Below are 57,671 nucleotides of genomic sequence, written 5' to 3' on the forward strand. Positions count from 1 at the left end.
GGACACGGAGGCATCGGCCGTGAGGGTCCAGACGTCGTTGAGGTGGATGGACAGGAGGGGAAACGGGGAGCCGACACCCCCACCAATGCGGTACGAGAGCGGATCCCAGAGATCGACATGCTGGACGCTGCCATCCGCGAGGCGCAGGGGCCCCAGGAAGATGGCGGTCGAGACCCCGAGGCCGATGCCCAACGTCACCACCTCGCCCAGCGTCACGGAGTACCCGGCCCCCAGGGAGGAATTCACCTGTTGGGGATTGTCGTACAAGTAGTGAGACACGTACCAGGGAGCGCGGAAGTAGCTGTGGACCGACGCCTCCACGTGCACGCTGCTGGAGCCCGAGAGCCACCACCGCGTCTGCAACTCCGCCTCCAGCCCGAGGCCCTCGGGCCACTTCCCGGGCTGCGCGCCGGGAGCCAACCTCATGGAAGGCACCCACTCGAACCGGCCCACCTCCCCCAGACGGTAGGAGAGCTTCGGCGAGGGAATCCCCACGAACACCTTCTGCGGGGGGCTGAGCTTCACGCCGGGCAACCCGAACACGGTCAGCTCCAACCGCTCCGTCAGCCCCACGCGGTAGCCAACGCCCAGGTTCGGTGGACTGGAGAGGAGGCCGGGCTGCGGTCCTACCCACTGCTCGCCGTAACCCACCGACACCATCGTGCTCACCGCGTGGGTGCCAGCCGGGAGGGTGGTGAGGGTGGCGGCCAGCGGCCGGGCGTAGCGCTTGGCGGCGAGCCCCGGCGCGCCCACCAGTTCCAGGTTCTCCTCGTGCACCGTCACCGTCTTGCCGGCCTCCACCTGGAGCTCCCGGGCGAATGTCCCCTGTGACGTCCTGCGGCGCACCAGGTAGGGCCCCACCGGCAGGGCCATGCGCAGGGCGCGCCGGCCCTCGGGCACTTCCAGCACCACCAGTCCGGTGTGCAGCTGGATGACCTGCAACGGGCCCAGCTCCTGCCGCACCTCGAGCGTGCTGCTCGCGCTGGCCAGGCGGGTGAGGGGCAGGTCCTGCCGCCCGCGCAACCGCAAATCGAAGCTGGGGTGCTGCACCGCTTCGCCGTGCAGCGAGGTGTCACGGATGGTGAGACGCTGGGCATAGGCGAAGGCCTCGCCCACCGTCACCTGTCCGTCGTCACCCTCGTCCGCCGCGCCGCGCAGGCCGGCCACCAGGTGGTGCGTGAAGAAAGAGCCCTGGAGTGCATCCGTCTCGTGCGAGGCCTCCTGTCCCGTGCTGGAGGCGAGCAACACCGAGCCCTCGCTGGACAGAGCCAGTGGCACCTCCACCGAGAAGGGCGCCGCCGGGGTAAGCCCCTTGGCGCGCGTCCAGCTCCCGCCCTGACAGGCATCGAGGATGCCCACGCGCACCGCGGCCCGTCCGTCCTCCAGCCGCGCCCGGAGCTCCTTCAACGCCAGCGGCTTACCGTTGGGATAGAGCGCTCCCTCATCCGAGTGGCCCGAGTAGTAGAAGAGCAGCATCCCTTCCCGGCCCTCCTTCCCGAGCCGCTCCAGCCGGGAGTCCAGCGCCGCGAGGACACGCGAGGGCTCCGGGTCCTCCAGCACGAGCACATCCTCCCGGGCGAACTGTCCGGCCTCGACGAGCACGGAGGCGAGGTTGCGCGCGTCGCGGTGTGCGAACCGCAGGGGCGTGCGTCCGGGAGCGGCGCGGTTGGCACCCACCACCACGGCCAGACGATTCACGCGCGGGGCGCCGGTGTCGGCCGGAGCCGCGGTGAGGGCAACGAGGGTCAGGGCGAGCAGTGCGTTCATGGCGAAGCGGGCTGCGAAGAGGGTTTGGAGAGGGAGAGCGGGAGGACCCACAGCGACTCGTTGCGCGTGGGTTCTTCGTGGAGCGAGGCCAGGGAACCGGAGGAGACGGGCGCGTGGCCGAGGACGACGAGGAGCCGCTCGGGCTGCTCGCCGGGCTCCACCCGCCAACTGGTGGGCAGGAGGGTCTCGCCCCGTTCGGGCACCGGGCCCTCATGGAGCACCTGCCAGGAGTTCCCCTCGGCCGCGGCCACGGTGAGCCAGGTGAAGCCCTCGGGCATGACCTTGAGGCGCAGCAGGTCTCCCCCGGCCACCGGGGATTCGCCGTCCCACAGGCGCACCGCGTCCCCGGTCTTCACGTAGAGGGCCACCGCCGGGCTGCCCTTGCTGCGCAGGCCGGCCATCGGGGCGGGGAGCGTCTCCGTCGCCGTCCGAGGCACCCACAGCACCAGCGCGAGCCCCGCCGCGAGCGCCGCCACACCCCAGGGTGCCATTCGGGCCAGGAGCGAGGGAGCGCGGCGAGGCGGCTCGTTGGCGAGCGCCACGGCCCAGGACGGCACCGGTGGAGGCCGGCCCAGGGAATCGACATGCCCGGCACAGCGGGGACAGGAGGCGAGGTGGGCCCTCACCTCCTCCGTCATGTCCCCGAGCGCGGCGCGATCCAGCGCCAGGAAGGAAGGGTGGGAGGTGCTCATCGTTCCTCCTCGCGCCAGGGCCCCAGCCGCGCCTCTAGGCGGGTGAGGATGCGGCGCACGGTGCGATCCGACAGGCTGGTGACTTCGCCGATCTCCGTCTGGGTGAGGCCGTCCACCCGGTGCAGCAGCGCCACCTCGAGCTCCTCGGCGGGGAGGCTGGAGGCCAGGGACTGGAGGAGCTGGCGCACCTGCAGCACGGACTCGATGCTGGGGGCGGGGTGGGCGGTGGTGTCCTGCAGCGCGGCGGACATCTCCACCGGCTGGCGGCGCTGGCGGACGCGGAGCCTGTCGATGAGCAGCCGGGTGCTCACCCGGTAGAGCCAGGGCACCACCTCGCGCACGGGGCGCTGGGCCATGCCGGAGCGCCACAGGCGGATGAAGGACTCCTGGGCCACCTCCTCCGCCTCCGCCGCGTCTCCGAGGGCCCGGGCGCACTTGTTCTGGAGCAGGGGGAAGTATTGGCGATACGCGGCCGTGACGGTGGCCGACGCACCCTCACGTGGCCGCGCGCTCATGGTGGGAAGTAGGAGGCATGAGGTTTCCTGGAGCATTCACCCGTACAACGAAATGCCCCGGAAAAAGCGGACACGGCCTCACGGCCCGGGCGGGCGGCTCGGGCGGCTGAGCACGTACGTGGCGCCGACGAGCATGAACACCCCGGTTGCCACGAGCACGGGCCATTTCACCCGCACGACGAAGGCCATGAAGCCGAAGCTGATGGCCATCGCGGAGACCGCACTCACCTTCACCTTCACCGGGATGATGCCGTGCTCGCGCCACTCCCGGAGCCGGGGCCCGAAACGGGGGTGCGTGTACAACCAATGGTGGAAACGGCGGGAACTGCGCGAGAACGCCCACAACGCGACGAGCAGGAAGGGCGTCGTCGGCAGCACCGGCAGGAACGCGCCCAGCATCCCGAGCCCGACACAGACGAACCCGAGCGCCATGAAGGCGTACCGGAAGCGGGAGGTCTCCGCCTGGCCGGTGCCCGGCTGTCCCCGCTGCATGGATGGATCCCCCGGCATGGCCGCGCCTTATAGCACTCTGGGGTACTGTTCCACCGGCCCCTCGGGCCGCTCGAGGTGACGATGAAGCGCGTGTTGAAGATCGCCGGTCTGCTCCTGCTTGTCCCCGTGTTGGGGGTGGTGGCGCTGTTCGTGGTCATGTTCGCTGGCAACGGCGAGATTCCGGATGGCCGGGAGCTGGAGGGTTTCGCCCGGGTGGTGAAGGACGGCCACGTCAGCGTGGATGTGCTCGACGCCGGGGAGGGCGCGGTGGTGCTCATCGACTCGGGCAATGATTCCGAGGGGAAGATCGTCCTGGCCGAACTGAAGCGGCGCGGCCTCGGGCCGGACGCGGTGAAGGCCATCCTCCTCACGCACGGGCACGCGGACCACATCGCCGGGTGCCACCTCTTCCCGAAGGCCGAGGTGATGGCGCTCGAGGCGGACGTGCCCATCGCCGAGGGAAAAGCGCGCAGCAACAGCCCCATCCTCCGGCACCTGCCGCCCACCGGCCGCGATGTGCAGGTCACCCGCGCGCTGAAGGACGGCGAGACGATCCAGGTGGGTAACCTGTCCATCCATGTGTTCTCCATCCCCGGCCACACCCAGGGCAGCGCGGCGTACCTCGTCAACGGGGTGCTCTTCCTGGGCGACAGCGCGGATGCGACGAAGGACGGCAAGCTCGTAAGCGCCAAGTGGCCGGTGACAGACAGCGTGGAGCAGAACCGCGCGTCGCTGAAGGCGCTGGCGGCGAAGCTGAAGCCCGAGGAGGTGAAGCAGATCGTCTTCTCACATACCGGGGTGCTGCCCGGATTCGCACCGCTCCGCGACTTCGCGGCGAACTGAGGGACACACATGAAGGCCTTCCAGCATTTCCTGCTCGCCTCGCTGCTGCTCGGGCCCATGGCCCACGCTCAGGAGGAACGCCCGGCCCGGACGGAGAAGGCGGCACCGGCACCCGCAGTGACCGATGCCACCCTGTCACTGCTCGAACCCGCGGGTGATGGCTGCGAGTGGGCCCAGGTCGATGCCCTGACCTCGGCGCGCCGGGTCATCGCGAAGCTCGCGGTGGAATGCCAGGGCGCGAGCACCGCGCTGAGCCGGGATGGCAAGCAAGGCGTGGCGCGGTTCTGGCGCGGGGGAGTCAGCCAGCCCGTGGTGGGCAAGCCCACGTTCCCGGAGAAATTCCCCTCCCCCGCGTTCCGCGACCGCCTGTTCCTCGTGGACCTGGCGACGGGCAGTGCCGAGGAACTCCCCCTGCCCGGCTCGGGAGAACTCATCGAGTTCGGCTTCGATGCCAAGGGCAGACTGCTCGGGCTCACCGTCCAGAAGCCCACTCCAGAACAGGAGCGAGCAGGAGCGATGGAGGTGGATGGAAACATCATCCGATTCGGATTCACTGGCACCACGAGCCGCGCGCTATTGGCCCATGCCTTCGCCTGGCGGGAAGGGGCGTGGACGCGACTGGATATGAAGGCAAGCGACGAGTCCTCGGGGACCGGCGTCCTGCCACTCCGCAAGGAATTGGGTGAACGGTCGAGCCGCGTGTTGGACCCACGCTTCGCCCCCAGGGAGATCGAAGACGACCAGTTACTGGACCAACTGTACGCACTCACCCCCGAGCAGCCGGATGGCGAGTGGGCCGCTCTGGTGCGTGGTGGCTTCACGCTGGCGGTCTGGGGCACGCCCTTTGGAGAGGAATTGCTGGCGACCGGTCTGCTGCGGAGGGTGGACAAGGGAAAGGCAGTCGCACTTCCCAATCACACGTTCCGAGAGAACGACCTGGTCAGCATCCAATCGCGGGGGCCATTCCTGCTCATCTCGCTCGCGGACTCCGGCGGACATCCGCGAATGTACCGGGGGAAGAAGCTCGTCTGGAGTTCGGAGAACGCGCGGGCGGTGACGTTCTGGCCGAAATGAGCGGACAATGAAAAGCCTGAATTGGGCCCTCCCCTGCGGGGCTACCGCGCTGTGGGCCGTGCTGATATCGGGTTGCTCGGCTGGAACTGCCGCTGTGGGCCTGACCGACTGCGACAATTCGATGACCTGCTGTATCAAGAAGTTCCCATTCGACCCCGTGGGCGCCTGTGGCGCCACCGCAGCGGACATAGAGGCAGCAATACAGGCCGGGGTGAGAGTCGATATCGCCCTGCAACGAAGGGCGGATGACGGAACAGGGGAAGGCGAGGAGGAAAAGTCAGATGATCCCGACGAGGGATGGCGGGAGCACTGCCAAGGCACCTACGTCCTGTGCAGAGACCAGAAGAAGCCGCGCTGGGTGGGCCCCTGCTACGATTGTTTTCGATGGTGTGAGGGACAGCGTCAATGGCCCTACCACATGTGCTGGCAACAAACGAGGTGATGCTGGAATGGGTGAGCCCCACGATTGGGACAGGGTACTTGGGCTGTATGCCAGGCTTGAGCGGAATGAAGCGATAGAGTTCGACGCTGACACGCTCGACCTCTGCCGACGCGTGGCGCGAGACGTGGCGATCAGCAGTGACAATCAGGAAAGCGCCCTGCTCTCCCATGCGGGTGCAGAAACACTCGTGCGAGAAATGCGCCGTCGGATTTTCGAGGGAAGTCGGCGGCTATCCCGAGCGCTCGTTGATTCCGCTCGTCGCAAGAAGGCAGGAGACATCGCAGGAGCACGAAAGGTGCTGGAGGACGTATTGGCTGTCGAGGTCGTGCCCCTCTACCAAGAGCAGGCCAAGACCGCGCTGGATTACGTGGACGACCCCGAGGAGTAGACTCATCATTCCCCTACCTTGAAGGCAGAGGTGACATACTCGGTCCATCCGAGGGAAGAGGCTGGGCGTGGTGAGCACGTGACTGCTCACCCGGCTCGAGGACGTCAGTGACCAGCCCCAGCGCACGCAGTAGCGCGAGGAACCCCCACCCCAGATCCAGTTCCCACCAGCGGATTCCCAGCCGCGCCGAGCGCGGAAACGTGTGGTGGTTGTTGTGCCGTAAGCCTCCGATCCAGCCCAGGTAGTGTCGGTGCATGAGGGGCCGCAGAGTGCGCGGCGAGATGACGACGAGCACAGCGACGACGAAGACGGAGCCGGCGTGGTTGGAAGCAGCGCGGCGGCCGAGGTGGACACCGGAGGTAGCAGAGCAGGTGGTGCGAGCCTGGGAGGAGGAAGGAGGCACGCAGTCGGCCTTCATGCGCAAGCACGGGTTGCCGCGCGAGAGGCTGCGCTTCTGGACGCGCAGGCGAGAAGGGAAGGAGGGGACGAGGACGGCCATGTCCTTCGTGCCCGTGGAGGTGACGCCCGCCGAGAGGCGCGAGGCGGGGCGGGAGCAAGGGGAGGCGGTGCGGGTGGAGGTGGGCGGGGTGAGGGTGCGAGTGGAGGTGGGAGCCAGCCAGGAGTTGGTGGAGCGGGTGCTGCGAGCGGTGAAGGCGGTGCAGGGGTGCTGAAGCTACCGGAGGGAGTGAGAATCTGGGTGGCGACGCAGCCGTGCGACATGCGCAAGCAGGCCGACGGGCTGAGCGCGCTGGTGGAGGGCAGCCTGGGGCAGCAGCCGAAGTCGGGCCACCTGTTCGTCTTCTTCTCCAGGAGAAGGGACTTCGTGCGCATTCTCTTCTGGGACGCCAACGGGTACTGCACCGTCAGCAAGAGGCTGGAGGCGGGGCGCTTCCGGGTGCCTTCGCCCGTGGAGGGCCAGGCCGCGGTGCACCTGGAGGTACGGCAGCTCTCGGAGCTGCTGTCGCTGGTGGAGGCCAGCAGCGCGGTACGGAGAGGCGAGGTGCACTGAGTCCGCGCTTGCGCGCCGGGCATGACTTCGTGCATAGGCAAGGCGCGCATGACTTCCGCCGTCAGGAGCGAAGAAGAGAGGGGCCAGCGGGAAGAAGCCCAGCCGCCCGCCTTCGAGGGGGATGACATGGAGGCGGTGCGCGCCTACATGCTGCAGCTGCTGACGGAGGACCGCGGCGAGCAGGCCATTGAGATGTTGTTGGGCCTGTTGGGCCGGCTACGCGAGGAGCACAGCTCCACGGTGGTGCGACTCAAGGAGGCACTGCGGCAGCTGTACGGGCGGCGCAGTGAGAAGACTGCCGCCAATCAGCTCCAACTCCTGCTCTCATTCCTCACGCAGCAGCAGTCCGCCGAGCCAGAGGCCGTGCCCGCCACCGCCGACGGCGCACAGGCAGCCGCCCCGGCGGCCCCGCCGGCTGACGCACCGAGGAAGCCACCCAAGCGTCCGCCCCTACGCGGCGCCCAGGCCCTGCCCGCGCACCTGGAGAGGCGAGAGGTGCTGGTGCAGCCAACGGCCGAGGAGTGCGTCTGCCCGGGTTGCGGCCAACAGCGCACGCCTATGGGCGAGGAGATAAGCCAACGGCTGGAGTTGGAGCCGGCGCGCTTCTTCGTGCGAGTGGAGAAGCGCCCGAAGCTTACGTGCCAGCGCTGCAAGGAGGGGGTGGCCGCCGCGCCCGCTGGTGAGACGCCACTGCCGGGAGCGCTGCCCGGCCCGGGGCTGCTGGCGCAGCTGCTGGTGGGCAAGTACCGCGACGGGCTGCCCCTGCACCGCCAGCAGGCCATTTTCGACAAACGCCACGGTGTGAGGCTGCCCGCCTCCACTCTGGGCGACTGGGTGGCCGGGGCCAGTGACTTGCTGTCGCCCGTGGTGGCGCAGCTCAAGCAGCGCACGCTGGCGGACGCCTTGCTGCACACCGATGACACCGGAGTGCGCGTGCTGGACAGGGAGGATGCCCGCGGCGTCAAGCGCGGACACCTCTGGCCGTACGTGGGCCAGGGCGGCAACGTCTTCGTGGAGTACACCCCCGACTGGAGTGGCAAGGGCCCCCAAGGGGTGCTGGCCGACTTCCGGGGCTACCTGGTGGTGGACGGCTACAAAGGCTACGAGGCCCTCTTCGGCCCCACCTCCCCACGCATTGAGGTGGGCTGTTGGATGCACGCCCGGCGTGGCTTCGAGCGCGCCTACGTGGCCGGCGACGCTCGCGGCGGCACGGTGCTCACGCTCGTCCAGAAGCTGTACGCCGTGGAGCGGCAGGCTCAGGAGGAGGGGCTCTCTCCCGAGGCGCGCCTTACCCTGCGCCTCGCGCACAGTCTGCCTGTATACGAGGAACTCTTCGGCTTGCTTACGCAGTGGGCCCCGCACGTGCCCCCCAAGACGCCTCTGGGCAAGGCCATTGCCTACGCGTGCAACCGCTCTGTCCCCCTCGGCCGCTTCCTCGAGGACGGGCGTCTGCCGGTGGACAACGGGGAGGTGGAGCGCCTCATCAAGCTCATTGTCCTCGGGCGCAAGAACTGGCTCTTCCTGGGCAGCGACGCGGCCGGACACCGGGCCGCCAACGTCTACTCCCTCGTCCTCAGCTGCTACCGGCTGGGCATGGACCCGTGGGCCTACTTCCGCGACGTGCTGCCCAAGCTCGGCGATACCCGATTCCCCGCCTCCCGCCTCGCGGAGCTCCTCCCCGAGGCGTGGGCCCAGCAGCAGGCTCAGCAGCGATAGGCTTGTCGATGTGCCGTCCATCACGCGGCCACCGTGCCACGCTCCTCGGTGGCCGACACCATGGGCTGGACCGGAGGCTTACGTTGATGCCTTCCGCTGGGGAGAGCAGGAGAGGGCACGCTCCCTGGTGATGACATTGCGCGAGGCGCAGCCTGGAAGAGTCCACGGCGTTTTGGAGCAGATGCTCCAGTCTCCCGATGGGAAGGTGCGGCAGGCAGCGGTCTTCGCCTTGGAGGAACTGGGTGGTCCTACGAGCGCCAGGCGCTTGGAACAACAACTCCTCCTGGAGGAATCGCGAGGAGACTCCGATGCCTCATCCGTCGTGCAGGTCATTACTCAAGCACTCAGCCAGCTCGAGATTGCCAGCTTGAGGGCAACCCTCGTACGCAGGCTGAACCGGTTGGCCGCTGGTGCGCCAGAGGGCTCCGATGTGGATGACGTGGTCTACGCGCTCTGGCGCAAGCGGCATCCAGAGTTGATTCCCGCTGTTCGCGGGGCACTGGAGCGGATCTCCCCACCTGCGTCCGAGGGTCTGCGGGCGCTCCTTCGCTTGCTGGAGAGTTCTCTGCAAGAGCTGTGGGTGTGGATTGAAGATGGGTCGGTGCCCGTCGAGCAGAAGACCAAAGTCCTGACCGTGTTGGATGAGGCGGTGCCAGAAGAACTGGAGCCTGTGATTCCCTCATTCATCTTCCTGGCCGGGTCGATGATCGAAACGGCATCCACGAAGAAAGGGCAGGAGAGGCGCTTCTGTGATCGCCTGTTTACCCTCCTGCTCCTGCACCGCGAGCGCCTCCTTCCCGCACTCCCATCCAATGCGCGCACCATATTGCGCGAGGTGGCTCGGAGAATGATTGCTGCCCCGGAGACTGTTCGCATCATCAAGGCCGCGACCCTCCTCGTGTACGTGGGACGGCGGGAGGACGCCGACCTGTTGGAGCAACACAAGCCCCAGGACGAGGTGCTTGCAAGGATGTACGAGGAGGCCGCCGAGGTTCTGCGCAAATTTCCCCATGCATGATGTCGCGCTCTCTCAACAGAAGGGGCCGCGCGATTCGGAGCAGCGGGATACTTCTGGAGGCGGCGGGAATCGAACCCGCTTAGAGCCTATTTCGGTAGGCCCACTCCTGTCAGGCTACCCATCGGACCAAGAAGTGAGCGCGGGCCCCGTCAATTGCCGCTTCCGGGAGGCACACATGGTTGGTGCCAAGGAATCCGCTCATTGGCCAGAATAGAAATAATCCCGTTCACGATCTGCTGACCACCTCCGACAGGATTGTATATTCCGACCACACGAGGTGTAATGTGAGTGTTCGGATCGTACAGGACGGCCTTGATCGCCCCCAGTGCGAGGATGGCGTTAGAGATTGTGGTTGAATTCAATTCGCTTGGTAGCGGAAGTGTCGTGGCTACGGTCTTGCCCGTGACCCCCAGGGTCTGCACGACCAGGGATCCCGTCAATTTCCCAGCCTGCGCTTCGGCGGCGATAGCCCCAAGACTGGACAGGTTCGCTTCTCCTTTCGTAACGGTTACTGATGCCGTCAGTCGTAAGCCCACGCCAACATAGACCGGAATGACGACACGGTCTCCAGGCAAGGAGGCAATCGACGGGGCTTCTTTCCCTGAAATGAAGTCCTCGGTTTTTGGATCTCGATGCACACGGTACTGCGTCTTGTGCACTACGCTCTCGTCAAATACGGATGCTTCTTTACGGGTGCCTTTGTCGTCGTAGAACCAGCGCTCAATGTAGACGGGTACATTGGTGGCATCCACGCTGACATAGTCTAGGACCACTTGGTAGGATTGTCCTTTAACGCCGATCTTCGCAGGACCAAATACAAGCGTGCCAGAAGCGTCATATGTACCTACGGCGATTCGGACAGCCTGATCTGGCAACGCCTCAAGGAGGGGCTTCAGGTTTGTTTTATTGTCAGTCTGGATCTCGCAACTATCCCCAAGTCGCCGCGCAATGGGCAGCGGGTCAAGCGGGATATAGCTATAGGACGTAGAGCGCTCGGCAAGGGTTTTCGGTGCTTGTGTTGCTGCACATGCGCTCAAGCTGACGAGCCAGAGGATGCTTATGAATACCTGCCGCATTCTGAAACTCCGGTGTGGAGTCACAGAGGTGTAAGGGGAAGCACACGCCATTGCGCTAAGAGCGGTGTGGTTACGCGAACCTATCGTGTCAATCACAGAGCCTCTTTCAGTAAATGGGGACGTGTGACTATATGTTGGAGGTTTGCGCATAGGAAGAAAAAATGGGGCGATGGTCTATTCGACCCTGAGCTCCGCGCTAAGAGCCTACTTCAGTAGGGGAGTGTGAAACCAAGTGATGAGGACCAGAGCGAAGTGGAGCATCGCCAAGTAGTGTCCTCACTCTTTTCCCAGCGAATAAGCGGGCAGGTCAACCCGGGGAGGCTGCTTAGAGCAGCGTATTGCGAGGCGCCCCTCCGAGCAGCGCGCCTATCTTCCTTTCCTACCGAGATAGGCGCTTGCGCTTCCCGGATATCGGCGGGCGCTCCACCCCTTGAGGCACCGTGCTCATGGTCCTGTCTTCAGGCTCACCGGGAAAGTGACGTTCCCTACGGTGACGGTACGCGGCCCCCCTGCCTCCCAGAGTTTGAGCGCACAGGGGCAGACGAGTTGCGCGGGCCCCCCCGCAAGGCCCACCACGACAGCGTCAGCGCCAGTCGCGGCAATTGGCGCCTCCAAGCTCCACCTCTTCCCCCGTCGAGTCCACCAACGCAGCCCCGGTGAGTGTCAACGGAGTTGTCGCGAGAAGCTGACTCAAGCAGTCAGCCCAAACGAAGGCGCTGCAGGGGTGGAGTGCGGGGAGGGGTTGAGGCGGACAGGGCCAGCCGGTGTCCAGTCACGGGTGTTGCCGCGCCAGCGCGAGGGGGGCGGCGGCGAGCACGCTGGTACACTTGGTCGCGCTGTGCCAGCAGGAGAGCCTCCCATCCTTCTTATACCTTATACGCACGGCGCTCTTCATTTAAATAGTCCCTTGAAGTGAGAAATGAAATCAAAGAGCGTCAGCCCTCCCAACTGCAAATAGTTGCCACTGCGGACATTGTTCTCCACCGTGCCGGCGGTCTGGGCAGAATAGCTGTCGCCATGGGTACACCAATTAGCGAAATGCTCGCAATTATTGAAGAAAACATTGTAAGAATCTTCTCCCAAGCGGCTTTTTGCGCGGCAAACAATTTCCTCTGCTAGGAATGCGCTGCCTTTCAGCAGTCTTGCACGTGGATACTCTTGGGCCTGCTGGCCGTCGCAGAATTCAGACAAGGTCGTAATCGAAACTGAACCTTTCCCTCCGAACTCATGAAAGCCGCTGTAGTGAACGACCTGATTGCGGCCCACGTAGATTCCATGATGGGTATAACCAAGACGCCCGACCTGAATGTGCGTTCCAACTCTGAACATGCTCTCTCCCGCGCCTGCCTCTGATAATAGGCCGCGTACGGCGCAATCATAACGCATGTACTGCGTGAATATCGGAGGCTACCGCCCGAATTCGCTGGCAGAGTTGCACCAATTCGATTTCTTCGTGGCCCCCGATGCGCAGACTGCCAGTGTGCGCGCACTGGAAACGACGTATCCGCCTCCGGATTTGGTCCAAATTTGGTCCGCCAAGAACCCCATTTGGTCCCCGCAGGCGATACGCACCTCCTCGTTAGGAGCAGACTTGGCTCAAAGCGGCGGTTTGCTTCCAGTGGAAGCGGCGGGAATCGAACCCGCCACGCGTTCATCTGCCTTCAATCAAGAAGGCCGCAGCCCTTCGAGATCCCTCACCAGCTCCGAGAAGAGGATGGGGTCGAGTGTCCCGAGCGGGAACCTGCCTTCCTTGCCCCAGGTGTTGGGCTTGCGCACCGTGACGGTGCCCAGCGTCTGCTCGGGGGACTCGGAGAGCATGCCCGTGTAGAGCCCGGGATCGAGCTCCAGCTCGATCACGCGATCCGGGCCGAGGTGCTTCTCCATCCACCCCACCACACCCGCGTCCTGGGGCGGACCCCGGCGCCAGCCACGCGTCTCGAGCCCCAGCACCTTGCCGGTGGGCACCTTCAGCCCCTTCACGCGCGCCAGCTCCGTGCCCGTGCGCTCCTCCGCCGCCGGCTCGTAGGTGGGGCGGCCCAGCTGCGCGAAGGGCTGCAGCAACTGGTAGTCCGCGAAGATCTGCCCCCACGCTCCCGCCGTCTGCGCATCCAGCTCCAGCGCGTGTGGAATCCCCACGCTCGCGTCATCGGGGAGCGTCCACGTGTCCTCGTTCACGTCCGCGTAGGTCCGGTCCTCGGCGACACGGAAGGTGGCGGCCAGCTTGCCCTCCGCCGTGTAGCTGCCCCACACCAGGCGGCGCACCACGTGGATGAGCAGCGGGTGCTCGACGAAGAACTGGCGGAACGTCTCCGCGCTCCACCGGCGCCGGGCGCACATGGCCAGCTCCATGCGCAGCACCTGCATGCCCGCGGCCGCCTTCGCGTCCTTCTTGAGCGCCTTCCACCGCTCCTCGGCGGCCTGGGACTTCTCCGCATCGTCCTTCTTCGTGGGCTTGGGCAGCTCCTTGAGCCTCGCCCCCGTGGCGTCCTTCACGAAGGGCTTGAGCTGCTCGTCGAAGCCCACCGTGAAGGTGCGCTCGCCGAAGTCCAGCGGCAGCGAGCCGTTGTCGTCCAGCCCCAGGTCCGGCACGAGCCGGTCGGCGAGCTCGTCCCGGGTGAGGCCACGCGCCTCGGCGATCTGCGCGATCTTCTCCCGCGCCTTCTCCTGGAGGCCCTTGAACTTCACCTTCTCGGCGATGCCGTTGAGGTAGATGAGCGTGACGTCCGTGCCAATGGTGGCCAGCACGTCCAGCCCCGTGACCGCGCGCGCGTGGGCCGCCTCCCCGGGCCAGGCGCGGATGAGCGGCGCGAGCTTCCGCGCGCACTCGTCGTCACCCAGATGGCCGAGCGCCTGGAAGGCCCAGGCCTCCTTGCTGGGTGCTCCCGCCACCATCCACGCCTCGAAGAGGCCCCAGGCGAAGCGGGCGAGGCTCGCGGGCTCACACGCGGCCTTCGCCTGCGCCAGGCCCGCATAGGGCTCCTCGAGGGAAGAGATGGCCAGGCACATCCCGAGCGCCTCCACGGCCGCGACGGGCAGCTTCGCCGAGCGATCAGCGAGCAGCGGCCGGGGCAGGCCCACCGGGGTGAAGAAGTCGGGCAGCTTCGGCAGCTTCTGGGGGAAGAGCTGGAGTGGATCGAACGCGAGCACCTGCGCGGCCGCCTCGCGCACCTGGGGCGAGACGCGGCCGGCCACGTCGAGCACGGTGGTCTCGTGTCCGTTGCTGGCCAGCAGACGCAGCGCGGCGCAGGCGGCGTCCTTGGTCTTGCCTTGCTTGCCGAGCGCGACGGGGAGCAGCCCGGCGGTGGCGTGCTCGGGGTGGCGGAGCAGCCAGGCGCGGGCGTGGGGACGGGCCTTCTTCGAGCCCACGAAGGCCTCGGCCACCTGCGGAGCGAGCTGCGAGGTGCCGAAGGGCAACATCAGGCGGAACGACTCTCCTCCCTTCGCGTTGACGGCCAGGCGCAGGGACGGGAGCGCCGCGAGTCCGAGGTGCGCGGCGATCGCGGGCAGCCAGCCCTCGTCTCCCCATTGGGTGGGCACGAAGTGCATGATGTGCTGGAGGGCGAGCTCCTCGGGGGCGTACGCGAAGAAGCTCGCCCGGGGCTTCGCGTCCCCCTGGGGCAGGATCTTGCCGGCTTCCTTCCACTGCGCCGGGGTGTATTTCGAGTACCCCTCACCGTATTCCCAGCTCTTCTCCTGGGACCACGCCTCGCGCTCTCCCTCGCGCCACACCAGGGCATCGGGGATCGCGGGCGGCGTCACGTCCGCGAGGACGGGGAGGGTGGCGGGCTTGCCCACCTTCCAGGGCGGATTGGCGAGCACGGGCGGCAACTGGCCGGGAGTCGCCTCGGGCACGTCGGGACCGGCGGACACCGCCTGGAGGCTGGTGACGAGCTTGCGCGCCTCCTCGGACAGTCCGGGCAGCTCGGCCTTCACGGCCTCGGGAGCGCGGCGCACGAGGGTGGTGAGCAGCGTGCGCTGGGCGGCCCTGGACACCAGCAGGCGCAGCGCACGGCCGGGCCAACGCAGCGCCGCCTCGAGCGCGAAGGGCGTCACCTCCTTGTCGAGGTGATCGAACAGGAGCGTCATCGCCTCGTCGGTGTCGAGGACGGAGACGAGCTCCGCCCAGCCCCGGCGGCTCTCGGCGCTGGAGTACTGCTGGGAGGCCATGTTCCGCAGGATCACGAGCGCATCCAGGCCCACGCCGTCCAGCAGCGAGGGCAGGTGGTCTCGGGAGTAGTAGCCGCCGAGCAGGTTCAGCCCCTGGAGGTGGGGCGCCACGAGCTCGACGGTGGCGCGGTCCGAGGTCGAGCAGAGGAAGAGATCGCTCTGTTTGTCCGGCTGTTGGTTGTAGGCCTCGGCCTCGGCGCGGACCCAGGCCTTCTCCGTGGGGAAGAGGAAGGCCGCGCCGGCACGTTGATCGGCGGTGGCCTCATCCCGGAGGGCCGCGGCGGCGTCGTGGGCGGCCGCGTAGCCCGCCTCGTCGGTCTGGGTGGCGAGCAGGGCGCGCAGCCGGGACAGACCGAACAGCTCCCCTCTGCTCATGGAGTTGTACCAGTCCGTGCTCGGGCCCTTGCGCGCCTGGAACGCCGGAGCCGCCCCTTCGAGGTGCATATCCAGCGACAGGAGCACGGCCCGCGTCGCATGGGCGGGCCCTCCCAGGGAGAACAGCAGATCCACGGTGAGGTCCACGTTGGGCGTCTTGTCGTTGTAACTCGCCCGGTGCTGCACGAACGCCAGGAGGACGGCGTCCTCCTCGGGAGTGCCGATGGCCGGATCGGTTCCCCCCATCCGCTCCGCGACGGCTTTCGTCTGGGCGGGGAAGTCGCCTCCCTTGGGCTTGCTCTGGCCCCCGAACTTCGCGAAGGACTCGACGGTCGAGGCCCAGGCCTTCTTCACGGAGCCGAGGGCGCGAACCGGAACCGCGAGTCCCCCCCGCCGCGGGTGCACCCGCCGCACGAGCGAGTCGCTCCAGGCGATGGGCCCCTGGGAGCCGGCGGGTACCGGTGCCACCGGAGCGGGAGCGGGCGCGGGTGCCTCCTCCGGGGCGGGCGCGGGAGCCTGCGCGGAAGCGGCGGCCGTCTTCGCGGCGGCCTTCTTCCGGGCGGGAGCGGGAGTGCTCTGCCGCGCCTCGTCTGGAGCGGCGGCAGGGGAGGCCACCACGGTGTTGGTATCGCCGCCCACCTCCGAGTAGCCCTTCTTCTGCTTCTCGGCGATGAGCTTGTCGTGCTCGGCCTGGGCCTTCGCGGTGTTGGCGAAGGACTTCTGCTGGGTCTGACCGTTGGTGCCGATGCGGCCCCAGCGCACCGTGAACTCCGTGCCCTGGAGCTCGATCTCCCAGAACTTCTGCGAAGAGCCCTCGACGAACTCGAAACGCCGCATGCCTCTCTACCCTCCGGAGGGGAGCGACAGTAGCGTGCTCCCGCTCCGGAAGTGGAGGCCGTTGTGACCGCCGTCAGTTGTTGGCCGCGCCCGCCAGAATCCAGGAGCGGATGCGGATGAGCTGGCCGGGGTTGTTGTCGAAGTAGGCCGTGTTGCCCTGTGGCATCCTGCCACCGCAGGCGGTGCCGCTGATCTTCTTCACCAGCATGGAGTTGTCGGGATCGTTCGGCACCACGCGCGTGGTTCCGCCGCAGGTGGGGGGGTAGGAGCCAACGCCAGCGGTGTTGACGAGGGAGGTGTGGGAGCTGTCCTCCAGCAGGTTCAAGCCGCCACGGCCGGGGCTGCTGTGGCAGCTCGTGCACTGCGCGTTCCAGATGGGCTGGATGTCCCGGGCGTACTCGGGGACGCCGACCTGCACGTCCAGCGTGCGCGTCACGGATTCGGTCCCATCGGAGACGGTGACCTGGAAGGTGTAGCTCGTGGCCGCGGAGAGATCGGGCGAGAGCCACTGCGTCTCGGAGGCGCTCGGGGCCGTGAAGGTGCCCTGGCCCGCCACGCTCGTGCTCCAGGCGTAGGTGAGCGTATCCCCATCCGCGTCGGTCGCACCGATGGAGAGGGCGATGTCACCCGCGATGGCCGGGGTGGTGACGCTGATGGACTCGTCCACGGTGGGCGCGCGGTTGGGGGTGGCCACGTTGGCCACCGCCACGTCCACCGTGGCCTGGGCCGAGCCTCCCTTTCCATCCGCCACCGTCACCTGCAGGGTGAAGGTCGTGTTGGTGGCGAGGACGGGCGCCGTCCAGGTACGGGTCGAGCCCGCCTCTCCGCTGAAGGTCCCCGCCGGAGTTTCCGGGGTCTGCGTCCAGGTATAGGTGAGCGCATCCCCATCCGGATCATTGGCGGTCACCGAGAGGCCCGTGTTCGCGCCCTCGTTGATGGCGGCCGGCGTGGCGAGCACCTGGGTGATGAGGGGGGCGATATTGGACGGCTGCGGATCCGGACCATCGAACAAGTCGCAGCCGGTGCCTCCCAGGCTCAGCAACACTACCGCGTACAGCGACTTCTTCAGGGTCCGCCGGGACGGCGGGGGGGGTTGAAACGCGTGCATGAATCGTCCTCGTTCTCGGGCACCCCTCGGGGCACCCGGACTTTCGACTATTGCACGCTATTCCCACACTACCGAGGGTTCAGCCCTGCGGCACCGACCAGCTCCCCGTCCACTCGGTGGGCTTGTCCGGGTGCAGCGAGGTGACCTTGTAGTTGCAGTGCTTCTCTCCGCTCGGATCCGGGCTGCGGATGGTGTAGAGCGGCGACAGGCGCGAGCCGCGCTCGGCGCCGGCGTACTGCACGTCGTACTCCTTGCTGGTGGTGCTCGTGCTGGTGGTCTCGCCGCGCTCGGTCTTGCGCGTCGTGGTGCACTGGGCCTCGAACTTCACCCGCCAGGTGCCCTTCTCGCCCACGCGCGGCACCTTGAGCTCGGCGCGCATCATGTACTCGCCCGGCGGCAGCTCCTCGGCGCTGGTGCCGAGGAACTCCTCGCAGTCGCGGCCCTGTCCCTTGCAGATGCCGATGCTCTGCTCGTTGTACGGCTGCACGCCCTCGCGCACATCCGAGAGCAACGGGCCCACCAGGCCCTGCTCGAAGGACGTGAGCCCCGCCGAGCTCCCCTGTGAAGCCGGAGACGTGGCGCAGTCCCCCGCGCCGGCCGTGCTCTCGCCCTTGCAGGCGATGAGCGCACCCGCGGTGGCGATCAGGATGAATGATGTCCGCATGTATTCCCCCCTCGTGACGTCGTTGAATGCCGGACGCTCTTAACACGAGGGCACCCGGCAGGGGCTGTGAAGGAATTCACACGTGCCCGCGCGTACTCACGTACTGTGGCCGGCCACCCAGGACCAGGCGGGGGGGCAGGGCCATCGTGCGGGCCCCCTTTCTTCCGCCAGGCACATCCTCATCAGGAGAAATCGCATGGACGCTCCAGCGTCGTTCCGTCTCAACCCGAAGGGTCCGGCCGCCGCACGCTATGCCGCCGGCAAGGTCCCGATGACCACCCTCATCGAGGACTACATCCACGAGCGACTCGACATCGAGGGGGACTTCCGCACCTTCATCCGCGAGCGGCACTCGGTGGCCGACTACAAGTTCGTCGCGGACCACTTCAAGTTCCTGCTCACCAACTTCCTGCCCGAGGTGCTCATCCACTCGCAGGAGCAGGACCTCCGCATCGGCCGCGAGCACTACGACCGGGGCAACGACTTCTTCGGCTGGTTCCTCGGGCCGAGGATGATCTACACGTCGGGCTTCTTCACCTCGCCCAACCAGACGTTGGAGCAGGCGCAGGATCAGAAGATGAAGCTGGTCTGCGACAAGCTGCAGCTGGAGAAGGGCGAGCGCTACCTCGACATCGGCTGTGGCTGGGGCACGCTGGTGGCGACGGCCGCCAGGGACTACGGAGTGGACGCGACGGGCATCACCATCGCCCAGAAGGGCGCCGCGTACGGCACGGAGCAGATCCAGCGCATGGGCGTGAGCGAGCGCGCCCGCGTCCTCACGCTGGACTACCGTGACATCCCTCCCGGCCCGTACGACAAGATCTCCTGCCTGGAGATGGCCGAGCACGTGGGCGTGCGCAAGTTCCAGGACTTCATGAAGCAGGTGTACGGGATGCTCGCCGACGACGGGCTCTTCTACCTGCAGATCGCCGGGCTGCGCGCCAAGAAGGGGACCCTGGGCTTCCATTTCGAGGACCTGGTGTGGGGCCTCTTCATGAACAAGTACATCTTCCCGGGCGCTGACGCCTCCATGCCGCTCTCCTTCGTGGTGAGCAACCTGGAGACCGCGGGCTTCGAGATCCACAGCGTGGAGAACGTGGGCATCCACTACTCGCTCACCATCTCGCGCTGGTACGACAACTGGATGGCCAACCGCGCCGACGTCGTGAAGACCTACGGCGAGTGGTGGTTCCGCCTCTGGCAGATGTTCCTCGGCTGGTCCGTGGAGATCGCCGCCCAGGGCGCGTCCACCTGCTTCCAGGTCGTCGCCAACAAGAACCTCGATGGCTTCAACCGCCTGCGGTGGATTGGCTCCACGAATCTGGGCGAGCGCGATCTGAAGTCCAAGTAGGACCCGGACCGGGGATCCCCGCCGTCAGAGGCGGGGATCCTCCGTCTGCATGGGCAGCTCGACGGTGAAGGTGGCGCCCTTGCCCTCGCCGTCGCTCTCACAGGAGAGGCTGCCGGCCATCTCGATGGCGGACAGCGCGCTGATGTGCAGCCCGAAGCCGTGGCCGTTCTTCTTGGTGGTGAAGCCTTGCGTGAAGAGGCGCGCCAGGTTCTCCGCGGGGATGCCCATGCCGTTGTCGGACACCTGGATGCGCAGCCGGTCGTCGGGCGCGGGCTCCACGCGGATGGTGATGCGCTTGTCCGGCCTGCCACTGTCCCTCAACGCGTGCCGCGCGTTGCTCAGCAGGTTGAGGATGATCTGCAGCAGCTTGTGCCGGTCCAGCAGGATGGGCGGCACGTCCGCGTACTCGCGGTGCACTTCAATCCCATGGCGGGAGAAGGAGACGGACTGCAGGCGCAGGGCGTCGTCGATGAGCCGTGTCACCGACATCAGCTCCACCATGCCGGCGAAGCGCGCGTGCTCCTGCTGCATGCTGACGATGGATTTGACGTGCTCGAGCCCCTCGGTGAGCGTCTGCTGCTCGTTCAGGAGCGCCTGCTGCTCCTCGGTGAACTGGTCCGCCAGGGCGCTGAGATAGGCCGGGAGCTGCCGGCCGCGCGGATCCGTGGTGAGGAAGGTGCCCAGGTCCGCGGAGTGCTCGCGCAGCAGGTCCGCGGAGCGCACCAGTCCGCTCACCCGCAGGTTGCGCAGGCGCTCGGTGACGAGGTTGGCCGAGACGTTGACGCTGTTGAGGGTGTTGCCCACGTTGTGCAGCAGGCCAGTGGCCACCTCGGCCATGCCCGCGTGGCGGGAGACGTCCAGCAGGCTGCGGTGCATCTCACTGAGCTTGAGCTCCGCCTCCTTGCGCTCGGTCATGTCCCGCCCGAAGAGGTTCGCCCCCAGCGGCCGGCCATCCTCGCCGAAGACGGCGTTGTAGGAGATGTCGGTGACCCGTGTCCGGCCCTCGCTCACATAGGTGTCCTCGAGCCTCACGCGCTGCCCGCGGAACGCCTTCTCGAGGAGCTGCCGCAAGCCCTTCTGGTGTTCCGGGGGGGCGTGGGCGAGGAGGGGCTCACCCGGCACCGGCTCGATTCCGTAGCGCTCGCGGAAGGCGCGCCGCATGGCCGAGTTGGCGATGATGAGCCGCCCCTCCGCGTCCACCGAGGACACCTCGTCATCGGTGTTCTCGATGAGGCTCTGCAGCTTGCGCTCGCTCTCGCGCAGGGTGCGCAGCGCCTGCTCGCGTGCCGCGTGGGCCTGGTTGCGCGCGGCCGTGTGCAGCCAGCTCACCGCCCAGATGCTCATCATGCAGATGGCGGCGCTGATATCCACGATCCACAGGTTGCCCTCGTGGATGGGCTCGGAGCTGCGGGCGAGGAAGAGGATGGGGTGGATGAAGCCCACGAACAGGGCCACGGGCAGGGTGAGGATGAACCCCAGGCGCGCCCCCACCAGGTACACCGACATCGCGGGCAGGAGCATGCTCGCGGCGTGCGAGGCCGAGGAGGCCCGGTTGCTGGTGATGCAGGTGAGCACGAACGCGGCGACGATGGTCGAGCAGACGATCAGCGCGGAGAGCTCGTGGGAGGCGCGCCGCCGCAGCAGCACCAGCGCGGCCGCGTTCATGGACAGGGAGAAGAGCCCGATCGTGGCGTGCATCACGGGCTGGGGGCTGAAGGGCACGGCGAGCAGCACCACCCCATCGAGCAGCATCAAGCCCAGGGCGATGCACACCAGCAGGCGGCAGCGGCTCAGATCCTCCGGGGCGGCCTGGCGCAGCGGCTCCGACAGGAAGACGTCCAGCCGGGAGAGGATCCACCCCCCCAGCCGCTGATTCCAACGCCCCTGTCCATGGGGCCTCGGGGGCTCCGCGGCTGCTTGTCCCGCCTGGATGCTGGAAGTGCTCGACATGTCGAAGGTGCGTTTCCCACGCCCGCGCCCGCGGACGGTCTGGCCACAATCATACACCGCCAGTGTGAAGGACCCGGTGACCCTGTTGCGGATACCCCGAGGGGCGTGCCTGCCTGGAGCGCACCCGGGAGTGCTCCCTGGCGCGATCTGTTTCGGATCCAAACCTCCGGGACAAGTGTTCCGTGCGAGAGACGCCCGCCTGCTCGATATTAGGGAGGTGATGGGGGGAGGTTGCCCGGGAGGGGCGTTGCACATGAGGCGTGAGACCGGCGCCGACCCGGCAGAGGTCGGGGCCGAACTGGAGCTGGAGCGGAGACTCGGACTGGCGACCCCAGCCGACAGTGTGCGCGGGATGTTCTTCCGCAGCGTGCTGGAGGTGATGTGGGCGCTGGGGGACGAGGCCTCCGTGGATCACTGTGTCGAGGTGTGCGGGAGGCGCAAGTTCGCGGACTTCACCTGCTACCCGACGAGCGACTTCCTGCGGTTGGCGTGGACGGCGGCGCGGCTGCTGGGCAACGGGTACGGGGATTTCGCGGGGGCGATGCGGGCGCTGGGGCGCCGGGCCGCCACGGACTTCTTCGCCTCGGCCACGGGCAGGCCGTTGCAGACGCTGCTGGCGGGTGAGCCGAGGAAGCTGTTGGACAGCCTCCCCATGGCGTACGCGGCGGCCTCGGCGAATGGCGGCCAGTGCGTGGTGGTCTGGTCGCATTCGGGCAGCGCCCTCGTGCGGCTGGAGCGGGACTTCCTTCCCCGTGCCTATGTGGAGGGCGCGCTGGTGGCGGCGCTCGAGGTGGTGGGCGTGCGCGAGCCCCGGGTGTGGAGCCGGGTGCTGGGGCCGCTCTCCAGCGAGTACGTGTTGTCCTGGGGGTGAGCCGGGAGGCCGGGTGTAGGATGGGGCCATGCAGCTCGCCATCCCCCAGGCTCCCCGACGTGTTCCCCTCTCGAAGGTGCCCGGTGCCATCGCCCGGTTGGTGCGTGGAGGGGTGCTGGGACTGGTGCTGATGGCGGTGCTCGGCGCGGGCGCGAGGGCCCTGGGCAGCTTCGTGGTGGAGGAGCTGGACTTCCTGTCACGCGCCCAGGAGCTGGACGGCCAGTTGGCGGCGCTGACGCTGCCACCCCGGGGCGAGCGCGAAGGCGCCGAGGCCACGTTGGAGGTGCTCTACGCCGTGGGCGAGGTGCGGTACTCGGCCAGCGGGGTGCGCACGGATGCCGAGTACGCCGAGGGCCTGGGACCGGGGGCTCGCGTCCTGCTGCTGGTGGATCCGCAGGTGCCGGACAAGCCCCGGGAGGCGAGGTACGTGCGTGCGCGAGCGAAGACGCTGGAATTGGCGCCCTGGGGCCTGGGGCTCGGGGCGCTCGTGGGCGTGGGCCTCTTCGTGCGGGAGCTGCGGCGGACGCTGCGCGCGGAGCTGGAGCCGCTGCGCAAGGGCATGCTGGTGTGGCTGACCCCGGACGGCCCGCTGCCGGAGTCACGCCGGGAGGTGCTCTTCCCGGCCAGCTACTGGAAGCAGGACCAGAAGCACGCGGTGCGCGCGCGCCTGCGCTCCGGCCGGGCACCGGTGCGCAACGGAGACAAGGTGCTGGCCGCGGTGCTGTCCTCGCTGCCCGGAGAGGCCCGTGTCATCGACGAGGAGCTGGCACGGACCCTGGGGTGGGTCCGCTGAGGGGGGCGAAAATTTGCGGGGGCAGGGGGGCCGTGACACACACCTGTAGCCCTCTCCGTCCTTGGAGGACCGAACATGCTCCCGCGCCTCGTCCTGCTCATGGCCCTGCTGTTGCCGATCGCCACCCAGGCGAAACGGGATCCGGCCGAGACCGCCTACCAGGAGGCGCGCCGGTCCTATTACGCCCTCAAGGATGACGCCGCGCGGCGCAAGTTGCGCCACAACTGGCTCAATGTGGCGGCCCGGTTCGAGGCCGTGGCCAGCCACCATCCGAAGAGCTCCCGGGCCCCGGACGCGCTCTACACGGCCGCGGAGTTGCTCAACGAGCTGAGCCGCATCTCCTTCGTCCCCGAGGATCAGCAGGCGGCCATCGCCGACTACACCCGCCTGGTGGAGTCCCACCCGAGGCACCGGCTGGCGGACGACGCGGCGCTGACGCTCGCGCGCATGTACTTCGAGCGGATGGATCAGCCCGAGGCCGCGCGTCGCGTCATCACCGGCAGCCTCAAGGCCAACCCCAAGGGTGATCGCCTCCGGGAGCTGAAGGCGTTGCTGGCCTCGCTGCCGCCGCCTCCCGCGTCCAAGACGCCAGCGCCCGTGCGTGAGAAGGCCCCGGTCCGGACTCCGGAGCCCGCGCCCGCCGTGGCCTCGAGCCAGCCGTCCAAGCCGGCCGCCTCGGAGCCGCTCCCGGTGATCCGTGTCGACCTGTCCAAGCCGGCCGAGCCGCAGCCGGCGCCCGCGCAGCAGACCGTGGCCTCCGCGACGGCGGAGGAGCGGCCTGTTACGTCGCCGTTGCTCGATGCCATCGACCGGACCTCGCGGGAGCCCGCTTCCACGCAGCAGGCGACGCGGCCGGGGCCCGCCCCGGAGCCGAAGCCGGCGGCGGTGGAGCCGGTGAAGGTGGCAGAGCAGCCCGCGAAGCCGGCGGAGCAGCCCGCGGCGAAGCCGTCGGTGGTGGAGCCGGTGAAGGTGGCAGAACAGCAGCCCGCGAAGCCGGCGGTGGAGCCCACGAAGACCGAGGTGCTCGCGTCGAACAAGTCCGTCACCGCTCCGGTGGACGAGCATGTGGCGCAGGCCCGGCTCAAGGCGGCGGCCAAGGCGTCCAACCACGCCGAGCTGACGCTGGCGGAGCAGCTCGGGCTGAAGGTGCGCCGGGTGGTGATCGACGCGGGGCATGGTGGCCATGACACGGGCGCCATCGGCCGCAAGGGGACGCGGGAGAAGGACGTGACGCTGGCCATCGCGCAGAAGCTGGCGCGCGAGCTGCGTGACCGGGGCCTGGAGGTGATGCTCACCCGCGATGGGGATCGCTACCTCAAGCTGGAGGAGCGCGCGCGCATGGCCAACGAGATGAAGGGAGATCTCTTCATCTCCATCCACTGCAACGCGGCGCCCACGTCGAAGCTGCGCGGCATCGAGACGTATACGCTCAACACGTCGGCGGACCGGTACTCCATCCGCCTGGCGGCGCGCGAGAACGCATCCTCGGAGAAGGGCATCAGCGATCTGCAGTTCATCCTCGCGGACCTGGCGACCAAGGCCAACACCGAGGAGTCCACGCGGCTGGCCACGCGGGTGCAGAAGAACCTCGTGAGCCACCTGTCCAGCCGCTACAAGGGCGTGAAGGATCTGGGCACGAAGGAGGCGCTCTTCTACGTGCTGCTGGGCACGAGGATGCCGGCCATTCTCGTGGAGACGGCCTTCCTGTCCAACGCCGAGGAGGAGAGCCGCCTCGCCTCGGACAAGTACCAGGAGGACGTGGCCCAGGCCATCGCCCTGGGCGTGGAGGACTTCCTCGGCCGCCGTCAGCTGGCCAAGGTGCAGGTGGACTGAGTCCTTTCACTGAGCCCTTTCAAGGAAGTGACAGAATATTCCCTCTCCCCTCGGGAGAGGGTCAGGGTGAGGGTATCTGTCCCTGTTCTTCAATCCATGGACCCCAGTGTGGACAAGGGGTTCAACCCGGGATTCGAGGCACCCTCACCCCGTCCCTCTCCCGGAGGGCGAGGGGAGATGGACGCGTTGACTGAAGGGGCTTAGCGAGGCCGCAGTTCCTCGACGAGGAGTTGGAGGAGCGCCCGCACGCGGGGCACCGACTGCCGGCCGGGCACGCAGAGCGCGTGCACGGGTGGGCCTTCGGCGGCGTGGTCAGCGAGCACCTCGACGAGCCGTCCGTCCCGGACACGTTCGTCCAGCATGAAGTCGAGCACCTGGCAGAGGCCCGCTCCCGCGGCCGCGAGGTCCAACAGCGCGGGCCCATGGTCCACGTCGATCGTTCCACCGGTGCGTATCGTTTCCGCTGAACCTCCGGGCTCGCGGCGGAACACCCACTCGCGGGCCATGCCTCGCGGGAGGATGAACTTGAGGCACTGGTGGTCCACGAGCGCGTCCGGGTGCTGCGGCGTCCCATGGCGCGCGAGGTACGCGGGAGCGGCGAGTGTCACCCACCGCGTGCGCAGCAGGAGCTGTCCCACGAGGCTGGAGTCCTCGAGCGCGCCGATGCGCAGCGCCACGTCTATCTGCTCGTCGACGAGGCGGCTGAGGCGATCTCCGAGGCGCACGTGCAGGGTGAGTCCCGGGTGGCGGGCCTGGAGCCGGGCAAGCCGGGGCAGCAGGAGCGGGCCGAGGATATAGGGCAGCGTCACGGTGAGAGGGCCGCGGGGCGCACGCTGTGCCTGCGCCACGAGCTCGCGTGCCGCGTGCACCTGGGCCACGGCCTCGCGGGCCCGCTCCAGGAAGGCCTCGCCCTCCGAGGTGAGGGCCACCTGCCGGGAGGTGCGCTCCAGCAGCCTTACCCCCAGATCCGTCTCCAGCTTCTGCACGGCCTTGCTCACCGCCGCCGTGGAGACACCGAGCCGCTCGGCGGCCCGCCGGAAGCTGCGCTCCTGGGCGACGTGGACGAAGGGGAGGATGCCAGCGAACAGGTCCATGGGCCTCATCATCAACCTGGGGTTGACGATGGTTCAACCCGGGTGGGCTCGATCAGCATCCGGTTGACGGCTACCTTGATCATGTCCGGCGCCAACACAGGGGGCGCCCCACGGAGGAACAGCCATGAAGATCGCGGTTCTCGGTACCGGAATGGTGGGTGAGACGATCGGGAGCAAGCTCGTCGCGCTCGGGCACGAGGTGAAGATGGGCTCGCGCTCGGCCAACAACGAGAAGGCGGCGGCCTGGGTGAAGAAGGCCGGCGCCAAGGCCTCGCAGGGCACGTTCGCGGACGCGGCGGCCTTCGGGGAGCTCCTCTTCAACTGCACGTCGGGCTCGGGCTCCCTCGAGGCGCTGAACGCCGCCGGAAAGGAGAACCTCGAGGGGAAGATCCTCCTGGATCTCTCCAACCCGCTCGAGTTCTCCAAGGGCATGCCGCCGACCCTGTTCGTCTCCAACACGGACTCGCTCGGCGAGCAGATCCAGCGCGCCTTTCCCGAGCTGAAGGTGGTCAAGACGCTCAACACCATCAGCGCCAACGTGATGGTGGACCCCGCGCGCATCCCCGGCGAGCACGCCGTGTTCGTCTCCGGCAACGACGCCGAGGCGAAGGGCCAGGTGAAGCGCCTGCTCACCGAGTGGTTCGGCTGGAAGCAGGTCATCGACCTGGGCGACATCACCACCGCGCGTGGCACCGAGAGCTACCTGCCGCTGTGGCTCCGCCTCTGGGGTGCGATGGGCACCCCGGACTTCAACATCCAGATCGTCAAGAGGGGCTGAGCCCGCTCAATTGAGCATGCGGCGGGTCTCGCCCTGGACCTGCGTGTCCGGGACGGGCGGTTGGCGGGCGATCTGCTCGCTGGCGGCCTGGAGCACCTTCTCCCGCGCGCTCTCGGGATCCCGGAAGAAGTGCGGCGTCCACAGCCGCACCAGCTTCCAGCCCTGGCCCTCCAGGATGGCCGTGCGGAACAGATCCCACTCCACCGGGTCCGCCGCCTTCGGGTAACGCGTGCCATCGCACAGCACGCCCACCGTGACGTCCCCGGCGCGACGGGGATGGTGCAGGGCCACGTCCACGCAGAAACCGTCGTTGCCCCAGTGCACGTCCGAGGACACGCCGTGCGTCCGCGCCAGCTCCTCCGCCAGGGCCCGCGCGAAGGCCGAGCCCGCTTCCGTCTCGCGCTCGTGCACCACCGGCTCCGGCCGCTCCCGTGCTTCCTCCGGCTGTTCGGAATCGCTCGCGTACCGCGCCGTGAGCCGCTCGGCGTACTGGAGGTAGGCGAAGAGTAGCCAGCCCCCGTTCGGCTTGCGGCCCTGTTCCACCGGAGGCAGCGCCGAGTACACCTCGCGCGGGATGGACGTCACCAGGTGCACCTGTTGCCGTGCCCGCGTCACCAGTACGTTCAGCCGCCGCCCTCCGCCCGCGCTCCCCAGCGGCCCGAAGCGCCGGTAGAAACGCCCCTTCGCATCGGGGCCGTACGTGGTGCTGATGATGATGTGATCCCGCTCGTCTCCCTGGACGTTCTCCAGGTTCTTCACGAAGAGCCCCTCGAACGAGCCCTCGCCGCGCCGCACCCGTGCCGCCGCCAGCTTCGCCGCGAAGTCCGCGTCCGCCGCCGCCAGCTCCTCCAACACCTCGGTGATGGCGTCTCGCTGCGTCAGGTTGAAGCACGCCACGCCGATGGACGGAGGCTCCGGCTGGGAGAGCAGTTCCTTCACCAGCGCCCCCACCGCCCGTGCCTCCACGAGGTTCACCCGCTTCTCGTACAGGCCTCCGGCGTGGACGAGCCGCAGCGGTGCGTGCTCCACCCGGTTGGACGGGTGCCCCGGAATGGCCTGCAGCCGCGAGTCATAGAAATGCTCGTTGCTGAACCCGATGAGATCCGCGTTCTGTGAGCGGTAGTGCACGTCCAGGTAGCACTGGTCGATCTCCAGGTTCAGCGCCGCGCCGAGCAGATCCTCCACCTCGGACTGCTGATCCTCGAAGAGGCCCTGCTCGTCCTCGGCGTCCAGCTCCTCCTGGCTCTGCACCACGGCGGACTCGAAGAAGCGCGTGGGAGGCAACTGCTTGGGATCTCCCGCGATGACCACCCGCTTCGCCCGCGTCAGTACCGGCAGCGCCTCCTCCAACCGGCACTGCGAGGACTCGTCGAAGATGACCACGTCGAAGAGCTCCCGACGGGGGAAGATCTGCGCCACCGTCTGGGGGCTCGCCATCCACACCGGCCGCATGTCGAAGAGGGGATCCCCTCCCTCGACACTCGCGCCCGCGGCGATGACCTGGCGCACCCGCAGCGCGCGCTCGCCCCGCAGCAGCAGGCGGCGGCGCAGCTCCGCGCCCAGCCCGTTGAGCCGTCCTCCCGTGGCGGCCAGCAACCGCTCGCGCTGGCACTCCGTCCAGCGGTGGAGGATGACGTCACGCACCAGCTCGCGCTTGCGCCCTTCCAGGGCCCGGTAGCGCGTCTGGCTCGCGTGGATCCGATCCGCGTCGATGTGCTGGAGCACCGGGCTCTCCCGCACCCGCGCGGACACCTCGGCGGCCAGCACCGCCTTGCGCACCGCGCGCCAGCCGTTCTCCGCGTCCGCTCCGGCCAGGGCCAGCTTCTCGGCCGCCATGCCGAGCGACGGAGGCAGTCCCTCCACCAGGGTCTGGATCCGCAGCAGTCCCTCCACGCTGGACAGCCGCGCCGCCAGGGACGAGACGAGCGGCTGCACCTGCTCGCCCGCGCGCAGTGCCCGGCTCCGGGCCACGCGCCACTCGGAGGAGAAGAGGCCCACCTCGGCGAGCCGGGACTCCAGCCGGACCACGGCCTCGCTCCGGGCGGCGGACTGGCGCAGGCCCGCGAGCAGGCGCGTTCGTGCGGCGTCATCGGCCTTCAAGGCGTCCCGGACGGTCTGCCGACACGAGGCGAACACCGGCCGCTCCAGCTGCAACAGCACCTCGAAGAGCGCGGCATGGGTCCTCAGGCCGCGGGCGAGCGCCTCGTCCGGGAGGGGCCCGGTGGGGCCAGGAGCGAGGACCGAGTGATGGAACTCGGTGAGCAGGACCCGTGCGCGCACGCCCGTGAGGAAGCGGGAGACGCGCTCGGCGGTCTCGGCCCCTACGGCGAGCCCGAAGCGCCGGAGCACCTCGGCGGCCTTCGCCCGGCGGGTGAAGAAGAAGAGGAAGCGGTACCACTTGCGCGCCACCAGCAGCCAGGTCGCCAGGAACGCCAGGGACTGGCCCAGGGCGCTCAACCCTTGCGGCTCCGAGCGGTGCACCAGGGCCAGCTCCGTGTCCAGCGGGCCCTCGTTCAACACCTGCACCTGCGGCGCCAGGCCCTCGAGCTGGGTCTTCGTCGCCTGCACGGCCTCGGACATGGACGAGGCCCAGCGTGCCAGCCACTCGGGACGCGCCTCGCTCAGGACACGCTCCAGCTTGTCGGCGAGCTCGGCACGCGAGCGGCCCTCGGCGGCCACGTCTCCCGAGGGAGAGAAGGGGGGGACGTCCGGCGAGGCCTGGGCATCCGCCTCGCGCGCGGCCTCCACGGCGGACGCCATGCGCTCGCGGTACGTGGCGAGCGGCGTGGACAGGTAGTCCTTCAGCCCGGCCCCGAGTGAGGTGCGCCAGGGGTTATCCGGGTAGCCCTCCTTGCCGGCGCGCTCCAGCACCTCGCGCACCTCGCGCTCATGGGGGCGCGATTCGGCCAGCCGGAAGTCACCGAGGGACTCGGTCGCGCGGGCCAGCGAGCCGAGGGCTTCCTGGCCGAACCATTGGCCCACCAGCTCGTGGAAGGAGGGCTCGGTGCCTCCGGCGGGGCGCTCGGAGAGGGCGCGCTCGGCGGAGGACAGCTCGTCGTGGAGCGCCTGCATCTCGGTGTCCACGCGGGACAGCTCGGCCTTGGCGGCGGGGTTGACCTTGGACTCGGTGAGGTTGTCGAGCTGCTCGCGAATGCCGAGGTAGAGCTCGCGCTGATCCCTCTGCGCGTCATGCACCACGGCGCACAGGGAGCCGAGGCCCAGGTGCTCCAGCCGGTGCTTCACGACATCGAGCGCGGTGCGCTTGTCGCAGACGAGCAGGACGCGCTCTCCGCGAGCGAGGTGGTCTCCGATGGCGTTGGCGATGGTCTGCGACTTGCCGGTGCCAGGAGGCCCGTGAACGACGAGGCCCCGGCTGCTGCGCGCGAGCCGCACCGCACGTGACTGGCAGGGATCCGCATGGGAGACGAGCCGGTCCTCGCCCGCGCGCAAGGTGCCCTGGGCCGTGATGTCCTTCCTGGGCGAGCCCTGGGCGCCGAGGGAGATGCCCACGCGCAGGAAGCTCTCGATGGGGCCTTGGACGGGCTCGCCGTCCACGAGGGCCCGCATGTCATCCACGAGGCTCTGGTTGGACAGGGGATAGAGGCCGAGCACGGCGCACGGAAGGATGGCGGTCCCCGCCGAGGTCTCGTCCTCGGAGCGTGGGGTGGGGGAGAGGGGCGTCTCCGCGGAGAGGGGAGCGGGGGCGGGCAGCTCGAGAGCGCTGGCCACGGCGGCGGAGAGTTCGTTGAGCTCGCGCCAGGGATCCTGGCCCGACTCGTCGGTGAACAGCTCTCCGAGGCGCTTGCCGGTCTGCCGCTCGACCCAGGCGATGAGGGCGGTGTTGGGCATGACGCGATCCGCGCCATCGGCGGCGGACTCGAGCTCGAGGCCTGGCGTGCGGCCCTTCTTGAGGGTGAGGCGCACGGGGATGAAGGCGATGGGCGCCAGGACTCGCTTGGTGCTGGTGACGCCTCGCGAGTCCTTGGTGTTCGGGGGCAGGTGGAGCAGGGGGAAGCCCACGTGGAGCACCTGGGCGCCGGTGTCCTGCTCGAAGGTGCGGGCATCTTCGGCGATGGTGTTCAGCTTGCGCAGCAGGGCCTGCCGCTCGTCGTCCTCACGTTTGGATGGGGAGTCCGTGGCGTCCTTGGAGGCGCTCGGGGTGCGCACGGAGAGCTTCACCGTGGCCTTGTCCCCGAGGAGTCCGGCCAGGACGGAGTGGGGCGAGGTGCCATCCAGCCGGCTCAGCAGCGTGAGATCCACGCGCTGGCGGCTATTGTGGGGACGGCAGTTGATGCTCGGGCCCGACGCGAGCGAGGCGTACAGACGATCGAGCATCTTCTCGAGGAAGCGGTTGCGAGGCTCCGACGACAGGGCGCACCTCCTGGGGTGGAGGCACCTCTATCACAACGGCACGAGGTCTCCCGACGGGAGCGCTCTCGGTCGAACCCACTCCTAACGAGGAGATGCTGCGTCCTCCAACACCACCGCCTTGCCCACCACTTCCAGCCGCGCTCTGTCGCCTGGGCGAAACGCCGCCTCCGGCGTGCCGCGCACCGTCAGCTCCATGTCTCCACACCGGACGGTGAACACCACGCTGTAGCCCTGGAACTCACGCGTGAGCACCTCCGCGAGCACGGCGCCTGTTTGCGCCACCGCGTTCGTGTCCGCCGCCAACCGTAGCGCCTCTGGCCGCAAGGACAGGAGCACCGGGCCCTGGGCGGGCGCCATCAACGGGAGATTGCCGAGCGCCGTTCGCGCCTCGGTGCCGGAGGCGCTGCCGGGCACCTGGTTGGTGCCCCCGAGGAACGAGGCCACGAAGGCCGTGCGCGGCGTGAGGTAGAGGGACTCGGGCGTGCCGAGCTGCTCCACCTTGCCCGCGCGCATCACCGCCATCCGGTCCGCGAAGGCCATGGCCTCTTCCTGGTCATGGGTGACGAGCAGCACCGTGGTGTCCAGGGACTTGAGCACCCGGCGCACCTCCAGGCGGGTGGAGGCACGCAGCGCCGCGTCCAGGCTGGAGAAGGGCTCGTCCAGCAGCAGCACTCGCGGCCCCGGCGCCAGGGCCCGGGCGAGCGCCACGCGCTGCTGCTGGCCGCCGGAGAGCGCGTGCGGTGCTCGCGCCTTGAGGCCCCCCAGCGCGAACAGATCCAACAAGGCGCGGGCGCGTGCCACCTGATCGCGGCGCGGCAGGGCCCGCAGCCCGAAGGTGACGTTGTCCAGCACGGACAGATGCGGGAAGAGGGCGTAATCCTGGAACACCATGCCCATGCGCCGCTGATCCGGCGGAACGAATGCTCCCGGGCCGGCGAGGACGCGCTCCTCGAGTTGGATGGAGCCCGTGTCCGGCCGCTCGAAGCCCGCGACGAGCCGCAGCGTCGTCGTCTTGCCACACCCGGAAGGGCCCAGCAGGGCCAGCGTCTCGCCCGGCTCGAGCGCCAGGCTCAGGCCGTCCACCGCCGGGGTGCCGCCAGGGGTGTAGCGGAGGGAGAGCTGATCGAGCGAGAGCAGCGGCATCGTTCCTACCCCGACACCTGGGACGAGCGCGCACGCTCCTCCTGGGAGAGCAACAGTCCCACGCCCAGCGCGGACACGGCCAGCAGCAGCAGCGCGGCGGGCGCGGCCTGGGCGAACTGTCCCTCCGCCGTGGCGCTCCACACGCGCGTGGCGAGCGTGTCGAAGCCGATGGGCGCCAGCAGCAGCGTGGCCGGGAGTTCCTTCATGGCGGTGAGGAAGACGAGCGCCGCGCCGGCCAGCAGCCCCGGCGCCATGAGCGGCGCGGTGATGCGGCGGAGCACGGAGGGAGGCGAGTGTCCCAGCGTGGCCGCGGCCTCCGCCAGGCGCGGAGAAAGCTGGAGCAGCGCCGCGCGCACCGTGCCCACCGCTTGCGGCAAGAAGCGCACGAGGTAGGCCAGGAGAAGCATGGCCAGCGTGCCGTAGAGGAAGGGCGCCGCGTTGATGCCGAAGAAGACGAGTGACAGCGCCAGGACGATGGGGGGCAGCGCGTAGCCCACGTAGGCGCTGCGCTCCAGCAGCATGGGCAGCCGCCCCGGGTAGCGCGCCCCCAGCACCGCCAGCGGCAGCGCGGCCACCACCGACAGCACCGCGGCCAGCCCCGAGGCCAGCACGGAGTTCACCGCCGGCCCCCACACGCCCGCCTCGTCCGAGGCCACCCCGCGCGCGGCCCAGTACACGAGGATGACCACCGGCAGCCCCACCCCGAGCGAGACCACCCCGCCGCACAGTGCCAGGGCCGGAATGCGCCAGCCCCCCAGGCGGACTGGCGCCGTCGCACGGGAGGTCCCCCTGGCGCTCCGATGGTAGCTGGCGCGTCCTCGCACCCATCCCTCCAGCGCGAGGACGGCCACCGTGACCGCCACCAGCGCCAGCCCGAGCAGCGCGGCGTAGGCGCGATCGTAGGCACCTTCGTACTGCATATAGATGATGCGGGAGAACGCGTCGTACTGGACCAGGGCCACCGCGCCGAAGTCCGACAGCACGTAGAGCCCCACCAGCAGCGCCCCGGAGGCGAAGGCCGGCCGCAGCAGCGGCAGCGTGACACGCCAGAAGGCTCGCGCGGGTGTGAGCCCCAGGCTTCGTGCGCTCTCCAGCAGCGCTGGATCCTGCGCGAGCAGCCCTGCTCGGAGCGCGAGGAAGAGGTAGGGATAGGTGGAGAGCGTCAGCGCCAGCAGTGCTCCCGGAAAGCCGTACACCGGCGGTACGGGCAGGCCGAGCCGGGCCAGGGGCTCTTCCAGCGCTCCGCCCGTGCCGAAGGCCGCCAGCAGCACGTAGCCACTGACGAACGTCGGCAACGCCAACGGCAGGCAGAGGAGTGCCGTCCAGATGCGCCGTCCCGGCAGGTCCGTTCTCGTGGTCAGCCAGGCCAGCGGGAGCGAGAGCATGGTCGCGCATCCCGTCACCGCCAGCGCCAGGCCCAGCGTGCTTCCCAGCAGCCCGAGCGTGCGGGGCCGGAAGAGGAGCTCCCACGCCTCCGTGGTGGCGCCTGTCGCGCGTACGACGAGATAGGCGGCGGGGAGCAGCGCGAGCGCCGCCACCCCGAGCCCAGCGGCCAGCAGGGGCCTGGAGGCACGGCGTGACATGATTAGAGGACTCCTGTCTCCTGCAGCAGCTTCAGCGTTCCCTTCAGATCCTCCAGCTTCGAGAGATCCAGCTCCGGCGAGCCCACCTTGCTCAACGCCGGAAGCGCCGGGGCCGCCTCCACCCCCGCCGCCAGCGGGTACTCGTACGTCTCCTTCGCGAAGTGCTGCTGCGCCTGCTGCTCCAGGAGGAACGCCACCAGCTTGCGCGCCGCCTCCGCCTGCTTGGAGCTCTTCAGCACCCCCACGCCCGCCACGTTCACCAGCGTCCCCGCATCCCCAGGCGCCAGGAAGTGGTTCGCCACCGGCAGCCCCTCGCCCTTGTCCTTCTTCGCCGCGTACAGGTAGTAGTGGTTGACGAAGCCCACATCGATCTCGCCCCGCGCCAGTGCCTCGATGATCGCCGCGTTGTTCTTGTAGGTGCGCGGTGCGTTGGCCTTCATGCCCTCCAGCCACTGCTTCGCCGCCGCATCTCCCTTCATCAGCCGCAGCGCCGTCACGAACGCCTGGAAGGAGCCGTTGGTGGGCGCCCAGCCGACGCGGCCCTTCCACGCCGGGTCCGTGAAGCCCTGGATGCTCGTGGGCAGTGCCTCCGCCTTCACCTTCTTCGTGTTGTAGGCCACCACGCGGGCCCGGCCGCTCAAGCCCACCCACATGCCCTCGGGCGAGCGGAAGCGCCCATCCACCTTCTCCAGCAGCTCCTTCGGCAGCGGCTGCAGCAGCCCCGCGCGCGCCACCGCCCCCAGCGCCCCCGCATCCTGGGCGACGAACACGTCCGCGGGAGACTTCGCCCCTTCCTCCAGCAGCGTGGCGGCGATCTGCGGCGTCTCGCCGTAGCGCACCTTCACCTGGATGCCTGTCTTCTCCGTGAAGGCCTTGTAGACCGGCGCGACCAGGCGCTCATTGCGCCCGGAGTAGATGGTCAGGGTCTCAGCCGCGCGCGCGGTGGGCGCGAGCAGCAGGGCAAGCAGCAGGGTAGGCAGCAGACGGGTCATGGTCGCCGCACCCTATTGGATGCCTCCTGGCGCCGCCGCTGAATTCATGGCGGGGAGGCTTGTAGGCCACAGATCGTACCAGTAGGGGACGGGCGGCCGTCGGCCTCGAGGCGCTTCAGTCGCGCGAACCACCAGGGACCGCCCGCCGCCGGAGCAGGGCTCGTCCCGCCACGAGCAACGCCCAGAGGGAAGCCGAGGCGCCTCCGGTGCTGGTACAGCCACCTGCCACCGGCTGCTCCGGCTCCACGGGGAGCTCCGGCTCCCTGGGTATGTCCTGGATGTGCACCGTCGAGGTGAGCGTCAGGTCACCGATCTGGACCGCGACGGCGCCGGCATGGGGGCCTGGCGTCGTGCCGGCGGTGAACAGACCGGTGTCGGTGATGCTTCCGGCCTCGGCGCGCGCCGACCAGTGGTGCTCCAGGCCGTTCACCTCGTTGCCGAAGGCATCCTCGGCGCGGAGCGTGAACTGGAACGAGCCGCCGGGCCGCAGTTCCAGTGAGCTCGGCGAGAGCGAGGCGAATGCCAGCGGGCCCGGTTTCACGTCCACGGAGACCGAGGCGCTCAGACCCAGGGCGCTCACCTGCACGGTGTCGGCATAGGTTCCCGCGCGCGAGCCCGCCGTGAAGGTGCCTCCCGGGGTGATGGTGCCGCCCCCGGCCACCACCTGCCAGACGGGCTCCAGGGCCACCTCGTTGCCGTGTGCGTCCTGACCCCGGGCGATGAGGGCCTGGGACGCGCCCACCGGCAGTGCGATGGATTGGGGGGAGATGATGAGCTGGGCCAGTGCACCCGGCTGGACGGTGAGCGTGGCGGCCGCGGTCACGCCGCCCATCTGGGCGCGGATGACGTCCGTGTAGGTGCCCACCCGGGTCGTCGCGGTGAGCGAGCCCGTGGCGTCGAGCGTGCCCGCGGACTCGGTGGCGAGGCTCCAGGTGACGGCGTCGGAGCGGAGGTTGCCGTGCGCATCCTCGACCCGCGCGGTGAAGCGGACCTGGCCTCCTGGTGCCAGCGTGGCGGACGGAGGGCTGAGCACGATGCGCTCCGCCTCGCCCGGCTCGACGGTGAGGGTGGCGGTGGCCGAGAGCCCTCCCGCGACCGCGCGCACCGTGTCCGTGTAGGTTCCGGCCAGGACGTCCGCGGTGAACACGCCCGCGGCGTTGATGCTCCCTCCGCCATTCTCCACGCTCCAGACGGGAGGAGAGATCGGGGTGGTATTGCCGTACGCATCGCGCGCGGTGGCGGTGAAGGTGACCTGTCCCCCGGGAAGCACGGTCGCGGAGGCCGGCGTGAGCTCCATCACGGTGGCGCTCCCGGCGGTCACGGTGACGCTCGTACGGACCGCGTGGTCGCCCGCGGTGACCTGAATGGTATGGGCGTGGAATCCCGCGGTGGTGCTCGCGGTGAAGACGCCCGCGCTGTCGAGGCTGCCGCCGCCGTTCTGGAGACTCCACTCCAGGGGGGATGGAACGGTGTTTCCGCAACTGTCGGCGGCGAGGGCGGTGAAGCGCTGCTGTTGCCCCGCGGGAACGCTGGGGTTCAGGGGCGAGAGGCTCACCTGGGCCACCGGGCCCGGAGTGACGGACACCTCGGCGGTCCGCGAGAGGGTACCCGAGCGGGCGGTGACCGCGCCGGAGTAGGTGCCGGGGGTGCAAGTCGCGGTGTAGCCGCCAGCCGAGGTGATGGTGCCCGCCCTCGTGCTCCAGGTGATGAGGTCCGGGCGCGTGTGGCCACAGGCATCCGTCACGCTGGCGGTGAATGACTGTGAGCCTCCGGCCGGGAGGGTGATCCTGCTCGGGGTGAGGCGGAGCTGGGTCGCCCTGCCGATCACGATCGTGACGTCGGTGCTGGCGGACAGGCCCGTATCCGTGGTGACGGTGATGGCGGAGGTCACCGTGCCGAGGTTGCAGGAGGCAATGAGGAGACCCTCGTCCAGGAGGGTGCCCGCCTCGGGGCGGGCGCTCCATGTGAAATGAATCCCGGGCAGCAGGACGTTCAGAGCGTCGTAGGCGCGGGCCGAGACGGAAACTCTCGCTCCCGCTTCCGCGGTGACCGCCGCGGGGGCAAGTTCCACCCACGCCAGGGCGGGGGTCTTGGAGGCATGGGCGCCCAGGTCCGTGCCGTCGCTGGCCATCCTCCGGCAGGTCGAATCCTCCGTCAGGTTGAAGTCCTCGTAGGAGGCGAAGGGAAGGGCGGAGTAGAAGCTGTAGGGGCCTGGACTGACCCCCTGATAGGAGACGGAGTTCAAGGAGAGCGCGTTGTTGTAGAGCGTGACCGTCCCGGAGCCACCGCCCTCTCGCAAGATACCCATGTAGCCGCGGGCCAGGATGCTGTCGCGCAAGGTCAATTGGCTGCCTGTCCGGCCCGAGGAGCGGATCGTGATGTACGAGTCGTAGGTCGTCAGGTGGTGCAGCTCGGCCGTCCCCCCATCGAGGTTGACCCCGTACATGGAGGTGGAGAGGACGAGGGTGTAGCTCATGGAGAGCGAGCCGCTGAAGACGTTGACGCCGTACCTGCTGTTCTCGAGGCGGCTGTCGGTCAGGGTGACGGACGTAGAGCCCCCGCGGACCGTCAACCCGCTGTAGGTGCCGTCAATGATGGCGCCCGTGATGTGGGCCGTGCCTCCATTCACTTCCACGCCGTACCAGGGAGCGGAGCCTCGGAACGTCACGGGAGCGGTTTTCGTGTCCTGCACGTGGAGCGTGCCGTAGGAGAGCAGTTCCACCTTCGTGTCGACTCCCAGGTTGGGACTGTCTCCCGGGCTCGAGGCAATCACTTCCACGCCCGGATCGATGGTCAACGTCACGCCCGTGGGGACCAGCACATCGCCCGTCATGACGTAGGGACTGCCCGCCAGGGTCCACGTCATATTTTCGGTGAGCCGCCCCTGGACGGGGGTCTCCGCCCAGGCGCTGCTCGCCGCCAACGTCATCATTACCGCCAGGACCGCTCTCATTGTCCGACTCTCCCGCACCCAGAACGGCCGATGGGACGGAGAGCCCACACGTTTATTCTCCCTTCTTCTTCATCCTCGAGCACGTGAAGACGGGCAGCATGCTCTTATGGATGGCTGGGACCCATGACCTCTGACTCCATGACCGGGCTTCTCCCATTCGAGGGAGGCGGCTCATTCCCCGTTCAATATGATCTCGACCATGGCGGGCATCACTACTACGTCCGGTACCGCCACTCCTGGCTCACGGTCGATGTGGACGACGAGGAGGTGGTCTCCCTTCAACTCGCTCCCCAGGACGATGACGACGGGGAGTGGTCGGATGAGGCCACCAACGTGTACCTGCATCTGCTGAGTGATGCGATTCGGAGTGCCTCGCTCGAATCCGTGACGCTTCCCACGAAGAGCGAGCTTGCCTCCCATCCGCTGTTCAAGAAGGGGCCGATTCCCCGTTATCACATTCTCGTTTGCGGAATGGCTCACCCTCACAGCCTGGAGTGCTATAGCCAGGAGAGCTACGCCGCCTGCGAGCTCGATGCGCAGGGACGTCCTTCGAGGAGTGGGTAAACACCCGCAACTGCCCTCGAACGCTCTCAAGAGTTCTCACCGGCTGCCTCTGGCGGCGGGTTCGATTCTCGCCGCCTCCAATAGAGGATGCCCGCTGCCTCGGGTCGAACCCACTCCTAACGAGGAGGCGCGGATCGCCTTGGGGGACCAAATCGGTTCTTGTTGGACCAAATTTGGACCAAATCCGGAGGCGTATAGGCGGGATGGGGCCGTGTTGAGGGAGAGGGCTGGAACCGAGGGGTCGAGGAGGGCTGCTGCCGGGTGCCACGTGAGCTGTGGGCTGGGCCGGAGGAGACGCGGTGCAGCCCCATTGGGTACACGCCGACTCAGGAGCCCCCCCAGCCGCAGGTGGCGTGTGCCCAGTCACCCGACGTGGATTATGGCGCTGGATTCGAGTACGTCACTCGGTGAAGGTTCACGCGCGATGTGGCGCTGGGGAGGCAGAATTGAAACCGCTAGGTCGATCATCTCGCAGCCCCTCGAAGCCCAGATCGTCACAGCGGGCCAAGCCGCATGCCCTGGTGGATGCGCGTCCATCCAACGCGGGTGATCGCTATCACCTCGCCTACGTGGCGCGTCGTTGCCTGGACATGCTGCACCCCCAGTCGGATCTCAAGCTCATCGTGCTAGAGAACGTCTCCCGTGCGGATGCTGTCCTCCGACGGGATGAGCGGACGTTCCTGGGGGTTGATGTCGCCGAGTATCTCGGTGGCACAGATGCCGGATCCGCAGAGACGATCTCGTTGGTGCAGGTGAAGTACAGCCCACTCCGGCCGACCGATCCATGGACCTTGAGCCGACTCATCTCGGAAAAGAATTCCAGTGGAGGACCGAAGGCACGTTCGGCGGTGTTCCGGAAGTTGGCAGAGATGTTCGACGCCATGGCCCCCACCGGTGCCAACCCGGCTGCGGCCAGGGCGCGCAGGGCGCGAGTCATCATCCGTCTACTCACTAACCAGCCGCTGGCTGCCCCCCTTGCTGAGCAGCTCACGGGACTCCAGACACGTGTCCGCGGCATGAGCTCGGACGACGCTGCTCGCGAGCTGGAGCGCGAGGCAAAGAAGGGGAGGGTCATTGTCAGGAAGCTGAAGAGCGCCAGTGGATTGGATTGGCGTCGCTTTGCTGAGCTTCTCGCTGCCTGGGACCTTTCCGCGTTTGCGCAACTCCCGCTTGTCCATAGCGAGGCGGAACTCTTCAAGCAGTTGGTAGGCCTTTCTTCTGAAATCTCGGAGAAATTGGATGCATTCCTGGGTGCGCTGCAGTCACTCGCCACGCCGGGCCGCAAGGAGGAACTGCAGCGCTCGACCGTGCTGGGATTGCTGAGATTGACCGAGAACCAGATCAACCCCGCGCCCTCGCTGCTCGCTGGTGGGGACAAGCTCTTCGAGACGCGAGCGAGTGCCGAGATACGCCAAGCCATCGACAATCACCAAGGGCTCATCCTCGTCCATGGGCGAAGCGGGGCAGGGAAGACAAGCGCACTGCGTGTTGCCCTTCGTGAGTATGCAGGGAAAAAAGCCGTCTTCTACGATTGCTTTGCGGATGGCCAGGGGCTTCGGCCCGGGCGCGAACGTTCTCCCTTCCACATCTGTTTTACGCAGGTCATCAACGATCTGGATGCCGCCTACAGGACAGGAGTACTTGCGACCACTACGCTCCAGCCTCGAGATCTGATGGACCAGCTGGATCATGCGCTCGCCGCAGCTGCGGCCGAGGCGCAGCGAGAAGGCCGTCGGCTCGTACTCTTCTTTGACGCGATTGATAATGCCGCAGAGCAGGCAAGGCGGGTGCTCTCGGAGATGGACAGATCTTTTGTTCCCATGCTCTGGGCGATCCAGTGGCCATCCAACTGTGTCGTTCTCGTCTCCCTTCGGACGGAGAACCGTGCGGCTGTCCTGGGGGATGCCTTGCGCCTGTTCCAGCAGATTGAGGTGCGAGGTTTCACCCAGGAGGAGACGCGGGTGCACGCAAAGCACTTGGCGCCCAAGCTCGGTCCAGCGGAGATCGATTTCCTGCACGAGCGTACGACTGGCAACCCGCGTGTTCAGGCGAAGGTCCTGGCAGACGTGGCGGTACATCCCATCGAGCAAGCCCGAGACATCATCCGCAGAACCGCCCGGAAGAACGCATACGAATATTATGATGAATACTATGAGTCTGGCCAGGGGATCCGGCGGCTTCCTCCGGATGTTTGGTTCGCGCTCGCTATCATCTACGAACTGCGTCATCCAGCACAGGTGGACACGGTCGCTGCTGTCCTGGGAAAGACCCGCGAAGAAGTGCTCGGCATCGTTGACAAGGTGAGCTTTGGGCTTCGAGCAGGACCGGACGGGGTGATTGGTTGGCAGGACCAGGACTTCCTGGACTGGGTGGGCGAGCGGTTGATCAAGGAGGGGCACAAGGCTCGTGAGCGGCTCGCCGACTTCTGCGAGCGGCAATTCGAGCATGACACCTATGCCCGCAGGTCATTTTCATATCACCTGTTGAGGGCGAAGCGGTACGAGAAGCTCTTGGGGTTCTGGAAGGAGCCTGGCCAACTTGAAGAGCAGGTCCGGCAGGCTGACTCCCACGGCGAGCGTGTACTCGAAGACGTACGAGCAGCGCTCATCGCTGCCAGAGCCTTGAGGCGGAACGGAGATGCGGTGGACATGCTCTTCCGGGCCGCCGATCTCGCACAGGGGCGCGACGCATTTGGCAGCGAGCTCGTCCACCGCCTCGACATCGCGGTGGCCGCAGACCTGATTCCGCTGGACTCTCTGAGCAAGGACCCCTCCAAGGACTGGTATCAGGTGAGGCCTCCACCCGGCGCGCGAGCGGGGCTCTTTCAGGTTCTTCCCATCCAGCCTGACAATTTCCGGAGCCTGTTCGAGCTGGCGGCGGCACTCGCAAGCCGCAAGGAGCGCCACGAGGCCGCAGTCGAGGTTTTCACCTGGGCTTCGGCGAGCCTCGAGGCCGAACGGGCTCGCTTCCCCCAGGGGTATCCCGTCGACATGGATGTCTGGGTGTCGGTGGCTCGGTATCGCGCGCGACTTGGAGGCTTGGTTGGGGCGTTCAAGTGGCTCGCCCGGCATCAGGAAAACGGTCTGGGCCTCTATCTTGCCGCAGCGGTAGCGGCTGAGTGGCCCACCCTCGAAGAGCAAGACCCGGTTCCCCTTGTGACGAACGCTCCCTTGGGAGCCGCCAGCCAAGTAGCGGCGTTGTTGGGGATACTTGCCGCGCGGGACTTGCATGGGGGCCGAGGAGCCACGCTCCGCAGTCTAGGGGAGCGGGCGGTGCGGAAGGCGGTGACCGCTATTTCCCAGGTGATGGTTTCTTCCGGCCGGGTGAAGAAGCAGGTGTTGGTCCAGTCGGTCCTTGAAGATGAGACTCAGACGAGCCTGGGCAAGAACATCGTAGCCAACGCGCTCGCTGACGCCATTGAACAGTTGCTTGTGGCAGGGTTCAAGGACTTAGCCTGCGAGTTGCTCCCGATCTGGGCTCCATTGCCGCCGCGCAATTGGTTCGTGCCCAGCATTGATGACTATCTGCGGTGGAAGGCGCTGCGGGAAGTGCTCTTGGGAGAGCACTTTGATCCCAAGACGTTCCGGCCTCTACCGTTGAGGGACACGCGTCAACCCAGCCTTGAGGCCGATGACCCTCGTTTGCGTGAGGTCCGTGAGGTCATGGCAGAGCGGTATCCTGCTTTTCGACTTCGGGTGCAGGCCTGGGCAGGTGCTTCCGTGGAGAAACTGGCAGGCGACGTTCGCGACCTCGCCGAAGCCTGGAAGCCTCGTCCGCTGGAAGAATGGCAGCGGGTTCGGAGCCGCTACGCCACGCTGACCGCCACTCTGCTGGAGGCTGTACTGGCTCTGCCTGGAAGGCGTGCGGACCTTCTCAAGGCGGTCCTTGAGGGGGGCACGCGACTGCTCGATGGAGTGCGAGAGGCGGAGCAGTTTCTCTGGGCCGACATCCTCTCGCGAGATGACCGCTATCTGGCCGAGGCAGATAGATGGATCCGGCAGGAACTGGGGGATTGTCGGACTTCAGTTGTGCCTGCCGAGGAGGGAGTGGGACGCCTACTGGACCTGTACAACGCCGCCAGACGGGTAGGCTTGTCCTTGGCGCGGACCCTCGTCGTCACGGCCCGAGAGGTAGCCAGCAAGCTCGATAGCCGAATTGAGTCTCGATCGGCCAGCCTCTTCCGACTTGCTCAGGCGGCAACGGATGCACGGGTCCCGGTCGCTCAGGAATTGGACAGGTTGTGCGCGCTCTTTGGCTATTGGCAGGGAATCAGCCCGAAGAAGGTAAGCTTTGGTCCCGATGACGTGCTCGGACTGCTGGCGCGATTGGATCCGAGGACAGCGCTCTCCCGCTCAAGAATGCTGGAGGAGGCGGGGGGGCTGGATCTGGAAACGGGGCTGGCAGCGGTGCTGACGGGAGGCCTTGCTGGTCGCTCACTACCGTCCACGCTCGTGTGGCCATTGCTGCCGCTTGTGGCGGGCACAGAGCAGTTGGACGAGGTTGCGAGGGCCGCCATCCAACGAGAGTCCGAACGCGGTGCTTCCGTGCACGCGGCTCTTTCGCTCTATATGCGACTGGCCCGCCGCCGTTTCTCCGAGAAGGGTCCTGTTGCTCCTGCCCGTGAGATTGTCGCCTGGGCTCGGCAGATCGGGCTCGGCGAAGAGCCGGAGATCCAGCGGATGGAGAGGTACGCGAATGCGATCGAGGCCGCGCTTGTGGACCCTGAGGAACGGGCAGGTGAGCAGGAACTCGTGGCTGGCAGAGCGTTCAGGGCGCAGAGGTCTACGCCAGAGTGGGTGACGACAGTGCTCGGATACATGGCGCGGGCTCCGCGCGCGGCGCTGGAAAAACTTGTCGGTGCGGATGGAGAAGCATTGCGCAGCGTATCCCCAGCGGAGTTCCGAAATTTGTTGGACTCGCTTTGCGGCATGCTGCCAGTTGCGGATCGGGTCAGGCTGATCGAGGTTGTTGAGCGGTGGGGTTCACTCGGCCATCGCCCCAATGCACTCGGGATGATGGCATCGCTCGCCGATGGGGCGGGCAGAAGTGAGCCGCAGGTCGAAGATGCGGTAGCCAGTGGCATGGAGCGGCTGCTCGACCCGGAGATGCTGCAACGGCTCGCGTATGGCTTCTTTGGGGAGCTCCAGCCTGTGTTCTTCGATGGGCAGTGGGCTGAGCCGGAGGGGCGGCTGTCGGTGCTTCTCAATGCAACTGGTGCACACCTGCGCGACCTGGACGCGGACACTTTGGCGCGGCTCGCGGGCCATGCGGCCAGGCTGCTGCCTTCAGGGGAACTTGCGCGCCTCACGCGGGAGATTGTTGTGCGCGTCGCGACGATGGTGCCGGGCGCGACTACGCCGGCCGAGCCAGCGCGCGAGCCCATCATTCTGTCCATGCTTGGGCTCGCGTTGGGTCACCCGCGACAGTCGCTACGGTGGCAGGCAACGTACTCGGTGGTTCACCTGCTGCTTGAGAGCCACCAGCAACCGGGAGCGATGGACTCTTCCAGCCTCTTGTCCGAACTGTTGGATGTGTTCGAGGACAAGACGCTCCCACGGTGGTTGTCTGTCCGGGAATGGCTCGCGTTCGCTTTCGAGCATGTGTCTCTGCGCGCGCCGGAGGTCCTCCGGGAGGCCGTGCCTCGCCTGTTGCCTCATGCTGTTTCACGCGAGCTGCCACACGCCAGGATCCGCCACCACCTGAAGCAGGCGCTGCTTGCTATCGAGCAAGCGTTTCCGGGGACGCTGCGGCCTGAGGACCGGGAGGGTGTCGAAGGCGTCAATCGGCCTATCTCTGTTGTGGCGCCGCGTGAGCGGGGCACGGCGGCTCCCCATATCGTGCCCAGGCCACTTTCCGACCAATCGATGGCCGAGACAGACTCGGCCACTCGCTGGGACTGGAAGACACGGGAAGACTGGCTCCGCCCCATGGTGAAGTGCTTCCTGGGAGACGTGTTCCAGTTGGAACAGCGGGCTGCGGAAAGAGCCGAATCGTGGATTGAGATATTGGGGATCACTCCAGCGGACATAAAGGCTGAGAAGAAGCGGCTTCGCGGGAAGGGCCTCTACAGCGCAACCAGCACTCACCACGGCCATGAACCGCAGCTCGAGTTGGTTCAGATCTATGGGGAGCGACACGGGCTGTTCCTGGTGGCCGGGCAGATGATCGACACGATGCCAGTAGTCGAGGCGAGCTACGGCAAGCTGGCAGGGGGCGAGTGGGAGGACTGGTCTCGCTACCGACTGAGGAGCGCCGACCCTGCCCTGCCCGCCATGGCTATCGACGCGCCACCGCCGCTCGCGGACAACTATGGCCGCCAGGGGCCTCCGCCCGGGGGAGAATCAGCGGATGATCGCTTCCTGAGGGAGCTGTGGGTCCCGGGCGAGCGTGAGTGGGTTGTGGTGGCGGGTGAGCGGACTGCCTATGCTCAAGGCCGTGGTTTTATGGCCCAGGTAGACTCGGCCGTCGTTAATCCCAAGACTGCGGCAGCGCTGGCTCGGGTCATGGGCGAACCAGGGCGGTCCCACTACCTTCCGTTCTTGCAGGTGAACCACGACTTCATCATTCCTGAGCTGGAGTTCGAGATGAAGCGAGCAGGAGAATCCGAAGGTGAACACGATCTCGCTGACGGGCTCTTTCGTCTTCGCAGTTGGACAGCCCATGTGACCCAGGAACTCCCGCTGCATGACGTCGAGCCCTCGATTCATCATCGCCGACTGAAGTATCACTTCCCCGCGCTCGACGTCGTGAAGAGGCTCGGTTGGACTCGCCGTCCGGCCGAGCTCGTTTGGCGAGACAAGGCGGGCACACCCATGGCGCGCTACGAGCTTTGGCATCGCGCTGATGAGCGAGGCCAGTCGTCAGCAGAGGGCAGTCGGCTCGTGGTTCACCGCGACGCGATCTCAGCCTATGCACGAGCTATAGGACTGGACGTCATCTTCAGTGTGAGTATTGGGCAGTACGGTCAGGCGAAGACGGGTGACGAAGAAGATGCCAGCGGCAGGGACAGGACGCGGGCTTATCTATGGAGCGGGCTGAGTGGGACTCAACCCGGTGGGACGAGGTGATGGTGCGAAAGATAAAGAAGGGTGGGGAAGCCCGGCATGGCAAGCCCCCTTCTCGAGGAGATGCCGTTAGCAAGGAGCGGGCGCACCTGCTGCTGCGCGATTTCGGAGAGGATCCAGGCTTCCTGGAGCAATGGATGGCGCACTACCTTGCCGAGCTCCTTGCGCGTGCGGACGAGCAGGGTGCTCCAGCAGCGGAACGGGCGGCAACCAGGTCAGAGATTGCGCGGCTGGTGCCTCAGCTCTGGGAGCTGCGGGAGAAGCACCAGGCTCGAGAGCTGCGTCAGCGCGTGAATGACAAGCGCACGCATGCTGGGTTATGGGATCGGAAGCTGATCCCAATCTTGCGCAGCATGCTCGCGCACCCGAGCATGCCCGTACCGGAGAAGTCATCAGCACTGCTGCTACTCGAGGCACTGAACGACGTTGAGCATCTTGTGCTTGAACTTCTATGGGTCGCGCAGCTCGCCAATGATGACTCAGGCCGCCGGGAAATCCAGCCAGATTCTATCCTGCGCTACGACGCGCAGGCTGCGTAAATGCTCGCCGAGCCCCGTGGTCGAGGAGCTTGACGACGAGCGCGGGGCATGAGGGAGCGCTCACCGCGGTGCGACAGCCAGCGCGGCGCCCGGTCAGCTCAAGACAGGTGGGAATGAGTGCCGTGGCGAGTCAGCCCGCAGCGGACTGCGCGAGCTGGTTGGGCAGGGGAATCGCTTCCCCGCGCAGGGCCGCCAGCGCGGCCTCTCGCAGGTAGCGCTTGGGGTCCACCCCGCCCAGCTTCGCCGTCTCCATCAGGCTGTAGTAGAGGGCCGCCACCTCGGTGCCACGCCGGCTCCGGCTGCCGTAGTGGTTCTTGCGCCCCAGCGCCAGCCCGCGCATGGCGCGCTCGGTGGCCCCATTGTCCAGCGGCACCCGCGGGTCCGTCAGAAACCGCGTCAGCCCCGTCCACCGGTTGCTCATGTATTTGATTGCCTGGCCCAGCGCCGACTGGGGCAATGCGCGCTGCTCGCACGCCCACTGGTGCAGCCGCTCGATGATGGTACGACTCTTGTGCTGTCGCAGCTCCAGCAGGCGCTCCAGGCTCTCGGGTCCCTCCTTGTACTCGCGCTCCACTGCGTACAGCCCGGCAATCATCTCCAGAGCCTCTTCGGCCTGGGGGAAGGCCTCCACGCACTCCACGTACTTGCGCCGCGCGTGCATCCAGCAGTTCACCAGGGTCAGCTTCCCCCCGGAGCCCGCGGCGGCGCTCTCGTAGGTGCTCAGCCCATCCACCATGAGGATTCCGCCATAATCCTGGAGCATGTTGCGCGCGGCCTCGGTGTCCCGGCCCTCCTGTATCCGGTACACCACTGCGTCGGGGGCGCACAGCGCCCAGGCGTGCCAGCGCGTCTGGCTCTTGCTGCCCAGCAGCGGCCAGCGCGTCTCGTCTCCCCCCAGAATCTCGCGCGTCAGCAGCGCCGCGTGCAGCGCCTCGTGCGCGGGCGACAGCAACCGCGCCAGCGCGTCAATCTGGTCCCAGAGTGTCTGGCTGTCCACCACCAGCCCCTCGCGCTCCATGCTTCCCACCTGCCGCTCCAGGGGCATGTGGTCGAGGTACTTGGCCACGGCCACCTCCACGGCGAAGTCCACGGAGTAGCGCCCACCGGCCTGGAGCTTGGGCGGGCCCAGGGCCGTCTCCACGCACCCGCCGCAGCCGCAGCGATACTTCTGGCGCTTGTGGCGGCGCACCACCACGTCCACCTCCTCGGCCTCCTCGTAGCAGCCCTTCATCTGCGCCAGCGCCCCGCCGCACTTGGGACACTGTCCTGTAGCAGCCGCCAGTAGGCCGCCCTCGGCTTCGAAGAGAATTGAGGGCCATCTCCTTCACTTCGGTATCCTGTTTCGCAGCTCTGATTTCATGTGCTCCAACGCCGCGTTGGGCTGTCCCATGAAGGCGTCCAGCAGGCGCTCCTCGACTCCCCGCGGATCCCAGACGGCCGAGGGCTCGAGTCCAAGACACTTTGTGAGGCTCCGCCTGTCGCAATGCGATCCGGTCCAGATCCGCGTCCGGCTCGGCGGTTCTGTACTCGTAGAAGGCATCAAACGGTGGTTCGAGTGTCCCTCGCATAGCCGACTACGGCACGCAGGATGTGCTCGGTCCGATAGGGTTTGCCTGTGTCGGACTGGGCGCCCCCGTGGGTCACTCGCGGCAGCGCACCATCCAATGTTGGGAACGCACCGGGAGGAGAGGCATCCGAGCAGGGGCGTCATCCGGTGGGCGCCCCCTCGCCCAATACGACGACACCCATCGCGGTCCCAGGAGTACTTCGGCAAGGGAGCGGGGCCTGAGTGGAGCATTCCCCGCACGTCCAAGTCGCTCAACGGACGGCACCGGCTGGCCAGCCGTGGTTGTTTCCACGGGCCGGAGTCTGTCTCCGGCCCCTCACCACCAGCATCCCAGTCAGGGGGCCTTGGGTGCGGCAGCGGGACGGTAGGTCTGGATGATCTCCAGGATCCGCTTCTTGGCCTCGGCCTTCCCCGCGGGATCCGCCAGGCGGGGCAGCACCTCGTCCTCCAGCTCCATGATCTTCATGAAACGCGGAGGGGCCTCGGGCGGGGTGACCTCGGTGAAGTCATCCACCTGCTCGAACAGCTCCGCCCACGTCTCCTGCAGCAGCCGCCAGTAGGCCCCCCTCGCCTTCGTGAAGTCCATCGCCTGCTGGCAATCCTTCTCCGGCATCCGCAGGTACCAGTTGCGGCCCACTTCCTCCGCCAGCGGCTTGCGCTCCTCGCCCGCCACCACCGTCTTCACGTTCTTCTGCCGCTCCACGAAGTGCGAGGGGAACGAGACCAGGCGGGTTGCGCGCACCAGCGCCTGGTAGTCCGAGCGCTTCATGTCCCGCGTCTCCCGTCCCGGGATGGGAGCGAAGTTGTCTCCGCACTCCCACTCCAGCCGCTGCCCATGCGCCACCCAGGCGCCCACGCACTGGTAGCGCAGCCCATCGTCCAGGTTGGTCACCCGCCGCGCCCATTGTCCCTGGGGCTTCTCGACCCGCACCTTCTTCCACCGGGACTGCCCCTGGTACTCGAAATAGTAGGCCGGCGCGTACTCCCAGTCCTCCGCCTGGTGGCGCAGCAGCGAGCCCTCCATGAACTGGCCCTGCTCATCCAGCGCGAAGAGCACGTGCTGCACGCGGATCTTCCTCCCCTCCTCCACCGGGTAGATCCACTCCAGAACCGTCTTCTTCTGGTTGACGTCGTAGACGCGCTCGTCGCGCGTGTACCCCTGAGCCAACGCCTTCGTCTCGCTGAAGTTGTAGTCCACCAGGAAGCAGCCCCCCATCCTCGACAGGGCCTCCCGTCCCCTCGCGAAGTCTGCGTCCCCCGCCAACTCCGGCGGAGGCGTTCCACTCGAGGACCCGGTGGACTGTGTCGTCGCACAACCCCAGCTCCCCAGGGTCAGCACACCCGCAAGACCATATGCTGTAATATTGAGAACGATTCGCATTCGCAGGTTCTTCACATGCCCGGGAACCCACCGTCAAGCCGAGGGCGCCGCGAGCCGCGGCACGCCCGGGTGGACTGCCGTCATCTGAACGTCCGGGGAGACTGGCCCGTCCAACGGCGGAAGGCATGGTGGAAGGCGCTCGGCGCCGAGTAGCCGAGCCGCCATGCCACCTCGGCGATGGGGGTTTCCGCCTCGAGGAGGACGTGAGCCTGTTGCCGGCGGAAGGCCTCGCGCTCGGCCTCCAGCGACGTGCCCTCGTCGCGCAGACGGCGCTGCAGCGTGCGGGGACTCATCCGGAGGCGGGCGGCCAGGTGCGCGAGGCTCGCGCCGGATTCGGGCAGCAACTCGGGCAGCAGGGCCCGGACCTGGTCCGCCACGCGGGACGAGGCGGGGAGCCCGGCCATCATCCGGTCCGTGGCACGCGCGAGCACTCCCGACAAGCCGGCGTCGGCTCCAGGCAGGGGACGCGCGAGAAGGGCCGCGGGCATCACCAGGACGTCCTGCGGCGCGCGGAAGGAGACTGGCACGCCGAGCACGCGCGAATACTCGGGCGCATCCACGGGGCGTGGCCCCCGCAGCCGCAGGCGGGCCCCGGGCAGTCCTCCCACCAGCCGCCCGCCATTCACGATGAGGTCCGCGAAGAGGAGCTGGGCCATCAGCCGGTGTGCGAGGCGTTCGGGCCCGTGGGGATGGTACGTCACCGTCACCCGCCCGGCGCCCCGCTCCAGCGAGAAGCGCTCTCCCTCGCTCCAGAGACGCTGGTAGCGCAGAACGTGCTCCAGTGCGTCACCGAGCGTGCGGCTGCTCACCATGAGGAAACCGAGCGCATCGAGGTCATCCACGCGCAGGGCCGCGCCCAGGTGCAGCCCGAGACATCCATCCCGCAGCCGGGCCGCCGCCTCCTCCAGGAGGGTGTAGACGGAGAGCAGGGAGACGCGCGCCTCGGGTGCGGAGAGCCGCGCGTGCTCGAGCCCGGCAGCCTCCATCAGGACGTGGCGGGGAAGCCCTCGGGCCTCGGCGGAATCGAGCACACGGAGCGCCAGCCCGGCCCAGACGGTGGGGCCCGCGGGTGCCGGGCGCGGTTGGCGCGTGGGAGCATTCCTTCTGGCGCGTGGCATCACTCACGTCCGGCGGGGCCTTTCTACATTGGAGACGAGGGAGGCCCCTGGCTGATGGGAACGGATGAGGATAGGCAGACACGGAGACCGGGAGCACGAGAGGACTTCGTGCGGGACACGTGGTACCCGGTGCTGGAATCGAAGAGGCTGGGCCGCCGGCCCGTGGGACTCACCCGGCTCGGCCGCCGGCTCGTGCTGTGGCGGGACGCCCAGGGCCGGCCCGTGGCCCAGGAGGCGGCCTGTCCCCACCGGGGCGCCGACCTCTCCAGGGGCCGGGTGGTGGACGGATGCCTGGAGTGCCCCTACCACGGCCTGCGCTTCGCGGTGGATGGAGCGTGCGTGCGCGTTCCCTGCGACGGTGACGCGCGCCCCATCCGGGCGGACCTGCGGGTGAAGGGGTACGTGGTCCGCGAGGGGCTCGGCCTGGTGTGGCTCTGGTGGGGAGAGGAGCGGGAGGAGCTCCCCCCGTTGCCCTGGAGCCAGGAGCTTCCGGAGGCGGGAGCGGGCGCGTGTACCGCCACGCTGACCTGGAACGTTCCCTTCGCCCGGGTGATGGAGGGGAACCTGGACCTCCACCACTTCCCCTTCGCTCACCGCCGATGGGCCCCTGGAATGGGGACCTTGTTGGATCCCTACACGGCGCGCCTCGAGGGCGACGTCATCCACACCCGCGGTGTCCTGCGTGAGGATGACGGCAAACCCTGGAACGGCCGAAGCGGATTCGTGGCGGAGATCCGGGTGCTGTTTCCCCACGTGGTGTTGCTCCACTTCGGAGAGCTCACCCGGGCCATGGCGGTGGCCACGCCCATCGACGCGGAGAACACCTGGGTGGTCTTCCGCTACCGCAGCGGCCTCCCGCTCCTGGGCGGGCTCGTGGCGTGGTTCCTCGTGCGGACGGAGGTGCGGCTCATCCAGCCGGAAGACTACGCCCTGCTGCGTGACAGTGAGCCCCGGCACCCCGCCCGCGAGGACTTCCATCTGGTGCGGGCCGATGCGGGGATCGCGCTCTGGTACCGCTTGTATGAGCGGCGGCTGGAAGCCCAGCGCCGGACGCTCCCGCTCGCCCCTGCCCCCACGGCCGCATCGGGGTGATACCTTCAGAGCTGCTCCAGGGTGAAGTCGTCCATGAAGGCGGACCCGATCCCACGCAACGCCAGCCCCACGCTCAGGTGCGTGGCGCCCGGGGGCAGAGGCGGCGTCACCCACTCACCCCGGAGATAGGTGGTGGGGCTCATGGGCAGGTCCGGCCCCGACGTCCAGGTGACCCAGGCGCCCGTGGCGGTGCGGTAGGAGGCGACAAAAGCGGCCCGCGAGTCTGTCCTGTACCAGGCGGACACCCGATAGGCGCGCCCGGACGCCGCGGCGGGCGCGCACGCACCGGTGTCCTGGGTCACCACCAGCCTCCGATCTCCGCTGGTGTAGCTGCTGATGCGCGGCCGTTGCGCCCAGCTCCCCGTGTGGGCCTCCGTCGTCCGCAGCCAGCCTCCCGAGGTGGTTCCGAGGTTCTGCCGCGTCCAGCAATCGGGCACGTTGTTCCCATCGCTGTCCGTCTCGAGCGAGGGGTTGCGCAGCGGGATGAGCACGACCGGGGTACCCGCGTCCGTCCCCGCATCCGTGCCCGCATCGGGGACACCAGCATCGGGGACACCAGCATCGGGGACACCGGCATCCGGAGTGCCCGAGTCCGGGACGCCCGCGTCGGAGACGCCCGCGTCGAACGGGAACGTTCCGCCGTCACTCCACACCGCGGGCTTCACCGGTCCGCCGATCACCTCGTGCGTGGTCATCACGAAGGTACCTCGGGAGGAGCGCGGCGCGAGCCAGGCGAGGAACGCGTCCAGCCGCGCCTCGGGGATGTCATAGGTATCGCCGCAGGCGTCCACGCCCGGGCAGATGCCGTGCATGGAGATCAGCATCCAACCTCCGCCCGCGGCTTCGACCTGGAGCACCAGGCCCTGCAGTTCCGCGAGCGTCCAGTCGCCCTTCACCGAGGCGGGGGTGCGGATGAGAAACGGGTCCACGGGAGGAATCGTCTCCGCCACCGGACAGCTCGAGCAACCGTCCGGGTTGCGGATGCCTCCCACGGCACGTGCGTTGTTGTAGTTGCAGTCGATGACGAGCTGCCGGGACGTGGGCGAATCCGAGCTGAACGGATAGGCGAATGACGTCACGGGAAAGCCCAGGCTCATCAGGATGGCCCGGTCATCGCAGATCTCCCTTCGCGCCACCTCGGGGGACACGGTGTCCAGGTCCACGTGGTTGGCGGTGTGGCTGCCAATCTCGTGGCCCGAGGCCGAGAGCGCACGTGTCTGGTCCAACGAGAGATAGCCACTGCGGCCAATGCGGCCACTGCTCATGTAGAAGGTGGCTCGCAGCCCGTACTTGTTGAAGACCTCCCCGGCGCGAGCCTGGTTGCTGACCGAATCCGCGAAGGAGAAGGTGACGATGGTGGAGCCAGGAGGAACGACGGAGGAACCTGGCTCGAGGTCTTCCTGGCCCGCCGGGTGAGGCTCATCTCCGGGCGGTGCGGAGTTCCAGACGCAGGCTCCGAGGAGCACGCCCGCGCTCACGACCACGGACAGGACACCGCCACAGCGCCACGAGGCAAGACGTGAGAAGGGGAACATGGGGTGCCCAATCTCTGGCATCCGCCCCATTCCAGACCATGACCCGGCGGTCTGAAGCCAATGCATTGCACCCACCACATTTCCCACCCTGGGGGCCGGAGGCGGGGGGCCCCTGATCGGGCCGCCGGGCAGGAGGCAGAGGAGGGCTCATCGGCACGCAAGCTGGGGCATCACCCCTCCGGTCCCATACCAACGACTGGCGGACACCCGGTTCCCTCCCCAGCTTGTAGATCAGACATCCGTCCCGTCCCTCCGAGCCACCATTGGAGGCGAACATGCCCGTCCTGTTTGCGCTCTTCGCCCTCGCCATCCCCCGGCTGTTGATGATCATCCTGTGGTTCTTCACCGGCTGGTTCCGGGGCATGTTCGACACGTTGCTCTGGCCGATCCTCGGCTTCATCTTCCTGCCCACCACGCTGCTCTGGTACTCGGCCGTGCAGCACTGGTTCGGCGGGCAGTGGACCTTCTGGCCCATCGTGGGGCTGGTGCTCTCCTTGATGACCGACGTGTGGAGCAAGCACGGACGCGGCGGCCAACCCGAGCACCAGCCGCCCCGTCGCACGCGGGCTTCGCGCCGCACCGTCCCGGCGTAGCCAGAGGAAGACCCCAGGTGGATTGCCCCGCGAGCCCGGCACCCTGAACTTCGAAAGAGGTCAGCGGCATGCCGAAGGAGGGGCACCATGGCAGACCACACACAGGAGCCGCCCGCATCTGGCACGGACCTGACGGAGAGCTCCCGCGAACGCGCCGGCGATCTCCCTGAGACGGGAGAGCCTGGCAGCACCCCCGGGGTGGCCTGGCTGCGTGTGCGCGACGTGATGAGCCGGAAGGTGTCCACCCTCCGGGCGAGCGAGGAGTTGTCCGTGGAGGAGCTGCTCAAGAAGTTCCGCCATGTCCAGCACCTTCCCGTCGTGGGTGCGAACAACCGGCTCCTCGGCATGCTGACGCGAATGGATGTGCTCGAGGAGGCGATCCATTCCGGGAAGGCTCGCTGGGTCCGGGTCAGGAACCTGATGTCCTGCCCGGTGCAATGCATCTCCGAGGACGAGGATCTCCCCGCGGCCGCGCGGGCGATGCGTGGGGCCCACCTCCACTCGCTCGTGGTGGTCGATGCGAGCAGGCGCATGGTGGGCATCCTGACCGATGGAGATCTGCTCTCCGCCATGGCGGGCGAGCATGTGTCCGTCCCCGGCGGCCCGTGGGAGCTGCCCGTCGATGCGCTGATGACCCCCGATCCGCTCGCACTCGGACCGGATGCGAGACTGGACGAAGCGGCCTGGACGCTCATCTATGCGGGCGTGCGGCACCTGCCCGTGGTGGATGAGGAAGATCGGCTGGTGGGCCTCCTCTCCGAGCGCGACCTGCGCCAGAGGCTGGGTGGGACGCCCCGGCAGTGGCCCCGTGCCGCTCGCGAGGTATTGGAGGAGCGGCTGGACGAGGTGATGACACCGGATCCGCTCGCCCTGCGCTCCGGCACCCCCGTTGCCCGGGCCCTGGAACTCTTCACCGACGATCGGGTGGACGCGATTCCAGTGGTGGACGAGGACCGGCGATTGTTGGGGATTCTCTCGTACATCGATCTGCTGCGCTGGCTGCGCGAGCGGATGGGCGGCGTGCGGGCACAGGAGCAGGAGGGCGGCGAACCGCTGCCTCATTAGGAACGCGAGCTCATGCGGAGGACGTCCGGTGGTTTCCATGGGTGGGGAGGTCCTTACGATGTCCGAGCCTGGCGACCGTGCCCTTGATTTCCGGGCCGTGTTCGAATCGGTCCCAGAGCCCCTCCTCGTCCTCGCGCCGGATCCACCGCGCTTCACGATCATCGCGGTGAGCGAGGCCTACCTCCGCGCGACCCTGACACGCCGCCAGGACATCCTCGGCCGCGCCCTGTTCGAGGTCTTTCCCGACAACCCCGCCGATCCCACGGCCACCGGTGTGAGCAACCTCCGGAGCTCGCTCGAGCGCGTGCTCCACGGCCGTGCACCGGAGGCCATGGCGGTGCAGAAGTACGACATCCCCCTGCGGGAAGGCGGTTTCGAGGAGAGGTTCTGGAGTCCGCTGAACACACCGGTGCTGGACGCGCACGGCGAGGTCACCTGCATCATCCATCGGGTGGAGGACGTGACGGAGCTCGTCTACATCCAGCGGAAGGGGCTCGAGCAGACCGCGGTGATGAATGCCCTGCGTACGCGCTCGGGGGAAATGGAGGTGGAGATCTACCGGCGCGCGCAGCAACTGCAGGAGGCCAATCGCCAGCTCCGCGAGGCGAATGAGGAGCTCGCGCGGCAGCGGACCCGCGCCAAGGATTCCGAGGACCGCATGACCGGTGTCCTCGAGAGCATCACCGATGCGTTCTTCGCCCTGGATGGCCAGTGGCGCTTCACCTACATCAACCGGCGGGCGGAGGAGCTCCTCGGGCATCGCCGCGAGCAACTGCTCGGCAAGGTGCTCTGGGAAGAGTTCCCCGAGACGTGGGACTCGCCCTTCAGCCGGGGGTACCGCCAGGCCATGCAGGAGCAGAAGCCGCTCGAGTTCGAAGCCTTCTCCGCGATTCTCGACAGGTGGTTCCAGGCCCACCTGTACCCCACGCCGCAAGCGCTCTCGGTGTACTTCCATGACGTGACCGAGCACAGACGGATGCGCGAAGCACTGCGCGAGAGCGAGCTCCGTTACAGGGCCATCTTCGATCACAGCATGGATGGAGTGCTCCTGACGGCGCCGGATGGGCGCGTCCTCATGGCGAACCAGGCCTCCACGGGGATGTTCGGCTACACCGAGGAGGAGCTGAGGAGGCTGGGCCGGCAGGCCGTGGTCGATCCCTCCGACCCACGGCTCCAGGCCGCGCTCGACGAGCGGCGCCGCAGCGGACGGTTCCGCGGAGAGCTCACGATGAAGCGCAAGGATGGCTCGCGCTTTCCGGTGGAGCTCTCCTCCTCCATCTTCCGCGAAGACCACGGCGCGGAGTGGACGAGCATGTTCATTCGCGACATCTCCGAGCGCAAGGCGCGGGAAGAGGAGCGGGAGCGGCTCCTTTCACAGCTCGACGAGGAGCGGCGCTGGCTTCGCGCGGTGCTCGAAACCGTGCCGCTCGGCATCATCCTGATCGAGCCGGAGGGGAACGTCTTCTCCAATCCGCGGACGGAGGAGCTCTTCGGCATCAAGCTCTCGCCCGAGCGGGGCAGCGCCCAATACGCGAACCTCATCCTCCATCCCGACGGGACCCCCGTGCCGCGCGAGCAGCTCGTCTCTTCCCGTGTGCTTCGAACCGGTGAAACCATCATTGGCGCGGAATTCATCGTCGAGCGGCCCGACGGCACACGATTCCCCATCCTCGGGAGCGCGGCCCCCATCCGCAACTCCGAGGGACGAATCATCGGCGCGATTGGCGTGCTCCAGGACGTGAGCGAGCGGATGAAGGCGCAGGAGGCCCTCCGGACGCGCGAACAGCTCTTGAGCGGCATCTTCGAGATCATCCCGGTCGGGCTCCGGGTCGCGGACACCACCGGACACATCATCCGCGCCAATCCCGCCGCCTCGCGGCTCTGGGGTGCGGCCGGCGCGCTCACACCCGGCCTGGGCGACTGCAAGGGCTGGCACGCCGATACCGGCGAGCCTCTCTGCAAGAACGATTGGCCCCTCACCCGCGCACTGACGAAGGGGGAAACCTGCATCGGAGAGTTGATCCGGATCGAGTGTCCCGATGGCAGCCGGAAGGTCCTCATGAAGTCCGCGCTGCCGCTCCATGACGCGCAGGGCAGGTCCTCGGGAGCCATCGCGGTGGATGCGGACGTGACGGACTTGAAGGAAACGGAAGAGGCACTTCGCCGCGCGGTACGGTCACGCGACGATCTCCTGGGCATCGTGGCTCACGATCTCAGGAGCCCACTGAATGGAATCCTCCTGCAACTTCAACTCCTGCGCCGCCGGGGCCAGCCACTCGAGCACCGGGAGCAACCCGCGCTCGATGCGATCCAGCGCAACGCGAGCCGGATGAACCGGCTCATCCAGGATCTGCTCGATGCCGGGCGGATGGAGGCCGGGACGCTCTCCATTCAACGTGCTCGTGTCTCCACGGCGAAGCTCCTGGCCGAGGTGCTCGAAACCCAGGTGGCCATCGCCTCGGAGCAGACCCTGGACCTTCGGCTCGATGAGCGGGGCGCTCCGCCGGAGCTGTGGGGCGATCGGGATCGGCTCGCCCAGGTGCTGGAGAACCTCATTGGCAATGCCATCAAGTTCACGCCACGGGGAGGACACATCCGGGTCGGCGCCGGAGCCCGGGAAGAGGAGGTCCTGTTCTGGGTCGCCGACACCGGTCCCGGCATTCCAGCGGAGCACCTGCCCCACCTCTTCGACCGGTTCTGGCAGGCCAGCCGGACGGACAAGCGTGGAGCGGGGCTCGGGCTGGCCATCGCCAAGGGCATCGTCGAGTCCCATGGGGGACACATCTGGGCCGAGAGCCAGGTGGGCGCCGGAACGACGTTCTTCTTCACGGTACCGGCGGCCCACCCCTCAGGCCCCTCGCGCGTCTAGAAGCGCGTGCCGGAGCGGGGGGCGAGGCTCACACCACGATCTCCCGCTTCGGCAGAGCGGTGAGCGACACCGGTCCGGTCTCGTCCGTGTAGCAGAGGGCGAGGTAGGCGAGCGTGAGCGGCAGGGTGAGGATGACGGCGAAGGCGGTCAACCCGGCCACCCCCCAGAGCACCGCCAGGACGAGCCAGTTGAGGAAGTAGCTCGCCCAGTCGCTGCGGGCGCGGAAGATGCGGCCGCTCTCGGAGAGCGCATCTCCCACCCTCCGGCCATCGGCGACGAGCATCGGCGCATGGAACCAGTAGAGCCACAGGAGCACCCCCGGCACGATGAGCAACATGAAGCCGATGGCGATGGGAATTCCCATGGCCAGGGCGATTCCCCAGCTCCGC

Annotated in this window: 40 protein-coding genes (2 of these 40 running past the window's edge); 19 read left to right on the forward strand and 21 right to left on the reverse strand. The window is 67.8% G+C overall.

Annotation, left to right across the window (positions count from 1 at the left end; translation table 11 throughout):
* The 4 genes from BO221_RS33420 to BO221_RS33435 form a co-directional block, all read right to left on the reverse strand.
* On the reverse strand, positions 1–1,767 hold the 5' portion of the coding sequence (locus BO221_RS33420; RefSeq protein WP_143195826.1) for a caspase family protein. It extends 57 nt beyond the left edge of the window; only the first 1,767 of its 1,824 coding nucleotides appear in the window; its start codon is at positions 1,765–1,767; its stop codon lies off the left edge, out of view.
* Positions 1,764–2,459 carry a zf-HC2 domain-containing protein gene (locus BO221_RS33425; RefSeq protein WP_073564920.1) on the reverse strand — a complete coding sequence of 232 codons (696 nt, stop codon included), beginning with the start codon at positions 2,457–2,459 and terminating at the stop codon, positions 1,764–1,766. The genes BO221_RS33420 and BO221_RS33425 overlap by 4 nt, the downstream gene beginning before the upstream one ends.
* Positions 2,456–2,974, reverse strand: coding sequence for an RNA polymerase sigma factor (locus BO221_RS33430; RefSeq protein WP_073564921.1), 519 nt, complete (start codon positions 2,972–2,974; stop codon positions 2,456–2,458). Before BO221_RS33430 ends, BO221_RS33425 begins: the two co-directional genes overlap by 4 nt.
* Before the next feature lie 78 nt (positions 2,975–3,052).
* A complete protein-coding gene (locus tag BO221_RS33435; RefSeq protein ID WP_233166365.1) occupies positions 3,053–3,466 on the reverse strand; it encodes a YbaN family protein in 414 nt (137 codons plus the stop codon).
* Between the two features lie 81 nt (positions 3,467–3,547).
* Here BO221_RS33435 and BO221_RS33440 point away from each other — a divergent pair, with 81 nt between their 5' ends.
* The 7 genes from BO221_RS33440 (at position 3,548) to BO221_RS33475 (ending at position 9,956) form a co-directional block, all read left to right on the forward strand.
* Positions 3,548–4,309, forward strand: a complete 762-nt coding sequence (locus tag BO221_RS33440) for an MBL fold metallo-hydrolase (RefSeq protein ID WP_073564922.1) — start codon at positions 3,548–3,550, stop codon at positions 4,307–4,309.
* A 9-nt stretch (positions 4,310–4,318) separates the two neighbouring features.
* On the forward strand, positions 4,319–5,383 hold the full coding sequence (locus BO221_RS33445; protein ID WP_073564923.1) for a hypothetical protein: 1,065 nt from the start codon (positions 4,319–4,321) through the stop codon (positions 5,381–5,383).
* A 449-nt stretch (positions 5,384–5,832) separates the two neighbouring features.
* Positions 5,833–6,213, forward strand: a complete 381-nt coding sequence (locus BO221_RS33455; RefSeq protein ID WP_073564925.1) for a DUF2379 family protein — start codon at positions 5,833–5,835, stop codon at positions 6,211–6,213.
* A 281-nt stretch (positions 6,214–6,494) separates the two neighbouring features.
* Complete coding sequence (locus BO221_RS33460) at positions 6,495–6,884, forward strand: transposase (RefSeq protein ID WP_073560120.1); 390 nt, start codon at positions 6,495–6,497, stop codon at positions 6,882–6,884.
* Between the two features lie 26 nt (positions 6,885–6,910).
* Complete coding sequence (tnpB, locus tag BO221_RS33465; protein WP_198956079.1) at positions 6,911–7,222, forward strand: IS66 family insertion sequence element accessory protein TnpB; 312 nt, start codon at positions 6,911–6,913, stop codon at positions 7,220–7,222.
* A gap of 48 nt (positions 7,223–7,270) precedes the next feature.
* Positions 7,271–8,938, forward strand: coding sequence for an IS66 family transposase (locus BO221_RS33470; RefSeq protein WP_073560226.1), 1,668 nt, complete (start codon positions 7,271–7,273; stop codon positions 8,936–8,938).
* 127 nt (positions 8,939–9,065) lie between these two features.
* Entirely contained in the window at positions 9,066–9,956 is an 891-nt protein-coding gene (locus tag BO221_RS33475) for a hypothetical protein (protein WP_143195827.1), read from the forward strand.
* Positions 9,957–10,105: 149 nt separating this feature from the next.
* Here the strand turns inward: BO221_RS33475 and BO221_RS33480 are convergent, their stop codons facing one another.
* From BO221_RS33480 to BO221_RS33500, 5 genes are all read right to left on the reverse strand, one after another.
* A complete protein-coding gene (locus BO221_RS33480) occupies positions 10,106–11,032 on the reverse strand; it encodes a hypothetical protein (RefSeq protein WP_073564927.1) in 927 nt (308 codons plus the stop codon).
* 891 nt (positions 11,033–11,923) lie between these two features.
* Positions 11,924–12,361, reverse strand: a complete 438-nt coding sequence (locus tag BO221_RS33485) for a lecithin retinol acyltransferase family protein (protein WP_073564928.1) — start codon at positions 12,359–12,361, stop codon at positions 11,924–11,926.
* Between the two features lie 336 nt (positions 12,362–12,697).
* A complete protein-coding gene (locus BO221_RS33490; RefSeq protein WP_073564929.1) occupies positions 12,698–16,411 on the reverse strand; it encodes a WGR and DUF4132 domain-containing protein in 3,714 nt (1,237 codons plus the stop codon).
* Between the two features lie 73 nt (positions 16,412–16,484).
* A complete protein-coding gene (locus tag BO221_RS33495; protein WP_073564930.1) occupies positions 16,485–17,519 on the reverse strand; it encodes a hypothetical protein in 1,035 nt (344 codons plus the stop codon).
* Between the two features lie 79 nt (positions 17,520–17,598).
* Positions 17,599–18,183, reverse strand: a complete 585-nt coding sequence (locus BO221_RS33500) for a hypothetical protein (protein ID WP_073564931.1) — start codon at positions 18,181–18,183, stop codon at positions 17,599–17,601.
* Positions 18,184–18,379: 196 nt separating this feature from the next.
* Between BO221_RS33500 and BO221_RS33505 the strand changes: the two genes are divergently transcribed.
* Positions 18,380–19,534: a class I SAM-dependent methyltransferase gene (locus BO221_RS33505; RefSeq protein ID WP_083681747.1), complete on the forward strand. Its 1,155-nt coding sequence runs from the start codon at positions 18,380–18,382 to the stop codon at positions 19,532–19,534.
* Positions 19,535–19,558: 24 nt separating this feature from the next.
* Here BO221_RS33505 and BO221_RS33510 read toward each other — a convergent pair whose 3' ends face one another.
* A complete protein-coding gene (locus tag BO221_RS33510) occupies positions 19,559–21,484 on the reverse strand; it encodes an ATP-binding protein (RefSeq protein ID WP_083681748.1) in 1,926 nt (641 codons plus the stop codon).
* Between the two features lie 253 nt (positions 21,485–21,737).
* Between BO221_RS33510 and BO221_RS33515 the strand changes: the two genes are divergently transcribed.
* From BO221_RS33515 to BO221_RS33525, 3 genes are all read left to right on the forward strand, one after another.
* Positions 21,738–22,355: a DUF2378 family protein gene (locus tag BO221_RS33515; protein WP_073564932.1), complete on the forward strand. Its 618-nt coding sequence runs from the start codon at positions 21,738–21,740 to the stop codon at positions 22,353–22,355.
* A gap of 28 nt (positions 22,356–22,383) precedes the next feature.
* Positions 22,384–23,148, forward strand: coding sequence for a DUF3592 domain-containing protein (locus tag BO221_RS33520; RefSeq protein ID WP_073564933.1), 765 nt, complete (start codon positions 22,384–22,386; stop codon positions 23,146–23,148).
* A 75-nt stretch (positions 23,149–23,223) separates the two neighbouring features.
* A complete protein-coding gene (locus tag BO221_RS33525; protein WP_073564934.1) occupies positions 23,224–24,981 on the forward strand; it encodes an N-acetylmuramoyl-L-alanine amidase in 1,758 nt (585 codons plus the stop codon).
* Positions 24,982–25,181: 200 nt separating this feature from the next.
* Here BO221_RS33525 and BO221_RS33530 read toward each other — a convergent pair whose 3' ends face one another.
* Complete coding sequence (locus BO221_RS33530; RefSeq protein WP_073564935.1) at positions 25,182–26,075, reverse strand: LysR family transcriptional regulator; 894 nt, start codon at positions 26,073–26,075, stop codon at positions 25,182–25,184.
* Positions 26,076–26,199: 124 nt separating this feature from the next.
* Between BO221_RS33530 and BO221_RS33535 the strand changes: the two genes are divergently transcribed.
* A complete protein-coding gene (locus BO221_RS33535) occupies positions 26,200–26,853 on the forward strand; it encodes an NADPH-dependent F420 reductase (protein WP_073564936.1) in 654 nt (217 codons plus the stop codon).
* Between the two features lie 6 nt (positions 26,854–26,859).
* Here BO221_RS33535 and BO221_RS33540 read toward each other — a convergent pair whose 3' ends face one another.
* The 5 genes from BO221_RS33540 to BO221_RS33560 form a co-directional block, all read right to left on the reverse strand.
* Complete coding sequence (locus tag BO221_RS33540) at positions 26,860–31,188, reverse strand: AAA domain-containing protein (RefSeq protein ID WP_233166366.1); 4,329 nt, start codon at positions 31,186–31,188, stop codon at positions 26,860–26,862.
* Positions 31,189–31,305: 117 nt separating this feature from the next.
* Positions 31,306–32,367 carry an ABC transporter ATP-binding protein gene (locus BO221_RS33545; RefSeq protein WP_073564938.1) on the reverse strand — a complete coding sequence of 354 codons (1,062 nt, stop codon included), beginning with the start codon at positions 32,365–32,367 and terminating at the stop codon, positions 31,306–31,308.
* A 5-nt stretch (positions 32,368–32,372) separates the two neighbouring features.
* A complete protein-coding gene (locus tag BO221_RS33550; RefSeq protein ID WP_073564939.1) occupies positions 32,373–33,950 on the reverse strand; it encodes an iron ABC transporter permease in 1,578 nt (525 codons plus the stop codon).
* Between the two features lie 2 nt (positions 33,951–33,952).
* Positions 33,953–34,942, reverse strand: coding sequence for an iron ABC transporter substrate-binding protein (locus BO221_RS33555; protein ID WP_073564940.1), 990 nt, complete (start codon positions 34,940–34,942; stop codon positions 33,953–33,955).
* A 115-nt stretch (positions 34,943–35,057) separates the two neighbouring features.
* The gene (locus tag BO221_RS33560; protein WP_143195828.1) at positions 35,058–37,895 is read right to left on the reverse strand and encodes a hypothetical protein; all 2,838 of its coding nucleotides are present in this window, start codon (positions 37,893–37,895) and stop codon (positions 35,058–35,060) included.
* Between the two features lie 123 nt (positions 37,896–38,018).
* Here BO221_RS33560 and BO221_RS33565 point away from each other — a divergent pair, with 123 nt between their 5' ends.
* From BO221_RS33565 to BO221_RS33575, 3 genes are all read left to right on the forward strand, one after another.
* Complete coding sequence (locus BO221_RS33565; protein ID WP_073564942.1) at positions 38,019–38,459, forward strand: hypothetical protein; 441 nt, start codon at positions 38,019–38,021, stop codon at positions 38,457–38,459.
* Positions 38,460–38,980: 521 nt separating this feature from the next.
* Positions 38,981–45,526 carry an AAA family ATPase gene (locus BO221_RS33570; RefSeq protein WP_143195829.1) on the forward strand — a complete coding sequence of 2,182 codons (6,546 nt, stop codon included), beginning with the start codon at positions 38,981–38,983 and terminating at the stop codon, positions 45,524–45,526.
* Positions 45,526–46,062, forward strand: coding sequence for a hypothetical protein (locus BO221_RS33575; protein WP_143195830.1), 537 nt, complete (start codon positions 45,526–45,528; stop codon positions 46,060–46,062). The genes BO221_RS33570 and BO221_RS33575 overlap by 1 nt, the downstream gene beginning before the upstream one ends.
* A 130-nt stretch (positions 46,063–46,192) precedes the next feature.
* On the opposite strand, the gene BO221_RS33580 is transcribed toward BO221_RS33575, so the two are convergent.
* From BO221_RS33580 to BO221_RS33595, 3 genes are all read right to left on the reverse strand, one after another.
* Entirely contained in the window at positions 46,193–47,371 is a 1,179-nt protein-coding gene (locus BO221_RS33580; protein ID WP_369865924.1) for an IS66 family transposase, read from the reverse strand.
* 592 nt (positions 47,372–47,963) lie between these two features.
* Positions 47,964–49,010: a DUF6607 family protein gene (locus tag BO221_RS33590; protein WP_369865922.1), complete on the reverse strand. Its 1,047-nt coding sequence runs from the start codon at positions 49,008–49,010 to the stop codon at positions 47,964–47,966.
* 80 nt (positions 49,011–49,090) lie between these two features.
* The gene (locus tag BO221_RS33595) at positions 49,091–50,128 is read right to left on the reverse strand and encodes an AraC family transcriptional regulator (RefSeq protein WP_073564948.1); all 1,038 of its coding nucleotides are present in this window, start codon (positions 50,126–50,128) and stop codon (positions 49,091–49,093) included.
* A gap of 108 nt (positions 50,129–50,236) precedes the next feature.
* Between BO221_RS33595 and BO221_RS33600 the strand changes: the two genes are divergently transcribed.
* On the forward strand, positions 50,237–51,220 hold the full coding sequence (locus BO221_RS33600; RefSeq protein WP_233166367.1) for a Rieske 2Fe-2S domain-containing protein: 984 nt from the start codon (positions 50,237–50,239) through the stop codon (positions 51,218–51,220).
* A gap of 5 nt (positions 51,221–51,225) precedes the next feature.
* Here the strand turns inward: BO221_RS33600 and BO221_RS57440 are convergent, their stop codons facing one another.
* Positions 51,226–52,755 carry a polysaccharide deacetylase family protein gene (locus BO221_RS57440; RefSeq protein WP_073564950.1) on the reverse strand — a complete coding sequence of 510 codons (1,530 nt, stop codon included), beginning with the start codon at positions 52,753–52,755 and terminating at the stop codon, positions 51,226–51,228.
* A 275-nt stretch (positions 52,756–53,030) separates the two neighbouring features.
* On the opposite strand from BO221_RS57440, the gene BO221_RS33610 reads away from it, so the two are divergent.
* From BO221_RS33610 to BO221_RS33620, 3 genes are all read left to right on the forward strand, one after another.
* Positions 53,031–53,348 (forward strand): hypothetical protein, encoded by a 318-nt coding sequence (locus BO221_RS33610; protein ID WP_073564951.1) that lies wholly within the window; start codon positions 53,031–53,033, stop codon positions 53,346–53,348.
* Positions 53,349–53,435: 87 nt separating this feature from the next.
* Positions 53,436–54,413 (forward strand): HPP family protein, encoded by a 978-nt coding sequence (locus BO221_RS33615; RefSeq protein ID WP_073564952.1) that lies wholly within the window; start codon positions 53,436–53,438, stop codon positions 54,411–54,413.
* 58 nt (positions 54,414–54,471) lie between these two features.
* A complete protein-coding gene (locus BO221_RS33620; protein WP_073564953.1) occupies positions 54,472–57,282 on the forward strand; it encodes a PAS domain S-box protein in 2,811 nt (936 codons plus the stop codon).
* A 28-nt stretch (positions 57,283–57,310) separates the two neighbouring features.
* Here BO221_RS33620 and BO221_RS33625 read toward each other — a convergent pair whose 3' ends face one another.
* Positions 57,311–57,671: the 3' portion of a hypothetical protein gene (locus tag BO221_RS33625; protein WP_073564954.1), read on the reverse strand. Its footprint extends 224 nt past the window's final position; 361 of the gene's 585 nt are visible here — the last part of the coding sequence; the start codon falls outside the window, past its right edge — the gene reads right to left on this strand; the stop codon is at positions 57,311–57,313.

The sequence above is a fragment of the Archangium sp. Cb G35 genome, assembly GCF_001896145.1.
Classification (GTDB): Bacteria; Myxococcota; Myxococcia; order Myxococcales; family Myxococcaceae; genus Archangium; species Archangium violaceum.

Bases quoted from the DNA above. Each gene is read 5' to 3' on its own strand.
- BO221_RS33550 (WP_073564939.1), bottom strand. From the start codon at position 33,950: ATGTCACGCCGTGCCTCCAGGCCCCTGCTGGCCGCTGGGCTCGGGGTG.
- BO221_RS33555 (WP_073564940.1), bottom strand. From the start codon at position 34,942: ATGACCCGTCTGCTGCCTACCCTGCTGCTTGCCCTGCTGCTCGCGCCC.
- BO221_RS33520 (WP_073564933.1), top strand. From the start codon at position 22,384: ATGCAGCTCGCCATCCCCCAGGCTCCCCGACGTGTTCCCCTCTCGAAG.
- BO221_RS33560 (WP_143195828.1), bottom strand. From the start codon at position 37,895: ATGAGAGCGGTCCTGGCGGTAATGATGACGTTGGCGGCGAGCAGCGCC.
- BO221_RS33430 (WP_073564921.1), bottom strand. From the start codon at position 2,974: ATGAGCGCGCGGCCACGTGAGGGTGCGTCGGCCACCGTCACGGCCGCG.
- BO221_RS33460 (WP_073560120.1), top strand. From the start codon at position 6,495: ATGACGACGAGCACAGCGACGACGAAGACGGAGCCGGCGTGGTTGGAA.
- BO221_RS33525 (WP_073564934.1), top strand. From the start codon at position 23,224: ATGCTCCCGCGCCTCGTCCTGCTCATGGCCCTGCTGTTGCCGATCGCC.
- BO221_RS33535 (WP_073564936.1), top strand. From the start codon at position 26,200: ATGAAGATCGCGGTTCTCGGTACCGGAATGGTGGGTGAGACGATCGGG.
- BO221_RS33595 (WP_073564948.1), bottom strand. From the start codon at position 50,128: ATGCCACGCGCCAGAAGGAATGCTCCCACGCGCCAACCGCGCCCGGCA.
- BO221_RS33620 (WP_073564953.1), top strand. From the start codon at position 54,472: ATGTCCGAGCCTGGCGACCGTGCCCTTGATTTCCGGGCCGTGTTCGAA.
- BO221_RS33445 (WP_073564923.1), top strand. From the start codon at position 4,319: ATGAAGGCCTTCCAGCATTTCCTGCTCGCCTCGCTGCTGCTCGGGCCC.
- BO221_RS33435 (WP_233166365.1), bottom strand. From the start codon at position 3,466: ATGCAGCGGGGACAGCCGGGCACCGGCCAGGCGGAGACCTCCCGCTTC.
- BO221_RS33485 (WP_073564928.1), bottom strand. From the start codon at position 12,361: ATGTTCAGAGTTGGAACGCACATTCAGGTCGGGCGTCTTGGTTATACC.
- BO221_RS33500 (WP_073564931.1), bottom strand. From the start codon at position 18,183: ATGCGGACATCATTCATCCTGATCGCCACCGCGGGTGCGCTCATCGCC.
- BO221_RS33510 (WP_083681748.1), bottom strand. From the start codon at position 21,484: ATGTCGAGCACTTCCAGCATCCAGGCGGGACAAGCAGCCGCGGAGCCC.
- BO221_RS33545 (WP_073564938.1), bottom strand. From the start codon at position 32,367: ATGCCGCTGCTCTCGCTCGATCAGCTCTCCCTCCGCTACACCCCTGGC.
- BO221_RS33495 (WP_073564930.1), bottom strand. From the start codon at position 17,519: ATGCACGCGTTTCAACCCCCCCCGCCGTCCCGGCGGACCCTGAAGAAG.
- BO221_RS33590 (WP_369865922.1), bottom strand. From the start codon at position 49,010: ATGCGAATCGTTCTCAATATTACAGCATATGGTCTTGCGGGTGTGCTG.
- BO221_RS33530 (WP_073564935.1), bottom strand. From the start codon at position 26,075: ATGGACCTGTTCGCTGGCATCCTCCCCTTCGTCCACGTCGCCCAGGAG.
- BO221_RS33575 (WP_143195830.1), top strand. From the start codon at position 45,526: ATGGTGCGAAAGATAAAGAAGGGTGGGGAAGCCCGGCATGGCAAGCCC.
- BO221_RS33440 (WP_073564922.1), top strand. From the start codon at position 3,548: ATGAAGCGCGTGTTGAAGATCGCCGGTCTGCTCCTGCTTGTCCCCGTG.
- BO221_RS33480 (WP_073564927.1), bottom strand. From the start codon at position 11,032: ATGCGGCAGGTATTCATAAGCATCCTCTGGCTCGTCAGCTTGAGCGCA.
- BO221_RS33505 (WP_083681747.1), top strand. From the start codon at position 18,380: ATGGACGCTCCAGCGTCGTTCCGTCTCAACCCGAAGGGTCCGGCCGCC.
- BO221_RS33540 (WP_233166366.1), bottom strand. From the start codon at position 31,188: ATGCTCGATCGTCTGTACGCCTCGCTCGCGTCGGGCCCGAGCATCAAC.
- BO221_RS33615 (WP_073564952.1), top strand. From the start codon at position 53,436: ATGGCAGACCACACACAGGAGCCGCCCGCATCTGGCACGGACCTGACG.
- BO221_RS57440 (WP_073564950.1), bottom strand. From the start codon at position 52,755: ATGTTCCCCTTCTCACGTCTTGCCTCGTGGCGCTGTGGCGGTGTCCTG.
- BO221_RS33515 (WP_073564932.1), top strand. From the start codon at position 21,738: ATGAGGCGTGAGACCGGCGCCGACCCGGCAGAGGTCGGGGCCGAACTG.
- BO221_RS33490 (WP_073564929.1), bottom strand. From the start codon at position 16,411: ATGCGGCGTTTCGAGTTCGTCGAGGGCTCTTCGCAGAAGTTCTGGGAG.
- BO221_RS33565 (WP_073564942.1), top strand. From the start codon at position 38,019: ATGACCTCTGACTCCATGACCGGGCTTCTCCCATTCGAGGGAGGCGGC.
- BO221_RS33470 (WP_073560226.1), top strand. From the start codon at position 7,271: ATGACTTCCGCCGTCAGGAGCGAAGAAGAGAGGGGCCAGCGGGAAGAA.
- BO221_RS33425 (WP_073564920.1), bottom strand. From the start codon at position 2,459: ATGAGCACCTCCCACCCTTCCTTCCTGGCGCTGGATCGCGCCGCGCTC.
- BO221_RS33455 (WP_073564925.1), top strand. From the start codon at position 5,833: ATGGGTGAGCCCCACGATTGGGACAGGGTACTTGGGCTGTATGCCAGG.
- BO221_RS33610 (WP_073564951.1), top strand. From the start codon at position 53,031: ATGCCCGTCCTGTTTGCGCTCTTCGCCCTCGCCATCCCCCGGCTGTTG.